Here is a 57,222-nt window from a genome sequence, read left to right on the forward strand (position 1 = left end):
GCGCGGGGCGATGTCCTTGCTGGTTGCCATTCGCTGATACAATCCGCGCCTCCCAACTGTGACAAGGGCCGCCGCATGGCCAGTTCCGCCCGGCAATCGAGCCTCAAGATCTACCTCCGCCTGCTGTCCTACGTGAAGCCCTACATAGGCTACTTCCTGGTCAGCATCATCGGCTATGTGATCTTCGCCTCCACCCAGCCGATGATGGCGGGGATCCTCAAGTACTTCGTCGACGGTCTGAGCAACCCCGATGCCGCCCTGTTTCCCGGGGTGGACTGGCTGGCCGAGCTGCCGCTGCTGTACGCCGTGCCGATCCTGATCGTGCTGATCGCCGCCTGGCAGGGCGTGGGCTCGTTTCTCGGCAACTACTTTCTGGCCCGGGTTTCGCTGGGGCTGGTGCACGACCTGCGGGTCGCGCTGTTCAACAGTCTGCTGACCCTGCCCAACCGTTACTACGACAGCCACAACTCGGGGCACCTGATCTCGCGGATCACCTTCAACGTGACCATGGTCACCGGCGCGGCAACTGACGCGATCAAGGTGGTGATCCGCGAGGGGCTGACGGTGGTGTTCCTGTTCGCCTACCTGCTGTGGATGAACTGGAAGCTGACCCTGGTGATGCTCGCCATCCTGCCGGTGATCGCCGTGGTGGTGAGTAGTGCGGGCAAGAAGTTTCGCAAGCAGAGCAAGAAGATCCAAGTGGCGATGGGCGACGTGACCCACGTTGCCTCGGAGACCATCCAGGGCTATCGGGTGGTGCGCAGCTTTGGCGGCGAGCCCTACGAGCAGGCCCGCTTCCTGCGCGCCAGTCAGGGCAACACCGACAAGCAGCTGGGCATGATCAAGACTTCGGCGATCTACACGCCGACCCTGCAGCTGTTGATCTACACCGCCATGGCGGCGCTGATGTTCCTCGTGCTGCTGCTGCGCGGCGACGCCTCGGCCGGCGATCTGGTGGCCTATATCACCGCCGCCGGCTTGCTGCCCAAGCCGATCCGCCAGCTGTCCGAGGTCAGTGCCAACATCCAGAAGGGTCTGGCGGCGGCCGACAGCATCTTCGAGCAGCTGGATGAGCAGACGGAGACTGACCGCGGCAGCGTCGAGCGCGAGCGGGTCAGCGGCCGCCTCGAGGTGAAGAATCTCAGCTTCGTCTATCCCGAGACCGACAAGCCGGTGCTGCAGGACATCAGTTTCAGCGTCGAGCCGGGGCAGATGGTCGCGCTGGTCGGGCGCTCCGGCAGCGGCAAGTCGACCCTGGCCAACCTGATTCCGCGCTTCTACCATCACAGCGAGGGGCAGATTCTTCTCGACGGGGTGGAAGTCGAGGATTACACCCTGCGCAACCTGCGCCGGCATATCGCCTTGGTGACCCAGCAGGTCACCCTGTTCAACGACAGCGTGGCCAGCAATATCGCCTATGGCGACCTGGCCGGGGCGCCGCGCGAGGCTGTCGAGCGGGCTGCCGGAGATGCCTACGCCCGCGAGTTCATCGACAAGCTGCCGCAGGGCTTCGACACCGAGGTGGGTGAGAACGGCGTGCTGCTCTCCGGCGGCCAGCGCCAGCGCCTGGCGATTGCCCGCGCGCTGCTCAAGGACTCCCCGCTGCTGATTCTCGACGAAGCCACCTCGGCGCTGGACACCGAGTCCGAGCGGCATATCCAGGCGGCGCTGGACCGGGTCATGCAGGGGCGCACCACCCTGGTGATCGCCCACCGGCTGTCGACCATCGAGAAGGCCGACCTGATCCTGGTGATGGACCAGGGGCGCATCGTCGAGCGTGGCACCCACGGCGAGCTGTTGGCGCAGGGTGGTTTCTACGCGCGTCTGCACGCGATGGGACTGGATGAGGAGGGCGGGGCGGAAATCGCCTGAGCGCGCTTTGCGGCCCCGTCCGTGGAGCGCCGATGGCCGCGTCTGGCTAGCCTGTGTGCTGTTGCATCCAGAGCGTGCTGCGGCACGCCTGGCAGACTTTGCGGCCATGTTATGATCGCCGCCGATTCTCATACTCCCCCGGAGATCCCATGAAGCTGTCCATGCCCCGTTTCGATCAGGCCCCCGTGCTGGTGGTCGGTGATGTCATGCTCGACCGCTACTGGCATGGCGCGACCAACCGCATCTCGCCGGAAGCGCCGGTGCCGGTGGTCAAGGTCGAGCAGATCGAGGATCGCCCGGGTGGAGCGGCCAACGTCGCGCTGAACATCGCGGCCCTCGGCGCGCCGGCCTGGCTGGTCGGCGTAACCGGGCAGGACGAGGCGGCCGACAGCCTGGCCGAGCGCCTGCATGCCGCGGGTGTCGATGCGCACTTCCAGCGCATTGCCAGCCAGCCGACCATCGTCAAGCTGCGCGTGATGAGCCGCCACCAGCAGCTGCTGCGCCTGGACTTCGAGGAGCCCTTCACCACCGATGGTACCGCGCTGCTCGCCGACGTGACCGCGTTGCTGGACAAGGTCCGGGTGCTGATCCTCTCCGACTACGGCAAGGGCGCGTTGCCCAACCACCAGGCGCTGATCCAGGCCGCACGGGCGCGCAACATCGCCGTGCTGGCCGATCCCAAGGGCAAGGATTTTTCCATCTATCGTGGCGCCAGCCTGATCACCCCCAACCTGGCCGAGTTCGAGGCGGTGGTCGGCCGCTGCAGCGACGAGGCCGAGCTGGTTGCCAAGGGCCTCAAGCTGCTCGCCGAGCTGGAGCTGGGCGCGCTGCTGGTGACCCGTGGCGAGCACGGCATGACCCTGCTGCGCCAGGGTTTCCCGGCCCTGCACCTGCCGGCCCGTGCCCGCGAGGTGTTCGACGTCACCGGCGCCGGCGACACGGTGATCTCCACCCTGGCCACCGCCCTGGCCGCTGGCGAGGAGCTGCCCCAGGCGGTCGCGCTGGCCAACCTGGCGGCCGGCATCGTGGTCGGCAAGCTCGGCACCGCGACCGTCAGCGCCCCGGAGCTGCGCCGTGCGGTGCAGCGCGAGCAGGGCGTCGGTCGCGGGGTGATGACCCTCGACCAGCTGCTGCCGGTGCTCGAGGATGCCCGCGCCCATGGCGAGAAGGTGGTGTTTACCAACGGCTGCTTCGATATCCTGCACGCCGGCCACGTCGCCTATCTGGAGCAGGCGCGCGCCCAGGGCGACCGGCTGGTCGTGGCGATCAATGACGATGCCTCCGTCGCGCGCCTGAAGGGGCCCGGTCGGCCGATCAACAGCGTCGACCGGCGCATGGCGGTGCTCGCCGGCCTCGGTGCGGTGGACTGGGTGGTCAGCTTCGCCGAGGATACCCCCGAGGTCCTGCTGGAGAAGGTGCGTCCCGACGTGCTGGTCAAGGGCGGCGACTACGGCCTCGATGGGGTGGTTGGTGCCGACATCGTGTTGGCTTACGGAGGTGACGTGAAGGTGCTGAACTTCGTCGATAGTTGCTCGACCACTGCAATTGTCGAGAAGATTCGCGAGCGCTCCTGAGCTCGAATATTGCGCGCCAGCCGCGCAGTGACGCGGGGCGCAAGCATTTCTGCACGGACTGCTGGGACTGCGGCCAGCCATTGCTGCCGAGGCGTGGGCTGGCGTGATCGGTTTAATTGTGGGAATTCATGATGATTGGAATAAAAAGTATCGCCAGTTACATCCCGGCAGGCCGGATCGACAACATCGCCCAGGCAGCCTCCTTCGACCGGGATGAGGCCTTCGTGCAGGCCAAGATCGGCACCGCCACGCTGTCGGTGAAGGATGCCTCCGAGGACACCTCGGATCTGTGCGCCGCCGCCGTGCGCAACCTGCTGGCGAAGAACCCCGAGCTGCGTCTGGAGGATGTCCAGGCGCTCATCGTGGTGACCCAGAACGGCGACGGCGAAGGCCTGCCGCACACCTCGGCCATCGCCCAGCACAAGATCGGCCTGCCCACCAGCGTGGCCTGCTTCGACGTCTCCCTGGGCTGCTCCGGCTATGTCTACGGCCTCTATGCGATCAAGGGCTTCATGGAAGCCGCCGGCCTGAAGAACGGCATCCTGGTCACCTGCGATCCCTACTCGAAGATCATGGATCGCAGCGATCGCATGACCACCCTGCTGTTCGGCGACGCCGCCACCGCGACCTGGATCGGCGAGGATCCGCTGTGGGAACTGGGCCCGGCGCGCTTCGGTACCGACGGCAGCGGCGCCGATCATCTGATCGTGCGCGATGGCTGTTTCCACATGAACGGCCGTCAGGTGTTCAACTTCGCCAGCCTGAAGATCATCCCGCACATGCAGGAAGTCCTCGAGGAAGCCGGCCTGAGCCTGGACAGCGTGGATGCCTACTGTCTGCATCAGGGCAGTGGCGCGATTGTCGATGCCATTGCCAAGAGGCTAGGCGAGAACGGTGACAGAGTCGTGAAGGACATGTGCGGCGCCGGCAACACCGTGTCCTCTACCATCCCGCTGTTGATGGAGCGTTACGCCTTCGAGGGTTCGGCGTGGCAGAACCTGGTGATGAGCGGCTTCGGCGTCGGCCTGTCCTGGGGCTCGGCCGTCCTCTTCCGCCGCGGATGAGCAACCGCGGCGAATGAATTCGCCCCTGCGTGGCTCCGTTCCCCTGCAGGGGCGAACTCATTCGCCCGGTAGTGTGCTCAGGCGCAGCGTCGCTGCGTCACCCAATCGTCCCAGCGTACCCGCTCCTCGCGGATCAGCCAGCCATCCTGAGCGGCAAAACTTTCCGACAGCCACAGCCCGTCGGTGGCAGCGCTGCGCAGTTCGCCGTGCTGCAGGGTGAACAGCTCGTTGTCGGGGTTATCCACCGGCAGCAGGTAGAGATCCGGGCTCTGGCGGTCGAGGCGACTGAGCAGAACGCCGTCCTCCAGGCATTCGTCGCTGTGGAACAGACTTGGCTCCAGCAAATCTTCCGGCAATTCCAGCCGCAGGTCGTAGACCAGCTGCAGGGAGGCGGTGGGCAGATGCACGTAGGCCTGCGGGCGCTCCAGCAGCGGCAGGTTGCCGGCATGCACCCGACGGGCGGCGCCGGATAGCGGGCTGAGCCGGTAGTGGTACTGGCCGTGATGGGGCAGGGCGGCGCCGTGCGGGGTGGGCAGCCAGTGCTCGCCGAAGCGCCCGCCGAGCCAGCCGCGCGGGGTTTCCACCAGACATTCCTCGGCCACCTCCTGCAGGGCGGTATGCAGCGGCAGATGCAGCTCGCGACTCGGCACGTAGCCGGAAATCAGCTTGAGCACACAGTCGCCGCGATCCTGGCGCTGCTGGCGGACCAGCAGCCAGTAGTCGCGGTCCTGCCAGTTGAGGGTCAGGCGCACGGAGACGCCGAGGTTGGCCAGCTCGCAGGTGAAGTGCTGGGGCGTGTCGATCTGCAGCGGACGGCGCCGCTCGAGCATCTGGCTGAAGTTCAACGGGGCGCCGAGCGGCTGGTAGACCAGACGCTGCGCGGAGGCTTCGACATGCAGCGGCTGGGTCTTGAAGGTGCTCGGGTCCTTGCGGGTGAGAATCCTGGGCATGGCGACTCCTTGGGCTGACAAGAATGCATTGGAATTGTGCAGTCAGCCCGCGTCTGCGCGTGACACAGACGCGGGGCTCGGGGTCAGGAGAGGTTAGCCGAGCCTGAACGCTCTGTCTGTGCGCATCGGTCAGACGGATTGTCGCGCCTTGAGCAGCGCCGCCACTGTGGCTACGTTGCTCGCCAGGTGGGCGGGAGTGATGGTGCCGACGATCGCGCTGCTCACCGCCGGGTGGGCGAAGATCAGCTCGAAGCTGGCGCGCACCGGATCCATGCCGGCCAGGCAGGCCTCCTGCGAGGTGGCCTGGCCGACCTGCTGCGCGGGCCGGCAGGCATGACCGCTGGCCAGCGCCTTCTTGATCAGGATGCCCTTGCCATGGCTCGCCGCGTAATCGAGCACGGGCTTCTCGCCCTGCTCGTTGAGGTTGTAGGTGACCATCGCGCAGTCGCCGTCCTCCAGCGCGCGCAGGCCGCCGGCGACGGTCTTGCCGGAGAAGCCGAAGGCGCGGATCAGGCCCTCCTGCTTGAGCTGGGCGAGGGTGGCATACACCTCTGTCTGCTCCAGCACGGCGAGGTCGTTGCCGTCGGAGTGCACCAGCACCAGATCCAGATAGTCGGTTTCCAGGCGCCGCAGGCTGCGCTCGACGGAAAAGCGCGTGTGCGCGGCGCTGAAGTCGAAGTGCGAGGCGCCGTGGTCGAACTCCTCGCCGACCTTGCTGCAGATCACCCAGTCCTGGCGCTGGCCGCGCAGCAGCGGGCCGAGACGCTGCTCGCTGACGCCATAGGCCGGCGCGGTGTCGAGCAGGTTGATGCCCAGCGCACGGGCCTGGCTGAGCAGGGCGGCGGCGGTGCGGTCGTCGGGGATGGTGAAGCCGTTGGGATACTTCACCCCCTGATCGCGGCCCAGCTTGACCGTGCCCAGACCCAGCGGCGAGACGACGAGGCCGGTGCTGCCCAGCGGGCGCCAGAAGTCGTGCAGGCTGCTCATGCGAACAGTTCCTCCCAGAGCGGCCGAGCCACGGTGGGGCGGGGCAGCTCGGGCAGGGCCGGACAGTTGCCCGGCTGAACCGCTTCGCGCTCGAGGGTGGCGATCACCCGGTCGGCGAAGTCCGGCGCCAGCGCCAGCTTGGTTGGCCAGCCGACCAGCAGAGGCCCCTGCTCGCTAAGAAAGGCGTTGTCCGGGCGCACCAGGCCGGACTGCGCCGGCTCGGCGCGATCCACGCGCAGGGTGCGCCACTGTGCAGCCGATAGATCGACCCACGGCAGCAGCTCGCCCAGCTCCTTCTGCGCCGCCTTGATCTGCGCCGCCTCGTCGCGCGCCACGCCGTCGGCCTCTGCCAGATCGCCGCCGAGATACCATACCCACTGACCATCGGCAGTCGGATGGCTGGTCACCGTGACCCGCGGTTTCGGTCCGCCACCCAGGCAATGGGCGTACAGCGGTTTCAGCGTCGGCGCCTTGACCAGCACCATGTGCAGCGGACGCAGCTGCTGTTTCGGCTGCTCGATGCCCAGAGTGTTGAGCAGATCGGCATTGCCCTGGCCGGCACTGAGCACGATGCGCCGGGCGCGGATCTCGCGGCCATCGACCCGCAGGCCGACCAGCTCGCCATCCTCGCGCAGCGGCGCGATGCGCTCGCCGGCCAGCAGGCCGTCGCCGCCCAGCTCGGCCAGGCGGGCGATCAGGCTCGGCACGTCGAGCACCAGCTCGGCCAGGCGATAGACCTTGCCCTTGAATTTCGGGTGCTGCAGCGCCGGCGGCAGCTCGGCGCCCTTGACCTGATCGACCCGTCCGCGCATGGCCTTGCTGGCGAAGAAACTGGTCAGGTTGCCGGCCAGGGTGCCCGGCGACCACAGATAGTGCGCCTCGGAGAGCAGGCGCACGCCGGAGAGGTCCAGCTCGCCACTGCCGGCCAGCGCCTCGCGCCAGCGCCTGGGCATGTCGGCGATGGCCTCGGAGGAGCCGGTCAGCGCGCCGCTCAGCGCGTACTTGGTGCCGCCATGGATGATCCCCTGCGACTTCACGCTCTGCCCGCCGCCGAGGCGGTCGTTCTCCACCAGCAGGGTGGCGTAGCCGAGCCGGCGCAGGCGGGCATTCAGCCAGAGGCCGGCGATACCGCCGCCGACGATGAGGATATCGGTGCTCAGGGCTTGAGACATGAACGGGTGCCATTCGGGAACAAGGGGCAAAGTATAACGCCGGGCACCGGCGCAGTGCCGCCGGAAGCCCCCGAGAGCGCACGATCCTTGTGGACTTGTGGACTTGTGGACTTGTGGACTTGTGGACTTGTGGACTTGTGGCTTGTGGGAGGCGCGACCTCGCGGCGATGCAGGCCACAGGCCTGCCATAAGGATCTCCGCCCATGCAGTGCTTAGAGTTGACCCCGCCAGAGCGTGGTGCTCCGTGTGACGGATGGCCGCATAAAATGGCGGCCAACTGATATCCTCCGCGCCCATGAACCGCACCCTCTACACGCTCCTGTTGCACCTGGCTCTGCCGCTGATCGCTTTGCGCCTGTACCTGCGCGGGCGCAAGGCGCCGGCCTACCGCCAGCGCATCGCCGAGCGCTTCGCCTTCAAGCTATCGCCGCTCAAGCCCGGCGGCATCTGGGTGCATGCCGTCTCGGTGGGCGAGAGCATCGCCGCCGCGCCGCTGATCCGCGCCCTGCGCGAGCACCATCCCGAACTGCCGATCACCGTTACCTGCATGACGCCCACCGGCTCCGAGCGCATCCGCGCGCTGTTCGGCGATCAGGTGCAGCACTGCTACCTGCCCTACGACCTGCCGTGGGCGGCGGCACGTTTCCTCGATCGGGCGCGACCGAAGCTCGCGGTGATCATGGAAACCGAGCTGTGGCCCAACCACATCCACCAGTGCGCCCGGCGCGGCATTCCCACCGTACTGGCCAACGCCCGCCTGTCGGCGAAGTCAGCCCGCGGCTATGCCCGCTTCGCCGGCCTGACCCGACCGATGCTCGCCGAGATGAGCTGGATAGCCGCGCAGACCGAGGCCGAGGCCGAACGCTTTCGCCAGCTGGGCGCCCGCCCCGAGTGCGTCAGCGTCACCGGTTCGATCAAGTTCGACCTCACCATCGACCCCGAACTGCAATCGCGTGCCCAGGCGCTGCGCGCCAGCTGGGGTGCCGACCAGCGCCCGGTGTGGATCGCCGCCAGTACCCATGCCGGCGAGGACGAGATCATTCTTGCTGCCCATCGTCGACTGCTGGCCGAAAAATCCGACAGCCTGCTGATCCTGGTGCCGCGACACCCGGAACGTTTCGAGGCCGTCCATGTCCTATGCCAGCGCGAAGGCTTCGCCACCGTGCGCCGCTCATCCGGCCAGCCAGTGGGCGAGGGCGATCAGCTGCTGCTCGGCGATACCATGGGCGAACTGCTGTTCCTTTACGCCTTGGCGGATGTGGCTTTCGTCGGTGGCAGTCTCGTGCCCAATGGGGGGCACAACCTGCTGGAGCCGGCGGCCCTGGGTTTGCCGGTGCTCAGCGGTCCGCACCTGTTCAACTTCCTCGAGATCGCCGCGCAGTTGCGCGAGGCTGGGGCGCTGGCTGAGGTGGCCGATACCCAGGCGCTGCATGAGGCCGTGCAGCAACTGCAAGCGGATAGCGCCCGCCGTCAGCGGATGGGACAGGCTGGCCTCGGCGTACTCAAGGCCAATCAAGGCGCTCTAGAGCGATTGCTGAATGGGCTTGAGCGTTTGTTGATCGCCGGAGGACGGCGCGACTGAAGGTTTGGCGTAAAGGCCAACCGCGAAAATAATGCCAGCTTGCCGGCATGGGGTGGCAGGTTGGGCAAAATCCATGCGACGGTCTCAAGCGTATTGCCAGCATTGAGTGCCTTCCTTAGCATGCCGGGTCCTTTTCGGTCAGGCGCATAAACCAAGGAGCAGTAAGTGCAGCAAGCAGGAATCCACAATCGTTACGGCGATGACGAAATCGACCTTCGAGAGCTGTTTGCCGGCCTGTGGGCCGAGCGTCTGCTGATCCTGCTGGTCACTCTGGTGGTCGGTGCAGGCGCAGCCGCCTATGCCTTTCTTGCCACCCCCGTGTACGAGGCGAAATCCAGCCTGCTGCCGCCGCGTCTGAGCGATATCGCCGGTTACAATGTTGGCCGTGCTGAGGCCAAGCTGGTCGAGTTCAAAGTGGCGGACGTCTACAGCGTATTTACCCGAAACCTGATCTCCGAATCGGCCCGCCGTAGTTTCTTCAGAGAGGTCTATCTGCCTTCCTTGACCGAAGAGCAGCGCTCGGCTCCGCAGGATGTGCTGTGGAAACAGTACAGCGCGACGTTAACGGCCAAGGCGCCGGACTTGAAGGCTCGCCCCGAGTATTTCGAGGTGCGGGTCGAGCACAAGGATCCCGAGCTCGCCGCGCAATGGGTCAACCTCTACGTAGAGCGTGCCGCTGAGCTGGCGCGCAGCGACATGCAGCAGAATGTACGCCAGGAGCTTGATGCTCGTATCCAAGAGATCGAGCGGCAGATCGAGGTGTTGCGCGAAGCAGCACTGAAGCGCCGGGAAGACCGCATCGCTCGCCTCAAGGAGGCCTTGGTAGTAGCGGACAAGGTGGGGGTAGATGCGCCGCAGGTCACTCCTGGACGCACCTCCTCGGATGGCGACCTGTCCTCCTTCGTTGATGGCAGCCTGATGTACATGCGTGGCGCCAAAGCCATCCGTGCAGAGCTGCAGGTGCTGGAGGCCCGAGAGTCGGATGATCCATTTATCAGTGAGCTGCGTTATCTGCAGAGCCGGCTAGTCTTCCTGCAACGTATTGACGTGAAGCCCGACAACGTCGCCGTCTTCACCCTCGACAGCGCGGCCGAGGTTCCGGAAACCCCGATCAAACCGAAGAAACGCTCGATCCTGATCCTCGGTTTGGCACTTGGCGGAATGCTCGGTATTTTCCTTGCGCTGATTCGGCGTCTACTACGGAAGGACCCGACCGCCGCCGTATGATCGCGAGCCAGGCAGGCTTTCCTGCTGGCATGACAACGCCCGTGCCGCGCAAGCGGTGCGGGCGACTGCGTTAACCTGCCGTTCTCAGGAAAGCGACGTCAAATCCTGGGGCGGTAGCGTGCTTGAAAACCCCAAGCTGGGAGTAAAGATCAGCACCTGAATCATGGACGCTGCGCCTATACGGCGAAGGGGCTGCCAATTGCCCGCCAACAATCAAACCAGATACAAACACCAATGCCAGCAACCAGCTTTATTCGCCTGACCAACATCGCCCTGCGCGGCATGACGCTGGCTAGCAAGTTCCTCCTGATCTTCTTCCTCGCCAGATTCCTCGAACCTGCCGAGCTTGGTCTCTACGGCCTGCTAACCGCGACTATCGGTTATGCGTTGTATCTGCTCGGTTTCGACTTCTACACCTTCACCACCCGCGAGCTTCTCAAGCGAGAACGCAGTGAATGGGGAGGACTGCTCAAGGACCAAGGCGCGCTTTCACTGGCTCTTTACATTCTTTTCCTGCCGCCGCTAGGCCTGATCTTTATCAAAGGTCTACTGCCTTGGAGTGTTGCTGGCTGGTTTTTTACGTTACTGGTTCTCGAGCACCTGACCCAAGAGCTTGGCCGCCTTCTTGTCGCCGTCTCTGAACAGCTTTTGGCCAGCCTGGTACTGTTCCTGCGCTCGGGCAGCTGGGCCGTAGCTGTGACCGCACTGATGTTTATAGAGCCTGGTTCGCGTAGCTTGGAAATGGTGTTCGGCGCATGGGCTGTGGGGGGCTTCCTTGCCTTGTGTCTTGGAGCCTTCAGGCTCAAGCAACTGCAGATCGGTGGTTGGCACAAGAAAGTCGACTGGAGCTGGATTCTCAAGGGGCTGAAGATCGCCATTCCCTTTCTGGTTGCGACCCTCGCGCTTCGTGGTCTGTTCACCCTCGATCGCTACTGGTTTGAATCGCTGGCCGGTTTGGAAGTACTCGGCGCTTATGTCCTGTTCATGGGTATCAGCAATGCCCTGATATCCTTTCTCGATGCTGGCGTCTTCGCCTTCAGCTATCCCAGCCTGATCAGTGCCCACAGCCATAAAGACTCAACGGCTTTCCGCCAGGGTATGCGCAAACTGTTGACTCAGACTGTTGCACTCTCCACTGCCTTTATCCTGATTGCACTACTGCTGATCGGTCCCTTGTTGGACAGACTTGAAAAACCCCTGTATCTCGAACAACAGGGCATTTTCCCTTGGATACTGCTTGCTACCCAGCTCTATGCTCTCAGCATGATTCCGCATTGCGCGCTTTATGCCCAAGGCCATGATAAACCGATTATCCACAGCCACATTGCTAGCCTGCTGGCATTTATCCCGGCGACTTGGCTGTTTTCCCAGTCTTGGCCGGTGCTGGCTGTTCCGCTTGGGCTGTGTAGCGCCTTTCTTTTCATCCTGCTCTGGAAGTCGTGGGCATTTTTCCGCCTGACTCCTTTGCAATATCGTTCAACCTGCTCTTGAAACACTCAAGGTCTTTACCAAAGGACACACTGAATGCTCAGCAACAAGACCATCCTCGTCACCGGCGGCACCGGCTCTTTTGGCAACACCTTCGTGCCGATGACCTTGGCCAAGTACAACCCGAAAAAAATCATCATCTTCTCCCGCGACGAGATGAAACAGTGGGACATGGCCAAGAAGTTCGAGGGTGATCCTCGCGTACGCTTCTTCATTGGTGACGTGCGCGACAAGGAGCGTCTGTACCGCGCCCTCGACGGTGTCGACTACGTGGTGCATGCCGCTGCCACCAAGATTGTCCCGACTGCCGAATACAACCCCTTCGAGTGCGTCAAGACCAACGTCAACGGTGCCATGAACCTGATCGATGCCTGCATCGACAAGGGCATCAAGCGCGTGGTCGCCCTGTCCACCGACAAGGCCAGCAGTCCGATCAACCTGTACGGCGCCACCAAGCTGGCGTCCGACAAGCTGTTCGTCGCCGGCAATTCCTACTCCGGCGGCCACGACACCCGCTTCGCCGTGGTCCGTTATGGCAACGTCATGGGCTCGCGCGGCTCGGTAATCCCGTTCTTCATGTCGATCAAGGACAAGGGCGTGCTGCCGATCACCGATGAGCGCATGACCCGTTTCATGATCTCCCTCGAAGAAGGCGTGGAGCTGGTCTGGCATGCCTTCGAGGATATGGAAGGCGGCGAAATCTACGTGAAGAAGATTCCGTCGATGAAGGTCACCGATCTGGCGCGTGTCGTCGCACCCGATGCGAAGCAGGAAGTCGTCGGCATCCGTCCCGGCGAGAAGCTGCATGAGCAGATGATCAGCGCCGAGGATGCCTACTACACCTACGAGTACCCCGAGCACTTCAAGATCCTGCCGACTATCAACAGTTGGGCCACCTGCGAGAAGCGCATCAAGGACGGCAAGAGGGTGCCGGAAGGTTTCGTCTACGCCAGCGACAACAACTCCGAGTGGATGAGCGACGCTGACCTGCAGACCTGGATCGACATCAACCGCGACAAGATCGGGAGCATCTGATTCATGATTCCCTACGGTCGCCAGGACATCACCCAAGCCGACATCGATGCCGTCGTGGGTGTGCTGCAATCCGACTTTCTCACCCAGGGGCCGATGGTGCCGCGCTTCGAGCAAAGCGTGGCGCAGCATGTCGGTGCTAGCCATGCACTGGCGGTGAACAGCGCAACCTCTGCGCTGCATATCGCCTGCCTGGCGCTGGGACTTGGTCCCGGCGACCGTCTGTGGACCACCCCGGTCACCTTCGTCGCCTCGGCCAACTGCGGTCTGTACTGCGGAGCAGAGGTGGACTTCGTCGATATCGACCCCCGCACCTACAACCTCTGTCCGCAGGCACTGGAGCGCAAGCTCGTGCGGGCCGAACGCGAAGGCAGGCTGCCCAAGGTCGTGGTGCCGGTGCACCTGTGTGGTCAGCCCTGCGATATGCAAGCCATTCACGCGCTGGCCCGGCGCTATGGTTTCAAGATCATCGAGGACGCCTCCCACGCCATCGGCGGCAAGTACCAGGGTGAGTTCATCGGCAACGGTCGCTACAGCGACATCACAGTATTCAGCTTCCATCCGGTGAAGATCATCACCACTGCCGAAGGCGGCATGGCGCTGACCAACGATGCCGAACTGGCCAACAAGATGGCCCTGTTGCGTAGCCACGGCATCACCCGTGACCCGGCGCAGATGACTCACGAGGCCGATGGCCCCTGGTACTACCAGCAGATTGATCTCGGCTTCAACTATCGGATGACCGAACTACAGGCCGCTCTCGGTGTCACCCAGATGGAGCGGCTGGACCAGTACGTGGCCCGTCGCCACCAACTGGCTCGCCGCTACGACGATCTGCTGGGCAGTCTGCCGGTCACCACACCCTGGCAGCATCCGGATAGCTACTCCGGTCTGCACCTGTATGTGATTCGCCTGCAGCTGGACAAGCTCCAGAAGACTCACCGCCAGGTGTTCGAAGCCCTGCGTGAGCTAGGTATCGGAGTCAACCTGCACTACATCCCGGTACATACCCAGCCGTATTACCAACGCATGGGTTTCCAGACTGGCGACTTTCCGCAGGCGGAAAGCTACTATGCCGAGGCCATCAGCCTTCCGATGTTCCAGACCATGAGCGAGGAGCAGCAGGATCAGGTGGTCAAGGCCTTGGTATCCTCAACTGCAGGCTAAAAATGATAATTTCACCCTCAGTCGAGATCCTCAATAAGCTGATCCGCCATCAGATCCATAACCTGTTTCTGTTAGAAACGGTCGAGGAGGCGGTCTTGGCAAGGTCGCTACCCGAAGCCTTGTACAAGACCGAAAAATGCTTCGGTCAATCAAAAAACAAGTACTATAAAAAAGATGGAGAGGTTTTTTTCTCCATCTACCACTCCGGGCAGTACTGTGTTTTTCTATATTTTCTTGCGCGCCAGGTTTTCTTGGAAAGCCCTGAGTGTCGTAATTTGGCTGACAAAGTTTACTTCCTAAATAAAACCCTCAATGGCCTTGATCTATATTATGAGATTGAAATGCCGGAGGTTTTCCATCTCGATCATCCCGTAGGTAGCGTGATGGGACGCGCTAGCTATGGAAACAATTTTACCTTTTCTCAGTTATGTACTGTCGGGAATAATAAGGGGGTATTCCCAAAGATTGGTGAGAATGTGCAAATGCTCTCTGGGTCAAAAATACTTGGCCAGTGTGTCATTGGAGATAATGTTATAGTTTCCGCCAATACATACATAAAGGACACTGACGTACCGGCAAATTCCCTTGTGTTCGGCAGCTCCCCGAATCTTGTTATCAAACAAAGGATGAGCTAGGAAAGCATGAAAATAGCCATCATCCCCGCTCGCGGCGGCAGCAAGCGCATCCCGCGCAAGAACATCAAGCCTTTCTGCGGCAAGCCGATGATCGCTTGGTCCATCGAGGCGGCGCTGCGAAGCGCCTGCTTCGATCAGGTCATCGTCTCCACCGACGATACCGAGATTGCCGAAGTGGCCAGCCAGTTCGGGGCCACCGTGCCCTTCATGCGTCCGGCCGAGCTGTCCGATGACCATACCGGCACCATCCCGGTCATCCGCCATGCCATCGAGTGGTTTAACGCCCAAGGGAAAACCGTCGAGCAGGCCTGCTGCCTGTACGCTACGGCCCCCTTTGTCAGTGCAGAGGATATCCGCCGTGGCCTGGACGTCCTCCAGGGAAGCGACTGCGACTACGCCTTCTCGGTAACCAGCTATGCCTTCCCGATCCAGCGCGCCATCCGCATCACTGAACAAGGGCGGGTCGAAATGTTCAACCCGGAGCACTTCAACACCCGCTCGCAGGATCTCGAGGAAGCCTTTCACGACGCCGGCCAGTTCTACTGGGGGCGCGCCGCGGCTTGGCGAGAGGGCCGAATGATCTTCAGCTCAAGCTCGATGCCCGTGATCCTTCCGCGCCACCGTGTACAGGATATCGATACAGCGGAGGACTGGGTGCGTGCCGAGTGGATGTTCAAGGCCATGCAATCCCAGGCGCAGTGATGGGGCGCCGGATGAAAATCGCCTTCCGCGCCGACGCCTCGCTGCAGATAGGCACCGGCCACGTCATGCGCTGCCTGACTCTGGCCGATGCCCTCAAGGCCAAGGGAGCAGAATGCTGGTTCATCTGTCGCGAGCACCCCGGCAACCTGATCGACTTTATCCGCAGCAAGGGCTATACCACCCACGCTCTGCCTCTCCGAGTGCCTGCAGAGGCGAATGCATCCGCGAAAGTGACTGCGGCAAGCGCCCCAGAACCAGCCCACGCGCACTGGCTCGGCGCTTCCCCGCAACAGGATGTCGTTGAATGCGCTCGTATCCTCGACGATCTGCAGCCCGACTGGCTGATCGTCGACCACTACGCACTGGATGCCCACTGGGAAGCTGCGCTCAAGCCGTATTACCGCAAGCTGATGGTGATCGACGACCTGGCGGATCGCCCCCATCAGTGCGACCTGTTGCTGGACCAGACGTTTGGCCGTGATGCCGAGGATTACAGATCCCAGGTTCCCGTGGGCTGCACGCTGCTGTGCGGCTCGCAATACGCCCTGCTGCGCCCGGAGTTCTCAGCGATGCGCCCCTACAGTCTGCAGCGCCGGCAGGATCCGTCGCTCAAGCACCTGCTTATCACTATGGGGGGCGTCGACAAGGACAATGCTACTGGCCAAGTGCTGCAAGCACTCAGGTCCAGTGAGTTGCCTGCCAACTGCCGCATCACCGTGGTCATGGGAGCCGCCGCGCCCTGGCTTGCCGAGGTCCGCCAGTTGGCAGAACAGATGCCCTGGTCAACCACAGTCAGGGTTGGCGTCAGCGACATGGCACGATTGATGGCTGATAGCGATCTGGCGATCGGGGCCGCGGGTGCCACTTCCTGGGAGCGCTGCTGCCTCGGACTGCCAGCAGTGATGGTCGTTCTAGCCGAGAACCAAAGGCAGGTCGCCCAAGGGCTGGAGCAGGCGGGAGCGGTTAAAGTCATACAAAGTCCGCAACTGATCCTTGAATGTCTTCCTGTCTTGCTGGCTCCTCTGATTTCATCGTCAGTCCAGCGAGCAGCCATGAGCCAGACCGCCGCACTCATAGCTGACGGCAGTGGCGTAACAACCGTTATCCAGCATCTGGAGTTCTGAAGTGACAGCAGCGGTTCACCAACGGGTACGCCCGATGACCCACGCAGATCTCGAGCAAGTGCTTGCCTGGCGCAATCACGAGGAAGTTCGCCGCTACATGTACACCCAGCACGAAATCAGCCTGGTCGAGCACACGCGCTGGTTCGAACGGGCATCCCAGGACCCCAGCCGGCACCTGCTGGTATTTGAAAGCAATGCCGCGCCACTGGGCTTCATCAATTTGCACCAGATAGCTCCCGGTGGCGTGGCCGACTGGGGCTTCTACGCGGCGCCCGATGCTCCCAAAGGTACGGGCCGGCAACTGGGACACGCCGCCATTCAGTACGCCTTCACCCAGGTAGGTTTGCACAAGCTCTGCGGCCAGGCGTTGGCCTACAACGAGCGCTCCATCAAGTTTCATCTGAACCACGGCTTCCAGCAGGAAGGCGTACTGCGTGACCAGCATTTTGACGGTCAGAGCTACCACGATGTGGTCTGCTTTGGCCTACTCGCTCCCGAGTGGCAAGCGAACAATTGAGAGACAACAGCATGTCGAACACTCCCAGCATCAGCATTGCCGGTCGGCGTATCGCCGTCGATACTCCGCCGTACATCATCGCCGAGCTTTCCGCCAACCATAACGGCAAGCTGGAAACCGCGCTGAAGATCATCGAGGAGGCGAAGAAGGCCGGCGCCGACGCCATCAAGCTGCAGACCTACACTGCCGACACCATTACCCTCGACTGCGACTCCGAAGAGTTCCAGATCCATGGCGGCCTGTGGGACGGTAAAACGCTCTACCAGCTCTACCAGGAAGCCCATATGCCTTGGGCGTGGCACGCTCCGCTGTTCGAGTATGCCCGCAAGCTCGGCATCACCATCTTCAGCTCGCCCTTCGACAACACCGCCGTCGACCTGCTGGAAGACCTCAATGCCCCAGCCTACAAGATTGCCTCCTTCGAGGTCGTCGATCTGCCGCTGATCAAGTACGTCGCCAGCACCGGCAAGCCGATGATCATCTCCACCGGCATGGCCGATGCCGAGGAAATCCAGGAAGCCATCGAAGCCGCCCGTGAAGGCGGCTGCAAGGAACTGGCCATCCTCCACTGCGTCAGCGGCTACCCGGCCCCGGCCGAGGATTATAACTTGCGCACCATCCCCGACATGATGCAGCGCTTCGGCCTGGTTACCGGGCTGTCCGACCATACCCTGGACAACACCACTGCCATCGCCAGCGTGGTGCTAGGCGCCTCCATCATCGAGAAACACTTCACCCTCGACCGCAGCGGCGGTGGCCCGGACGACAGCTTCTCGCTGGAGCCGGCAGAGCTGGCGGCGCTGTGCCGCGACAGTAAGACCGCATGGGCGGCTCTGGGGCAGGTGGATTACGGGCGTAAGTCCAGCGAGCAGGGCAACGCCCAATTTCGACGCTCGCTGTACTTCGTGAGGGACCTAAAGGAAGGGGAAATCATTACTGCTGATGCTGTACGGAGTGTGAGGCCTGGTTTTGGGTTGCCTCCCAAAAGCTTGGAAATGATTATTGGCAGGCAGGTAGAAAAAGATATTGAAGCGAATACAGCTACAAGTCTTTCTTTTATTAAGCCGTAGGCTTTTAGAGAGCTAATTGGCTAGGTTGGTTAATTTTAACGCTGTGGGCTTCAATTGGTGTCCCCCCGTTCGTTGGCTAAGCAGGCTTCGGGAAGATTTGTAAATGGACTGTTCGAGTCAAGTTCAAGATTTTTTTTAGATTTCCTCTGAAAAAAACTCCCCCGCTACAGTGTAAACCCCTCGTTCTTCATTATATTGTCGTAACGAATGTTGATGTTTCGGGTGTCTCGTCTTCATGTGCTTAGTGTGTATTGTTTTTTGTTTGTGAAATTAAAATAAATACTTGAATGGATTTGGCTTTCATGAAGATAGTTGTTGTGTGTCAAACCGCACTGCATTTTTTGTTGGCTTCGGTATTGCTTGCGGGGCGCTCTGGGGAAAAAATATTTGTGTGGGTTGAGGAGTCGGATATAGATGAGGTATTTGTTGAGGAGATTGTTGCAGCTAGTGAGGCAAGGATCATTCGTTTGAGAGGGGCTGCAAAGTTATCAGGTAAAATTTTGCGAACACTTCGTAAAATGTTGAATGTAAGGGGGTTGAGGAAAGAGAGAGTGCTGGGTGGCTGCTCAGAGTTGATTGTGTTTAATGACTTGATGCCGGAAACCCAATGTCTGATTAATGCCGTTGGTTTGTCTTCGGGGAAGGTTTGCCTTGGGGAGGACGGGGTGGCGTTATACGAAATTGGCGGTCGCGTCCACGTCAATGTTGCTAGTCGGTTGGCGGGGAAGTTTTTGTATGGGTATTGGTGGGAGCCTAAAGAAAGAATAGGGGAGCATAAAGGTATTAAGACAATTTATGCGGCAATGCCGGGCTTGATAAGGGCGAGTGTTTCTGAAGCAAGGGATGTGCACAATCTCCCCGCGGTTGACCCGGGTTTTTTTTCAAGTGTTCTACATAAAAGCTACCCTGAATTTTCATGCATTGATAATTCGGTTCTTTGTGTTTTGCCATTATCTAGCATAGTGAAGCCTGGAAACATTATACGTCTTCTCGAAGCTCTTGGTAAGCAAGGGAAGATTCTGATAATAAAGTTTCATCCAAGAGAGTCAGAGCAGAATATTTCAGAAATACTTAAAGATATTCGTTCTTCTAGCTATGTGTGCGCTCCCAAAAATATTCCGGCAGAGTTGCTTTGTATGGGGAGGCATCCCCCGTCGATGGTCGTTGGCTATAAAAGCTCGGCGCTGCATATAATAAAGTCGCTTATGCCTGATATATGTCTTAGGTATTATGAGCCTTTGATGGAAGAGGGTGCTATTGGGTGGAGGGATTTTTATAATAAAAACGGCATTAATGAATATGTTTTTTAGTTCATCTTGTGTTGTGTTTTTTTGTGGCTGTTGTGATGTGATGCCTCGGGGGCTGATGTAATGCTACAGGCAGCTTTTTGGTGTATTTTGGTTCTAAAGTATGTATTCTGGATTGTTGCGCCAGATAGTTATTATTTTGTGATGTTGGGCTGGATCTCGGTTCTTGCGGGGGTGTCTTTTTTACAGCTAACAAAAAGCCGGTGTATTTTTTTGCCGAAAAGTCCGTGTGGTGTTGTGCTTTTGATTTATGTGGCCTGGGCTGTATTTTGTTGTTTTCTTCCGTGGACAGATGATCGAGTGACGGCGTTAGCGTATGCAATTTTGCCTTTATTGGCATGGCCATTCATTGCTAATCGAGATGGTGCGGAGAAGGCGTTAGTTGGTTTTTGTTGCGGGGTTGTAGTCGGTGGTTTGATTGTGGTGGTTTTTGTTCTTTATTTGGTCGGGTGGGGAGGGGTTTCTTCAAGGGATGGTGGCCTTGAGCAGTTGGGGCCGAATACGATAGCTTTTATTAGTGCGTTAGGTCTTTTTTGCTCTATGTATTTGAGTGATGTTTGGGCTGGAACGGGGCGGGCAGCTGTTTCAAAGATATTTGTTATTATATTTCTGGTTTTTACTTTTCTTACTCTTAGCAAGACTACTATTATTGCTGTATTTGCGGCGATGCTCTTTAGTGGCGTCCCCCTATTCAGACGCTTAGGTTTGATTAGAAGTTCGGTTTTGGTTGTTTTCGCCTTGGTTGTGGCTTTTGTGTTCTTCTTTTTTGCATGGGATAAAATTTACTCGAAACTAAGTGATCCTGCATCTTTTGAGACATTTTCAAGTAGGCTTCTGTTGTGGGAGCAAATATTAAATTCGCTCAGTGGGTGGGATGCTTTTTTTGGCTTTGGATTTAATTCGTCTGTCGTCGTTTCCAAAGCTGCGGGGCTTCACGTGTTTGGCACCGAATCGTTTGGTCAGGCGCATAACGCCTTTGTTGAGGGAGTTGTTAATACAGGGATGATTGGTGTCATTTTGTTGTTTTATTCGCTTTTTGTTGCTTTCCTTGGGCTTACATGGAGAGTGAATTTTGGTGTTGGTAATAAAGCTTTAGCAGAGGTAAGGTTGTTTTATTTGGTTGTTTTTTTATTGGTCGTTAGATCTATTTCTGAAGGGTCGTTTGCTCAGCCTGGAACGATTGATTCTGTTGTTTATTTTTATATTGTTATTTTTTTCTCTGTTATGGATGGGGGGCGCCGGCTTAGGCTGAAAGTTGCGTAGCAGGCTCGTTTTGCTGTGGTTGTTTTTTTTGTTTTTTTGATTTCAGTCGGCCCTGTTTTTTCTGGGTTTAAAATACATGTCAATCTTTGGTGTTTTGCTATGAGAATACTTTTGGCGCACAAGTATCATTATTTGAAAGGTGGTGCTGAGGTTTTTTATTTTGAGGTTGCAAATGTGCTAAAAAAACACGGTCATTGCGTGGCTTTTTTTAGCACAATGAATTCGGAGAATGTTGACACGGGTGATCCACTTTTTGAAGTTGAAGGGCCAAGCTATGCTGAAGGTAACATTTTTTCAAGGGTAATTGGCTCCAGGGATATTTTTCACTCGAAAAAAAACAAGCAGGCCATGCTTGATGCTATTGATGATTTTAAGCCTGATTTGATACATGCGTTTGCTATTCATGTGCACTTGACACCTTCAATTCTTGAAGCAGCAAAAGAGCGCAATATCCCTGTTGTGATGTCGTGTAATGATTATAAACATATTTGTCCTAATTATAAGATTTATGACGGCTCGGCCGTGTGCGAGGCCTGCAAAGGCGGTAAATTCTATCAGGCTGCAGTGAAAAAGTGTTGTAAGGGCTCTTTAATATATAGTACAGCGTCCGCTATTGAAGCCTATGTGCATGAGCGTCACAAGGTTTATGACAGGCTGGTTGATAAGTATCTGTTTGCAAGTGATTTCATGCTGCGCAAAACACAGGATTTTTGGCGCGATAAAAAAATTAACTATGGAGTTTTGAAGAATCCCTTTGATGCTTCTGAATATGAAGTTCATCTGCGAGGGGATTATGCTCTCTATTTTGGAAGGGTCATCGAAGAAAAAGGGGTGGACCGTATCATAGCGGCTGCTGAGTTGATTCCTATTCCCTTGAAAATAGTTGGTGATGGACCTGATTTAGAGAAGCTGAAGCGCGTGGTAACAGATAAGAATCTCGTGAATGTCGAATTTTTAGGAGCTGTGTGGGGCGCAGAGTTGAAGGAGGTTCTTTATGGGGCGCGATTTGTAATTGTTCCCTCTCTGTGGCATGAGAACTTTCCTTATGTGGTTTTCCAATCATTTGCTGCCGGCAAGCCTGTTGTAGGGTCCAGGCGTGGCGGAATACCCGAGCTGGTTTCTGGCGATAGAGGGATTCTGTTTGATCCAGACAATATTGCTGAGCTAGCCTCATGTATGGAAGCACTCTGGCGATCTCCTGAAAAAAGCGCTGAAATGGGGAGGCTTGCGCGTGATTATGTTGAGAGTGAGTTTTCAAGCGATGTCTTTTATTCGTCACTAATGTCTAGCTACCTGAGTGTCATGAGATGAAGGTTCTGGTAATTGGTGGCTATGGTTTTATAGGCTCTCATGTTTCGGAGGAGCTGATTCGGCGGGGGCACTATGTGCGCGTTTATGCTCGGCGTCCGCCTTTATTTAAGACCAGCGCTGAGTGGTTTTTTGGGGACTTTCATGATAGTGCTAAGTTGGCAGAGTCTCTGGTGGGTATTGATGTTGTCGTTCATAGCCTTAGTTCGACAGTGCCAGCCACGAGTGCCTCGGATCCGGTTTCTGATATTCAGAAGAATCTGGTTGGGACGGTTGTTCTTCTGCAATTAATGAAAGAGGTTGGTGTTGGTCGTCTGATATACCTATCCTCAGGAGGTACTGTCTATGGAAACCCCTTGGTCAGTCCTGTTGTTGAAAGTCACCCCTTGAATCCAATTTCCAGTTATGGAGCTGTGAAGGTTGCGATAGAAAAATTCATAGGAGTATCTCAGCACAGTTGGGGTGTGGTTCCTATAATCTTTCGGCCTTCTAATCCTTATGGGGAGAGGCAGGGGCATGGTGGAGTACAAGGGCTCATATCTACAATATTAAGCAATGCCCTTCGTGCGGAGCCGACATGTATATATGGCGATGGGTCTAGCGTCCGGGATTATATATATGTCAAGGATCTGGCAGTGTTGATAGCTAATTCAGTTGAGGTGGGCGGGGAGGGAATTTATAATGCTGGTTCTGGGCGTGGTTTTAGTGTGGGTGAAATAATAAGTGTTATTAAAAAGGTCACTGGGCTTCCCGTTCCTGCTAAATATTTGCCAGCTCGAGATTTTGATGTCAAGGAAGTTGTTCTTGAAAGTGGCTCTGCGATGAGTGCTTTTGGTTGGAGGCCTACTACTTCCTTGGAGCATGGTGTCAAGTGTCATTTTGAATGGTTGAAACGTTTTAAGAGTGATGCTTTTTGAGGGCGTCTTTGATTTCTTTTGAGTTGAGTGGTTTTTTGGTTTTTGTTTTTTTTGGCTTCGGGAAGTACTGGCAGTTTTATCGGTATGATGCAGTGGGCTGAGCGGTTTAGGAATGATATTGCATGCAAAGAAAATTATCGGTTCTAGGTATTCGAGGCGTTCCTGCTCAGCATGGGGGATTTGAGACTTTTGCGGAAAAGCTTGCGCTTTATCTGGTGAGTAAGGGCTGGCAGGTAGATGTATACTGCCAAGAAGATGGTGTTGGGCGTATTAGTGAAAGCAATTGGATGGGGGTGCGGCGTATACATATCCCTGTTAATAGAGGGGGCGCTGGAGGTACTGTTCTTTTTGATTGGAAAGCCACCTGTCACGCTTTGTCGCAAGACGGTCTTTTCCTGACGCTTGGCTACAATACAGCATTTTTTAATTTGATGCAGCGTGTTAAGGGGCAGACTAATGTAATTAACATGGATGGCATCGAGTGGCGCCGTGACAAGTGGGGTCCTGTTGCAAGAGCTTGGTTTTGGCTGAATGAGCGAGCAGGTTGCTGGATCGGTAACCATTTGGTTGCCGATCATCCCAAGATCAAGGAACATCTTGCAACGCGTGTCAATTCTGAAAAAATAACCATGATTCCGTATGGGGGGGATGAGGTTCTTTCTGCTGACGCCCAGTTGTTGACTCGTTATGGCGTTACGGCAGGAAATTATTCGATCATCATTGCCCGTCCTGAGCCAGAAAACTCATTCTTGGAAATGGTCCGGGCCTTCAGTCGGAGGCCTCGGAATCACAGGCTGGTTGTGCTCGGAAACTTCAAACCGGAAAGCAACAAATTCCATCGTCAAGTCATGGATGCTGCCAGTGACGAGGTGGTTTTTCCGGGTGCCATCTATGAGGCTGCTATAGTTCGTGCTCTGCGTTTTTATAGTCGGTTTTATCTGCATGGTCATCGTGTTGGCGGCACCAATCCGTCTCTGGTAGAAGCGTTGGGGGCGGGGTGTGGTGTCATTGCCCATGATAATCAGTTCAATCGCTGGGTAGCAGGCCCTGGTGCAGCTTATTTCAAAGACGAGGCCGCATGCGCAACTATTTTCGATGATTTATTGATGGATGATCAAGCGGTCCTGGGAATGAAAGCTGCCAGTCGTAAACAATTCCATGAGCGTTTTACCTGGGATCAGGTTTTGCGTGAGTATGAAGATCTACTGATCCATTGGTATCCAACTAAGTGATTAAGAGCGCCTAATGATGTCCCGTATTCTTGTTACCGGCGGTGCCGGATTTATTGGTTCTGCGGTTGTGCGTCATTTAATTCGCAGCGAATCCCATGAAGTCGCAAATCTCGACAAGCTCACCTACGCCGGCAATCTTGAATCATTGGCTTCCATTGCCGACTCGCCGCGCTACCGCTTCTACCAAGTGGATATCTGTGACGGAGTCGCGCTGGACAAAGTCTTCGCCGAGTTCCAGCCGACCGCGGTCATGCATCTTGCCGCCGAGTCCCATGTGGACCGTTCCATCGACGGCCCGGCCGAGTTCATTCAGACCAATATCGTTGGTACCTACACCCTGCTGGAGGCTGCGCGCCGTTACTGGAGTAGCCTTGAGCCCGAGGCCAAAGGTGCCTTCCGCTTCCACCATATCTCCACTGACGAGGTGTATGGCGACCTGGAGGACACGGACGATCTGTTCACCGAAACCACGCCCTACGCGCCTAGCTCGCCCTACTCGGCATCCAAGGCCAGTTCCGATCACCTGGTTCGCGCCTGGCAGCGTACCTATGGCCTGCCGACGTTGGTGACCAACTGCTCGAACAACTACGGGCCGTTCCATTTCCCGGAAAAGCTCATTCCGCACGTAATCCTCAAAGCGCTGGCCGGTAAGCCGCTGCCGGTGTACGGCGACGGTTCGCAGATCCGCGACTGGCTGTATGTCGAAGACCATGCCCGAGCTCTCGTCGAGGTGGTTACCAAGGGTGAGGTAGGCGAGACCTACAACATTGGTGGCCACAACGAGAAGCGCAACCTGGAAGTGGTGTATGCCATCTGCGACTTGCTGGATGAGCTGGTACCCGCCGCCGACGGTCGTTCATATCGCGAGCTGATCACCTTCGTCAAAGATCGCCCGGGACACGACCGGCGTTATGCCATCGATGCCTCGAAGATCGAGCGTGAGTTGGGATGGGTACCGCAGGAAAGCTTCGAGAGCGGAATTCGCAAGACGGTGCAGTGGTATCTGGATAATCGCGAGTGGTGGCAGCGAGTTTTGAATGGTGATTATCGGTTGGGCCGTTTGGGCGAGGCCTGACAGCACTTGGAGCAAGAGCTTCGCCCCGAGGGCGGGCCTCCTACAAGGGCTGAAATACTGCATACAGCAGTGGTGTGCTCCAATTTCGGTTTGCGGTTTATCCCTGTTTTGAAGGTGGACTTTACGTGAAAGGCATCATCCTCGCCGGCGGCTCCGGCACTCGTTTGCATCCGATCACCCGTGGGGTGTCCAAGCAGCTGCTGCCGATCTATGACAAGCCGATGATCTATTACCCGCTGTCGGTGCTGATGCTGGCCGGCATTCGCGAGGTGCTGATCATCTCCACTCCGGAAGATCTGCCCAACTTCCGCAAGCTGCTGGGTGATGGTTCAGAGTTCGGCATCGAGTTGAGTTATGCCGAGCAGCCATCGCCCGATGGCTTGGCCCAGGCCTTCCTGATCGGCGAAGAGTTCATCGGCGACAGCAGTGTCTGTCTGATCCTCGGCGACAACATCTTCTACGGTTATGGTTTCAGCTCGATGCTGCGCGAGGCGGCCAGCCGCGAGCAGGGCGCTACCGTGTTTGGCTATCACGTGTCAGATCCGGAGCGTTTCGGCGTGGTGGAGTTCGATGCCAGTGGCAAGGCGATTTCCATCGAGGAGAAACCCAAGGCGCCGAAGTCCAGCTATGCGGTGACCGGGCTGTACTTCTACGACAACTCGGTAGTGGAGATCGCCAGGCAGGTGAAGCCGTCTCCGCGCGGCGAGCTGGAAATCACCGATGTGAACAATGCCTACCTGCAGCGTGGCGATCTGCACGTGAGCCTGCTCGGCCGTGGCTTCGCCTGGCTGGATACCGGTACCCATGACTCGCTGATGGAGGCCAGCCACTTTGTGCATACCATCGAAGCCCGCCAGGGGCTGAAAGTAGCCTGCCTGGAAGAGATCGCCTATCACCAGGGCTGGCTGTCCGCGGAACAATTGGGCCGCCAGGCACAGGCGCTGAGCAAGACCGGGTATGGCCAGTATCTGCAGCGTCTGCTGGTCCAGGAGGTTGTGCAGTGAAAGTGATCGAAACGGCGCTGCCCGGAGTGTTGATCGTCGAGCCCAGGGTGTTTGGCGATCACCGCGGTTTCTTCCTCGAGACCTTCCAGGTCGAGCGCTATCGCGAAATCGGGATCGGTCTGCCGTTCGTGCAGGACAATCACTCGCGCTCGCAGCGTGGCGTATTGCGTGGCCTGCATTTCCAGCGCACCCGCCCACAGGGCAAGCTGGTCAGTGTCAGTCGTGGCGCCGTGTATGACGTGGCGGTGGATATCAATCCGGACTCTCCGACCTGCGGCCAGTTTGTCGGTGTGGAACTGAATGATGAAAACCACCGCCAGCTGTGGGTGCCGCCGGGCTATGCCCATGGTTTCTGTGTGCTCAGTGAGGTCGCTGACTTCCAGTACAAGTGCACCGACCTGTACTTTCCGGAGGATGAGGGCGGCCTGCTGTGGAACGATCCGGAGGTGAACATTCCCTGGCCGGTCGCCACTCCGCAGCTTTCTGCCAAGGATCAGCAAAACCCGACCCTGCGCCAGTTGCTGGGCAGGGAGAGTTGATCATGCGGGTTCTGATCGCCGGCGCTCACGGCCAGGTTGGGCATGAGTTGTTGCGTTTCGCACCGGATGGCTGCGAGGTTGTTGCGCTGGGCTCGGCAGAGCTGGATATCACCAATGCGCAACAGGTGGCTAAGGTGGTCGAGCGACTGCGGCCGCAGTTGATCATCAATGCCGCGGCCTATACCGCTGTGGACAAAGCGGAGAGCGAACCGGAGCGGGCCTGGGCGGTGAACCGCGATGGGATTGCCCACCTGGCTCAGACTGCCGAGCGGTTGGGTATTCCCATATTCCACATTTCCACCGACTACGTGTTTGCCGGCGATGCCAGCGAGCCGTACCGGGAAACCGACCCTACCGGTCCCACTGGGGTATACGGTGCCAGCAAGTTGGGCGGTGAGCTGGAGCTGGTGGCCAACTGCAGCGAGCACATCATTCTGCGCACCAGCTGGGTGTTCGGTGCCCACGGCAACAACTTCGTCAAGACCATGCTGCGCCTGGGGCGCGAGCGTGAGGAACTCGGTGTTGTGGCCGATCAACGCGGCTGCCCGACTTCGGCGGCGAGCATCGCCCGGGCGCTTTGGGCGCTGGCCGTGCAGTACCGTGAGCACGGCTCGCTACAATGGGGCTTGTACCATTTTAGCGGCACCCCGGCCTGTACCTGGCATGAGTTCGCCTTGGAGATTTTCCGTCAGGCGCATGCACTGAGCCTGCTGGAGCGAGTACCGCTCGTCAGAGCCATTTGTACTGCGGATTACCCGACGCCAGCGACTCGCCCGGCCTGGTCGGTGCTGGATTGCGCCAAACTGCGCGAAACCTTGGGCATTGCCCAAGCAGATTGGCGTGAGGAGTTGGCGCAGGTGCTGCGTGAGTTGGCTTGACGCTCCGCGATTAGAGCGCTTGGCCTCAGCTGTCGCGGGTGCCAGTAAGCTTCCCGTTACAATCCGCCCCCAGTCAGGGACCCTGTATCAGGCCGTCCCTATGCGATGCCCGGTCGTTACGCCGGGCATCGCTGATTTTCCGAGATGGAGCTGTCTGTCCTGATGTCTTTTTCTTCACGCTATCAGCCAACTTTCGCCGAGCGCTATCCGCTGACGATGCTGGCCGCCGTTGTCGATTTTCTGCTGGTCGTCGCGGCGGGGTATCTGGCTCATCTATGGCGTTTCGACTCGTTGACGTTGAATGGGCGTTACACCACAGCGACCTTTGTCTGTGCGCTGCTGGTTATGCTCAGCCTGCTGATGAGCGGGGTCTACGGCTCATGGCGTGGCAAGTCGTTTCTGCAGCAGCAGGGACGGGTCTGGCTAGGCTGGCTGGTGGCCATCGGCATCGCCCTCAGCGTTGCGTTCTTTCTCAAGATTTCGGAAAAGTACTCCCGTCAGTGGTTTGTCGGTCTGGTAGTGCTGGCTGGCTCGGCCAGTGCGTTGTTGCGTCTGGGAGCTTTCCTGGCTCTGCGCCGTTTGCGCTCGGCCGGGCGCAATCTGAAGAGCGTGTTGCTGGTCGGGAATGGCGGAGCGGCAGCACGTCAGTTGCATAATGGGCACTCACTAGGTGAGTTCGGTTTTCGCCTGGCGCAAACCCTGCCTTTTGCCCATGGCGAGCAGTGGCTGACGCAGTTGGTGGCCAGTGTGGAGGAACAGGGAGCTCATGAGGTATGGCTGTGCCTGCCGTTGAGCGAGGGCAATGCCATTCGCTCGGTGCTGTACGCCTTGCGTCACCATACGGTGGCAGTGCGCTTCATTCCCGAGTGGGGTGATCTACCCTTGCTCAATCACAAGATCAGCAATATTGCCGGGTTGTATTCGCTGGATCTCAGCTGTAGTCCGATGGATGGACCGGCACGGGTCATCAAGCGCCTGGAGGACATGTTGGTCGGCGGGGTGATTTCCCTGCTGATTTTGCCGGTGTGTATTGGCATCGCCCTGGCCATCAAGCTCTCCTCGCCGGGACCGGTGTTGTTCAAGCAGTACCGTACCGGCATCAATGGGCAGAAATTCAAGGTCTACAAGTTCCGCTCCATGGTGGTACACCAGGAGTCCCATGGCGAAGTGACCCAGGCCCAGCGTCAGGATCCACGCATCACGCGCGTTGGCGCTTTCCTGCGCAGGACCAGCCTCGATGAGCTGCCGCAGTTCTTCAATGTGCTGCAGGGACGCATGTCTATAGTCGGTCCGCGTCCCCATGCGCTGGCCCACAACGAGTACTACAAGGATCTGGTCGAGTCCTACATGCAGCGCCACAAGGTCAAGCCGGGGATTACCGGCTGGGCACAGGTCAATGGCTACCGTGGCGAGACCGATACCTTGGACAAGATGCAGAAGCGCGTCGAGCACGACCTTTGGTACATCGACAACTGGTCGCTGTGGCTGGATCTGAAGATCATCTTCCTGACCATCTTCAAGGGCTTTATTGGCAAGAATGCCTACTGAGTCGTGTGTTTCCGGGATTGCTGAGGTTCGGCCATGGCAGGCTTTCTAGAGAGAAATGCAGTGGATAAGATGGATCGATTGGACGTAGCTCCTGGCTGGGTCAAGGGGTTGCTGTTACTGATGGGGCTCGGGTTGTTTACCCAGTTGGCTGGCTTGATCCTCAACAATGATGGCAGTCGTTATGCCACCCAGGTGTATCTGTTGCTGCTGTTGCCCTCTCTGGGGTTGCTGGTTTGGATGCGCGGTGCGGTAAATCTCTGGAAGCAGTTGCCTGCCATCTTGCTGTTACTGCTGATGGGCTGGGCCTTGCTGGTGGCCGGTTTGCATGAGGGCTCGGAGAGGAGTTTTGGTTACTGGTCCAAGGTGATGCTGTTTCTGCTGCTCTATGTGTTCGCCTTAGCTTGCCTGGCACGCAGTGAGCGGCGTCTGGTCTGGATTGTGCTGGCTGCTTTGGTGGTTGCGGTCTTGCTTGCGTGGTTGACGCTGTATTACCAATACGGGGTGCTGGATCGTCCACTGCAGTATCCGCAGGTTCGCCGGTATCGCTTGCATGAGCTCGGTTGGCATGGCTATGCCGATCTCGATCATCCGATCATCGCCGGGTTGTACTACGGGGTTTTCGCTATCCTACTGACTTGGCTGTTCGTGCGCTTCAAGGTCAATGCTTGGCAGTCGGCGGTGCTTGCTCTGAGCATGGCCGGTTTGCTGGTTTATGTGCTCTTGACCTTCTCTCGTGGCGCCTGGTTTTCCTTGCTGGCAGGCGGTTTTGTGCTGCTGTTGCTGTTTCCGAATACCAAATCACGCTCGTTGCTGGGGATCGGTATATTTCTATTAGGGCTGGCACTCTATGTTTTCTGGCCAGAAGTTCAGAGTGAAAGAGCAATTGGTGTCAGCAGTCGAGACGTGATCTGGGCTGAGTGGCTGGTACGGGTCAATGACTTTTGGCTGGGGGGGGTTGGGGCTGGAGTCATTTTTGATTTCACATTCCCTGGTGGTTTCAAGGTCACCAGCGCCCATAGCCTCTACCTGCAGCTCTGGTACCAGTACGGCATCGTCGGCATCCTGCTGTTCGTTGCGCTGCTGATCAGTCTGCTGTGGAAGGGCTGGTGCTGTCGCGCCCAGCCACTGGCCCGCCTGGGACTCGCGCTGCTGGTGTTCGCCATGGTGGCGATGGTGTCCGAAGTTCACTCCATCTTCCTGCGACCCAGCCCCTTCTGGGTGGTGTTCTGGCTCCCGGTGGGCATTCTGCTGGGCGTGCAGAAGCCGGTTCCCGGGCACTCGTCCGAACCACTGGCCCCACCTGCTAAGGCCGATTAGACTAGTCAAGTTTCTTGTCGGGGTGCCTGGAGTCGCAGGCTGAGATCGGATCGTGCCGAATCCCGTTGAACCTGATCGGGTTAGTACCCGCGTAGGGAACAAGATGTCCTCGCCGTACGGCGGGGGGTCTCCTGCTTCAGGTTCGCTCCGACATTTCCTGCCGCGTGCCGTGGAGAGTCCCGTCGATGAGCGCCACCGAACAAAAGAACCTGAGCGAAAGCGCCCGGGTCGACCAGCAGTCCGTCCAGCCCCTGCCCAATTCGCGCAAGATCTACGTCCAGGGTTCGCGCCCGGACATTCGCGTGCCGATGCGCGAGATCTCGCTGGCCGACACCCCCACCGACTTCGGTGGTGAGCCGAACGCGCCGGTGCTGGTCTACGACACCTCCGGTCCCTACACCGATCCGAACGTGACCATCGACGTGCGCCAGGGCCTGGCCGATGTGCGCTCGCAGTGGATCGCCGATCGCGACGACACCGAACTGCTCGCCGGCCTCAGCTCGAACTTCGGTCAGCAGCGCCTGGCCAATCCGGAACTGACCGCCATGCGCTTTGCCCACGTGCGCAACCCGCGCCGTGCCAAGCCGGGTCGCAACGTCAGCCAGATGCACTACGCGCGCCAGGGCATCATCACGCCGGAGATGGAATACGTCGCCATCCGCGAGAACATGAAGCTGCAGGAAGCCCGCGCCGCCGGTCTGCTCGATGCGCAGCATCCGGGCCACAGCTTCGGCGCCAGCATTCCCAAGGAAATCACCGCCGAATTCGTCCGCGAGGAAATCGCCCGCGGCCGCGCCATCATCCCGGCCAACATCAACCACGTGGAGCTGGAGCCGATGATCATCGGCCGCAACTTCCTGGTGAAGATCAACGGCAACATCGGCAACTCGGCGCTGGGTTCCTCGATCGAGGAAGAAGTGGCCAAGCTGACCTGGGGCATTCGCTGGGGCTCGGACACCGTCATGGACCTGTCCACCGGCAAGCACATCCACGAAACCCGCGAGTGGATCATCCGCAACTCGCCGGTGCCGATCGGCACCGTGCCGATCTACCAGGCGCTGGAGAAGGTCAACGGCGTTGCCGAGGACCTGACCTGGGAGCTGTTCCGCGACACCCTGATCGAGCAGGCCGAGCAGGGCGTGGACTACTTCACCATCCACGCCGGCGTGCTGCTGCGCTACGTGCCGCTGACCGCCAAGCGCGTCACCGGCATCGTCAGCCGCGGCGGCTCGATCATGGCCAAGTGGTGCCTGGCGCACCACCAGGAGAATTTCCTCTACACCCACTTCGAGGAAATCTGCGAAATCATGAAGGCCTACGACGTCAGCTTCTCGCTGGGCGACGGCCTGCGTCCGGGCTCGATTGCCGACGCCAACGACGAAGCGCAGTTCGGCGAGCTGGAAACCCTCGGCGAGCTGACCAAGATCGCCTGGAAGCACGACGTGCAGGTGATGATCGAAGGCCCCGGCCACGTGCCGATGCAGATGATCAAGGAGAACATGGACAAGCAGCTGGAGTGCTGCGACGAGGCGCCGTTCTACACCCTCGGCCCGCTGACCACCGACATCGCCCCGGGCTACGACCACATCACCTCCGGCATCGGTGCGGCGATGATCGGCTGGTTCGGTTGCGCGATGCTCTGCTACGTGACCCCCAAGGAGCACCTCGGCCTGCCCAACAAGGACGACGTGAAGACCGGCATCATCACCTACAAGATCGCCGCGCACGCCGCCGACCTGGCCAAGGGCCATCCGGGCGCGCAGATCCGCGACAACGCCCTGTCCAAGGCGCGCTTCGAGTTCCGCTGGGAAGACCAGTTCAACCTCGGTCTCGATCCGGACACCGCGCGCAGCTATCACGATGAGACCCTGCCCAAGGACTCGGCCAAGGTCGCGCACTTCTGCTCGATGTGCGGGCCGAAGTTCTGCTCGATGAAGATCACCCAGGAAGTGCGCGACTACGCCGCCAACCTGGAGCGCATCGACGCGGTGGACGTCGACGTGGAGGAGGCGATGCAGGCCAAGGCCGAGGAGTTCAAGGCCCAGGGCTCGCAGCTGTACCACAAGGTGTGATGCGACAACGCTGAACGACAAACGGGCCCGCGGGCCCGTTTGTCATTTCTGCGCCGGCAGGAACTCCGGTCTGAGCACCTTGCGCAGGCGGCTGTAGGGAATGCTCAGCGTCGGATGGCCCATGCTGTAGGGCGCGATGGCGTAGACGTCGTACTTGAGCAGCACCTTGTCCTTGAGCAGGGCGATGTTGGCGGTCTTCTCGAACGGCCATTTGTTGCGCAGTTCGACGTCCTGCTCGAATTCCTGCTCGCGCAGCCAGCGCTGGTGGGCTTCGCGGGCCGCCTGCCAGAAGGTTTCCTCGCCGCCGGGCAGCAGCAGGTCGCTCGGCTGCAGCGCGCGCTGGCGGCTCAGCGAGTAGTTGATGAAGGCGCGCCCCGGCATGCCGTGGGCACCGCCGCGGTACAGGTAGCTGGACAGCTCGATCACCAGCAGGTCGTCATGCTGGTCGATCAGCTTGGCCTGCAGCCAGGTTTGCTGGCCCTGCGGTTCTCGCTGCAGTTGCACGGCGCTGTAGTCGAGCAGCGAGGCGGGCAGAGGAGCTTCGGCCTGTTCGACGGTCATCGCCAGCAGGGCGCGCTCAATCAGCGCGTTGAGCGGCGCTTGCTCGGCGAACTGCAGGGTGTCGACGTTGACCAGGCTGCAGCGTTCGCCCTGGCAGGCGTCGGCGCGCTGTTCCCAGGTGATGCGCTGCGGTCGCAGCTGGTCGGATTGTCCGCCGAGGAACTGGCAGGCGCCGAGCAATGGCAGGCAGGCCAGGGCGAAAAGGGTATAAAGACGCATGGGGCTCCTTGAGTGGATCGGCAAGGCTGGGTAGGGTGGCGCATCGAGCGTATTCGACCCCGCCGCCGACCGTGGGTTCGCCCGTTCGCGCGTGAGCGCAGCGGGGGTGACGGTCGTCTCCGGGGTTCGAGACATTCATTCATGGTGTGCATTGTGTGGCGGCTTGACCGCGCTGCAGTAAAGCGGGGGAAGTATATGAGCGAGTCGTCGAAAACGGCCGATCTGAAAGTGGAAATCGTCGAGCGCGAGGCCTGTTTCCGCGGCTTCTATGCGCTGGATCGCGTGCACCTGCGCCACGAGCTGTTCTCCGGCGGCATGGGGCCGCTGATCAGCCGCGAGCTGTTCGTCCGCCACGATGCGGTCTGCGTGCTGCCCTACGATCCGCTGCGCGATGCGGTGGTGCTGATCGAGCAGTTCCGCGTCGGCGCGCTGGACAAGAGCGCGCATCCCTGGCTGCTGGAGCTGGTCGCCGGGCTGATCGACAAGGACGAGGTGCCGGAGGAGGTGGCGCGCCGCGAGGCCATGGAGGAGGCCGGGCTGACCCTCGGCGAGCTGTGGCCGGTGACCGCCTACTATCCGTCGCCGGGCGGCAGCGACGAGCGCGTGCATCTGTATGTCGGCCGCTGCGACAGTAGCGGCGCCGGCGGCATCCACGGCCTGGTCGAGGAGGGCGAGGACATCCGCGTGCTGGTGCTGAGTCTCGACGAGGCGCTGGCGGCGATGGAGGCCGGGCGGCTCGACAATGCGGCGAGCATCATCGCCCTGCAGTGGCTGGCGCTGCATCGCGAGCGGGTACGGCAGACATGGCAATGACGCTGCTGGCCGAGCGCTACCGGGTCGACCTGGCCGGCCTGCAGGCGGCCTGCGAGGCCAACTATGCGCGCCTGATGCGCCTGCTGCCGGGCATGCGCGAGGATCCGGCCCCGCGCCGCCTGGCCCTCAGCAACGGCGACACCCTGCTGGCGGTGCTGGCGCTCAAGGTCACCGCGGCGGGTCCCTACACCAGCACCGTGGAGGTGCGCGAGGAGCCCGGCCTGACCTGGCTGCCGGCGCCGTGCCTGGAGGTGCGCGTCTATCACGATGCGCGCATGGCCGAGGTCACCGGCGCCGAACATTGCCGGCGCCTGCAGCCGCGCTACGGCTACCCGAACGCGGCCATGCACCAGCCGGACGAGAAGACCCAGCTCAACCTGTTCCTCGGCGAGTGGCTGGCGCACTACCTGAAATGTGGCCATCTGGCGGAAAACCCAGTGGATTGCTCGGTCGTTCGCCGGTAGTGTGAACCGCATAGCGGTTGCTGGCGTCGACAGCATGCCAACATTGCAATTCCGCATTTGCGGTCCAATCGCCGACAGGAGACGGCCTTTGCCCAGCGCCAAGTCCCCCACAACAGCCGCACCGCTGATGCTGGTGCAGCTTACCGACAGCCACCTCTTCGCCGAGGCGCAAGGTCGTCTGCTGGGTATGGATACCGCGGACAGCCTGAGCCGGGTGGTCGAGCTGGTGCGCGCGGAGCAGTCGCGGGTCGACCTGATCCTCGCCAGCGGCGACCTGTCACAGGACGGCTCCTTCGAGTCCTACCAGCGCTTTGCCGCCCTGACCGCGCCCCTCGAGGCGCCGGCGCGCTGGTTCGCCGGCAACCACGACGAGGCGCAGATGCTGCGCGAGGCCTGTGTCGGCACCGAGCGTCTGCAGCCAGTGACTGACCTGGGCGCCTGGCGGCTGATCACCCTCGACTCGAGTATTCCCGGTGCGGTCCCCGGCCAACTGGACGCCGAGCAACTGGCGCAGCTCGAGGCCGCGCTGGACAGCGCCGGCGAGCGCCATGTGCTGCTGAGCTTCCACCATCACCCGATCCCGGTGGGTTGCAACTGGCTGGACCCCATTGGCCTGCGCAATGCCGACGCGTTGTTCGCGCTGGCCGACCGCTACCCGAACCTGCGCTGCATGCTCTGGGGGCATGTCCATCAGGAGATCGACCGCCAGCGCAACGGCGTGCGCCTGCTGGCTTCGCCGTCCACCTGCGTGCAGTTCGCCCCCGGCAGCGAGGAATTCCAGGTCAGCAGCGAGGCTCCCGGCTACCGCTGGCTGCGCCTGCATGCCGACGGCACGCTGGAAACCGGCGTGTCGCGGGTCAGCGACATCGACTTCGTCATCGACTACACCATCAAGGGTTACTGAGGCGACTTGAACTGGGCCGCTGGATAATGCTTTGCTTGTATATCCATCCAGTTGCAAGGCGCCGTCGATGCCCCCGCTGCCGACCCTGATCTACATTCACGGCTTCAACAGCTCGCCGCTGTCGCTGAAGGCCCGCGAGCTGCACAGCGCCTTCGCGCGCTGCGGCCTGGCCGAGCGCCTGCGCGTGCCGGCGCTGCACCACGACCCGCGCCTGGCCATCGCCCAGCTCGAGGCGGAGATCGCCGCGGCAGAGCGGCCGGTGCTGGTCGGCAGCTCCCTCGGCGGCTACTATGCGACCTTTCTTGCCGAGCGCCATGGCCTCAAGGCCCTGCTGATCAATCCGGCGGTGCGCGTGCAGCGTCATTTCGCCGACTACCTCGGTCCGCAGCAGAACCACTACAGCGGCGAGCGCTGGGAGCTGACCCGCGAGCACATCGCCGCCCTGGCGGCGCTGGAAGTGCCGCCGCCGCAGGATCCGCAGCGCTTTCACGTGTGGCTGCAGACCGGCGACGAGACCCTCGACTACCGCGAGGCCGCCGACTACTACCGGCACTGCACGCTGGATATCCAGTCCGGCGGCGACCACGGTTACCAGGGCTTCGCCGCGCGGCTGCCGGAGCTGTTCGCCTTCGCCGGTTTTGCCGCCGACCTGTGGCGCGCTCCCCGACAGCCCGCGCGCCCGCCGGGCTGACCGCCGCCGACACTTTCGCCGCCCCCTTTTTGCCAGACAGAATCCCATCCATGGCCAATACCTCCTATACCGCAGAAGCCATCGAAGTCCTCTCCGGCCTCGATCCGGTGCGCAAGCGCCCGGGCATGTACACCGATACCAGCCGGCCCAACCACCTGGCCCAGGAAGTCATCGACAACAGCGTCGACGAGGCGCTGGCCGGTCACGCGAAGAGCGTGCAGGTGATCCTCCACGCCGACAACTCGCTGCAGGTGATCGACGACGGCCGCGGCATGCCGGTGGACATCCACCCCGAGGAGGGGGTCAGCGGCGTCGAGCTGATCCTCACCAAGCTGCACGCCGGCGGCAAGTTCTCCAACAAGAACTACCAGTTCTCCGGCGGCCTGCACGGTGTCGGCATCTCGGTGGTCAACGCGCTGTCGACCCGCGTCGAGGTGCGCGTCAAGCGCGACGGCAACGAGTACGCCATGGCCTTCGCCGACGGCTACAAGGCCAGCGAGCTGGAGGTGGTCGGCACGGTCGGCAAGCGCAACAGCGGCACCAGCGTGCAGTTCTGGCCGGATGCCAAGTACTTCGACGCGCCGAAGTTCTCGGTCAGCCGCCTCAAGCACGTGCTCAAGGCCAAGGCGGTGCTCTGTCCGGGGCTGACCGTGACCTTCGAGGACAAGGCCAGCGGCGAGAAGGTCGAGTGGTTCTACGAGGACGGCCTGCGCTCCTACCTCAGCGATGCGGTCAGCGAGTTCGCCCGCCTGCCCGAGGAGCCGTTCTGCGGCAGCCTGGCCGGCAGCAAGGAGGCGGTCGACTGGGCGCTGCTGTGGCTGCCCGAGGGCGGCGAGAGCGTGCAGGAAAGCTACGTCAACCTGATCCCCACCGCCCAGGGCGGTACCCACGTCAACGGCCTGCGCCAGGGCCTGCTCGACGCCATGCGCGAGTTCTGCGAGTTCAGGAGCTTGCTGCCGCGCGGGGTCAAGCTGGCGCCGGAGGACGTCTGGGAGCGCATCGCCTTCGTGCTGTCGATGAAGATGCAGGAGCCGCAGTTCTCCGGGCAGACCAAGGAGCGCCTGTCCTCGCGCGAGGCGGCCGCGTTCGTCTCCGGGGTGGTCAAGGACGCCTTCAGCCTGTGGCTCAACGCCCATCCCGAGCTGGGTCTGGCCCTGGCCGAGCTGGCGATCAGCAACGCCGGCCGCCGCCTCAAGGCCGGCAAGAAGGTCGAGCGCAAGAAGATCACCCAGGGCCCGGCGCTGCCCGGCAAGCTGGCCGACTGCGCCGGCCAGGACCCGATGCGCGCCGAGCTGTTCCTGGTCGAGGGCGACTCGGCCGGCGGCAGCGCCAAGCAGGCGCGCGACAAGGAGTTCCAGGCGATCCTGCCGCTGCGCGGCAAGATCCTCAACACCTGGGAGGTGGACGGCGGCGAGGTGCTGGCCAGCCAGGAAGTGCACAACATCGCGGTGGCCGTGGGCCTCGATCCGGGCTCCAGCGATCTGTCCCAGCTGCGCTACGGCAAGATCTGCATCCTCGCCGACGCCGACTCCGACGGCCTGCACATCGCCACCCTGCTGTGCGCGCTGTTCGTCCAGCATTTCCGCCCGCTGGTGGAGGCCGGCCACGTCTACGTCGCCATGCCGCCGCTGTACCGCATCGACCTCGGCAAGGAGGTGTTCTACGCCCTCGACGAAGGCGAGCGCGACGGCATCCTCGAGCGCCTGCTGGCCGAGAAGCGCCGCGGCAAGCCGCAGGTCACCCGCTTCAAGGGCCTCGGCGAGATGAACCCGCCGCAGCTGCGCGAGACCACCATGGACCCCAACACCCGCCGACTGGTGCAGCTGACCCTCGACGATTTCGCCGGCACCCACGAGATCATGGACATGCTGCTGGCCAAGAAGCGCGCCGGCGACCGCAAGAGCTGGCTGGAGAGCAAGGGCAACCTGGCCGAGGTGCTGCTTTGAGAGCGAGGCTGCGCCCGCTGCTGCATCTGGCCGGCGCACTGCTCCTGCTCGCCGGCCATGCGCCGGCGCAGGCCGCGGCGCCGCTGGAAGAGCTGGCGCTGCAGGCGGCCCAACCGGTCGACGGCATGGCCGCCGGCAACCTGTCCGGGCTGGCGCGCTGCGCCGATGGGCGCTTCTGGGCGGTGTCGGATCGCGAGGATGCCCAGCTGTATCGCCTGCAGCCGGCCGACGGCCACTGGCAGGCGACGGCCGAGGCCTTCGCGGCCCCACCGCCGCCGCCCAGCGCACTGCCCTGGGGGCTGCGCATGGGCAACCGGCTGCTGACCCCGCTGCGCGGCGGCGCCCTGGATTTCGAGGGGCTGAGCTGCGACGGCGCCGGCAATCGCTACCTGCTCAGCGAAAGCCAGCTGGCGGTGCTGCAGCTGCCGGCCTTTGGGGCGCCGCACTGGCTGCCACTGCCGCCCGAACTGTTGCGCCAGGCGCGCGCCCGCGGTCTGCTGCTGCACTTCAACGCCCTGCTCGAGGGGCTGGCAGTGCAGCCGGACGGCCAGCGCCTGTGGCTGGCCGCCGAGCGCGAGAGTCGCGGCCTGCTCGCCGTGCAGCGCGGCGGCGAGCGCTGGCGCTGCGCCAACGGTGGCTGCGTGCTGCTGGCCCAGGCTGGCCGTGCACCGCGCCCGCTGGATGGCCCGGGCAGCGCGGCGCAGCCGCTGGACTTTGCCGCGCTGAGCTGGCACGCGGAGCGCCTGTATAGTCTCGAGCGCCTGCAGCACCGCATCTGCCGGCGTGATCCGCACAGTGGCGCGGTCGAGCGTTGCTGGTCGTTCGCCGCCGCCGCGCTGACCCCCGAGCGGCGCTACGACACGCCCTACGGGGTGGCCGAGGCGCTGTGGCTGGACGAGAGTGCGGCCTGGATCGGTCTGGACAACGGCGATCAGGCCAACGCGGGCGGCGAGCGGCGGCCGTTGATCCTCCAGCTGCAGGCCCCGGCCGGCGGCTGGAGCGGCAGACGAGAACACCCTATCCGGCGCGCCGGCCCGTGGCGGGCGCGCCTTGAGCAAACGAGTTTCTGAGGACGCAGATGAGCGAATCCCTCGATCTGAGCCTGGACGGCGTCGAACGCCGCCCGCTGGCCGAGTTCACCGAACAGGCCTATCTCAACTACTCCATGTACGTGATCATGGACCGCGCCCTGCCGCACATCGGCGACGGCCTCAAGCCGGTGCAGCGGCGCATCGTCTATGCGATGAGCGAGCTGGGCCTCAACGCCGACGCCAAGCACAAGAAGTCGGCGCGCACCGTCGGCGACGTGCTGGGCAAGTTCCACCCCCACGGCGACAGCGCCTGCTACGAGGCCATGGTGCTGATGGCGCAGCCGTTCAGCTACCGCTACACCCTGGTCGACGGCCAGGGCAACTGGGGCGCGCCGGACGATCCCAAGTCGTTCGCCGCCATGCGCTATACCGAGGCGCGCCTGTCGCGCTATTCCGAGGTGCTGCTGGCCGAGCTGGGGCAGGGCACCGTGGACTGGGTGCCCAACTTCGACGGCACCCTCGACGAGCCGGCGACCCTGCCGGCGCGGCTGCCCAACCTGCTGCTCAACGGCACCACCGGCATCGCCGTGGGCATGGCCACCGACGTGCCGCCGCACAACCTGCGCGAAGTGGCCGAGGCCTGCGTGCGCCTGCTCGACGAACCGAACGCCACGGTCGAGCAGCTCTGCGAGCACATCCAGGGCCCGGACTACCCCACCGAGGCCGAGGTCATCACCCCGCGCAGCGAGCTGCTGAAGATCTACCAGAGCGGTCGCGGTTCGGTGCGCATGCGCGCGGTGTACCGGGTCGAGGACGGCGACATCGTGGTCACCGCGCTGCCGCACCAGGTTTCCGGGGCCAAGGTGCTCGAGCAGATCGCCGCGCAGATGCAGGCCAAGAAGCTGCCGATGGTCGCCGACCTGCGCGACGAGTCGGACCACGAGCATCCCTGCCGCATCGTCATCATCCCGCGCTCCAACCGCGTGGATGCCGACGAGCTGATGACCCACCTGTTCGCCACCACCGAGCTGGAGTCGAGCTACCGGGTCAACACCAACGTCATCGGCCTCGACGGCAAGCCGCAGGTGAAGAACCTGCGCACGCTGCTCTCCGAGTGGCTGACCTTCCGCCTCGGTACCGTGCGCCGCCGTCTGCAGTTCCGCCTGGACAAGGTGGAGAGTCGCCTGCACCTGCTGGAAGGCCTGCTGATCGCCTTCCTCAACCTCGACGAGGTGATCCGCATCATCCGCGAGGAGGACGAGCCCAGGGCTGAGCTGATCGCGCGCTTCGGCCTCGACGAGGTGCAGGCCGACTACATCCTCGACACCCGCCTGCGCCAGCTGGCGCGCCTCGAGGAGATGAAGATCCGCGGCGAGCAGGACGCGCTGGCCAAGGAGCGCAGCAAGCTGCTGGCCCTGCTCGGCAGTGAGCGCCAGCTCAAGGCGCTGGTGCGCAAGGAGCTGCTCGAGGACGCCGAGAAGTACGGCGACGCGCGGCGTTCGCCGATCGTCGCCCGTGCCGAGGCCAAGGCCCTGTCGGAAACCGAGCTGCTGCCCACCGAGCCGGTCACCGTGGTGCTTTCCGAGAAGGGCTGGGTGCGCTGCGCCAAGGGCCACGACATCGACGCCGCCGGGCTGTCGTACAAGGCCGGCGACGCCTTCAAGGCCGCCGCACCGGGGCGTTCCAACCAGTTCGCCGTGTTCCTCGACTCTACCGGGCGCAGCTACTCGCTGCCGGCCCACTCTCTGCCCTCTGCTCGCGGCCAGGGCGAGCCGCTGACCGGCCGCCTGACCCCGCCGCCGGGTGCCAGCTTCGACTGCCTGCTGCTGCCCGAGGACGACGCGCTGTATGTGCTGGCCTCGGATGCCGGCTATGGTTTCGTGGTCAAGGGCGAGGATCTGCAGGCCAAGAACAAGGCCGGCAAGGCCCTGCTGACGCTGCCGGCCGGGGCCAGGGTGCTGGTGCCGCGGCCGCTGGTCGATGTGGCCAGCGACTGGCTGGCAGCGGTGACCAGCGAGGGGCGTCTGCTGGTGTTCCCGGTGGCCGACCTGCCGCAGCTGGGCAAGGGCAAGGGCAACAAGATCATCGGCATCCCCGGCGAGCGGGTGGCCAGTCGCGAGGAATACCTCTGCGACCTGGCGGTGCTGCCGCAGGGCAGCACCCTGGTGCTGCAGGCCGGCAAGCGCACCCTGTCGCTGCGCGCCGAGGATCTGGAGCACTACAAGGGCGAGCGCGGCCGCCGTGGCAGCCTGCTGCCGCGTGGCTTCCAGCGCGTCGATGCGCTGCTGGTGGAGGGTGTGCCAAACTGAGGCGGCACTCCGCCAGGAGTCTGGGCGATGCCCTTGGCTGTTGGGCGAGCCTGCGGCTCACCTCGCCGCGAGGTCGCGCCTCCTGCAGGATGGTGGGGTTCTGGCTGTTGTAGGAGGCCCGACCCCAGGGCGAAGCTCTTGGCGGTAGGGGCGGGCCTGCGGCCCGCATCGCCGCGAGGTCGCGCCTCCTACAGGTTGGTTGTGGGCTCTGGCTGTTGTGGGAGGCCCCCGACCTCGGGGTGATGCTCTTGGCGGTGGGGCGAGCCTGTGAGTTCGCGCTTGCTGCACAGGGAGGGCAGTTTGCAACCGTGGTTTGAGGGCTATTTCCGGCAAGGAGGATAGATGGCAGAGGTAGGGCGAGAGCAGGCCCAGCAGGCCCAGCTGGCCTGGGCCGGCATGCAGGATGATCGCGCCGTGCTGCGCTTGTCCGGCAGCTGGACCCTGGCGGCGGACAAGCCCGACCTGCTGACGGTCTGGCGCAGTCTGGCGGACAAGCCGGCACAGCTGCTGCTGCAGGTCGAGGCGCTGGACGCCTGGGACAGCAGCCTGCTCGCCGTGCTGCGTCGCCTGCAGCGCCTTGCCGACGACGAGCAGCTGAGCCTGGCCCATCGGGACCTGCCCGCGGGCGTCGAGCGCCTGCTGCAGATGGCCGCCACGCCCTCCACGCAGGTCGCCGAGGAGCCGGCGCCGCGCCCGGGACCGGTGTCGCGCCTCGGCCTGGCCGGGCTGCAGGTGCAGGACGCGCTGGTCAATGCCTGCACCTTCGCTGGCGCGGTGATCCTCGCCCTCGGCCGCCTGCTGCAGGGCCGCGCGCGCATGCGCGCCGGCGACTTCTGGGCGGCGCTGCAGCAGTGCGGCCCCGGCGCGCTGCCAATCGTCGCGCTGATCGCCAGCCTGGTCGGTCTGATCCTCGCCTTCGTCGGCGCCGCCCAGCTGCAGGCCTTCGGCGCCCAGCTGTACATCGCCAACATGGTGGCCATCGGCATGACCCGCGAGATGGGCGCGCTGATGACCGCGGTGATCATGGCCGGGCGCACCGGCGCGGCCTACGCCGCGGAACTGGGCAGCATGCAGGCCAACGAGGAGATCGACGCGCTGAAGACCTTCGGTTTTCCGCCGCTGGAGTTCCTCGTCCTGCCGCGCCTGCTGGCGCTCCTGGTGAGCATGCCGCTGCTCTGCGTGTTCGCCGACGCGCTGGGCATTCTCGGCGGTTTCGTCATCGGTGCCGGGCTGTTCGACATCTCCGCGCCGCTGTACCTCAACCAGAGCCTGGAGATGCTCAGCCTCACCGACTTCCTGCTCGGCGTGTTCAAGAGCCTGGTGTTCGCCGTACTGATCGGCCTGATCGGCTGCCACTACGGCCTGGCCTGCGGGCGCAACGCCCAGGCGGTGGGGCAGGCGACCACCCAGGCGGTGGTCAGCATCATCGTCGCGCTGGTGGTCAGCGACGCGCTGATCACCCTGATCTGCACCCAGCTGGGGATCTGAGCGTGAACGATGCCGTGCTCGCCGTGGAAAACCTCAGCGCCGGCTACGGCAGCAAGGTGATCCAGCATGACCTCAACTTCAGCATCGGCCGCGGCGAGGTGTTCGTCATCATGGGCGGCAGCGGCTGCGGCAAGAGCACCCTGCTGCGCCACCTGATCGGCCTGGAGGCGCCGCTGGCCGGTCGCGTGCTGCTGCACGGCGACGACTTCTGGGCCCACGGCGAGGACGAGCGCGCCGCCCTGCAGCAGCACTTCGGCGTGCTCTACCAGAGCGGCGCGCTGTGGAGCGGCATGACCCTGGCCGAGAACCTCACCCTGCCGCTGGCCGCCTACCACCCCGGACTCGGCCAGGCCGAGCTGGACGAGCTGGCCGCGCTCAAGCTGGCCTTGGTCGGCCTGGCCGGCTGCGATGGGCTGTACCCGGCCGAGCTGTCCGGCGGCATGCGCAAGCGCGCTGGCCTGGCGCGGGCGCTGGCGCTCGATCCGGAGGTGCTGTTCTTCGACGAGCCCTCCGCCGGCCTCGACCCGCTCAGCTCCATGGCACTCGACGAGCTGATCCTCGAGCTGCGCGACAGCCTCGGTGCCAGTATCGTGCTGGTCACCCACGAGCTGCCGAGCATCTACCGGGTGGCCGATACCTGCCTGTTCCTCGACAGTCAGTCCCATACCCAGATCGCCCTGGGCTCGCTGCAGCAACTGCTCGACGAGGGCCCGCCGACGGTGCAGCGCTTCCTGCGCCGCGGCGAGCAGTCCCCATCACCGGAGAAAACCTGATGAGCGAACCGCGCAAGCCGTTCTGGATCGGCGCCTTCCTGCTCAGCGGCATCGCCCTGCTGGCCGGCGGCCTGCTGCTGCTCGGCCGCGACAACTGGTTCAGCCAGCCCAGCGACTACGTGGTGTACTTCACCGGTGCGCTGGACGGTCTCGACGTCGGCGCCGACGTCACCTACCGCGGGGTCAAGGTCGGCACCGTGCGCGAGATCCGCCTGTCCTACGACCGCGAGCTCAAGGATGTGGTGATTCCAGTGGTGCTGCGCATCAATCCCGACGCCGGCCGCGAGGGGCAGCGCTTCGACCGGGTGGTCGAGCGCCTGGTCGAGCGTGGCCTGCGTGCCCAGCTGCAGACCCAGAGCCTGCTCACCGGCAAGGCCATCGTCGCCCTGGACCTGTTCCCCGGCCAGGCCGGCTACGTGCGCGAGCCCCACGACCTGGAGCTGCCGACCATTCCCAGCGTGCCGTCGCGGGTCGATCAGGCGGCCGACGTGCTGCGCGACCTGCTCGACACGCTGCGCGAGCTGCCGTTGGGCGAGATGATCGTCTCGGCCAGCAACACCCTGCAGGCGCTGGAGCGCCTGAGTGCCTCGCCCGAGCTGCGGGGTGGGCTGCTCAGTCTGGGGCAGACCCTGAGCAATCTTGAGGGTCTGACTCAACAATTGCAGCGACAAATCCCGCCAATTCTGGATAATGCCCGCCAGGGTAGTGGCGAATTGCGCACGGCAATCGGCGATCTCCGTCAGGCCGCGCAGGCGGCCACCGTCGCCCTGCAGCAGATGCAGGGACTGGCCGGCGACACCCAGCGCAGTCTGGGTCCCGAGTCCGAGGCGCAGTTCCAGCTGCTGCAGACCCTGGAAGAGCTCGGGCGCGCCAGCAAGGCGCTGCAGCGCACGGCGGAAAGCCTCGAGCAACAGCCTGAATCGCTTATTTTTGGCAACAAACGGTGAATTTTACATGCGTGTTCCACGCTTGATCCGACAGCTGGGCCTGGCCGGGCTGCTCGCCATGGCCGGTTGTGCCTCGACGCCACCGGCACAGTTCTACCAGCTGCAGCAGGGCAGCCCGGCACTGCCGCAGACCGACAAAGGCGTGGCGGTGCTGCTCGGGCCGCTGAAGCTGGCCGACTACCTGCAGCGCGAAACCCTGGTGCAGCGCCAGGCCGACGACAGTCTGGTGATCACCCAACAGGCCCGCTGGGCGGGCAGCCTGCAGGACGACGTGGCCCAAGTACTGCTGCGCCAACTGGCTGGCCGGCTCGACAGCAGCCGTCTGGCCCTGTATCCGGACCGGGTCGGCTTCAAGCCCGAGGCGCAGCTGCTGCTGAGCATCGGCCGCCTGGATTCGGGCCCGTACCAGCCGGCCGTGCTGGAAGCCCAATGGCGCCTGCTGGATGGCAGCGGCAAGATGCACGACAGTCGTGTGGTGCGTCTGGAGGAGCAGCACAACGGCGAGCTGACCGACCAGGTGCGTGCGCAGAGCGTGCTGCTGCAGAAGCTGGCGAGCGAGATGTCCGCTGCGGTGACCACGCTGTCGAAGGCGCGGGTGGCGACGGAGCGCGATGCGCAGGCCGAGCGCAAGGCCGGTCAGCCGCGCCGCTCGGAGGTGCCGCGGATTCCGGCGGTGAACGCGCCGGTGCCGGGAGGCGCCGCCGAGGTCTATCGGTTCTGATCCAGGGGTTCCGCGACGGCTGACGCCCGTCTGCAACGCACAACGCCGCGCCGGTCGATCCGGCGCGGCGTTGTGCGTTCAGGGGGCTGTCTCAGGCCTGTCTCAGGCCTGTCTCAGGCGTGTTGCAGCATCTGTCCCAGCTGTTGCTCCAGGCGTGCCGGCAAGGGGTCCTGCAGGCGCTCGACGCAGCTGGCTCCGGCCGGCGAGGCGAGGGTGCGGATGCGCGCGCGCTCGCGCACCGCCGGGTCGGCGCCGAGGGACTGATCGAGCAGCAGCAGGTTGCGGCTGTGCCGGCTGAGACCCAGGGCGCTCTGGCTGCCGGCCTGCTGCAGCAGCTCGGCCGGCGGCAGGCCGTAGAAGCCTTCGCCATGGCTGAGGCCGAGCTGCAGCTGGAGGGTCAGGCCGCGGTCGACGACCTCGATCTGCAGGGCATGGCCGAGGGCGCGCAACAGTTCGCCGCAGCACAGCGCCCGGCTCAGATAGTGCTCGCCGGACTGGTTGCTGTGGAACAGCACCAGGCTGCTGCCATCGCTGAGGCGCACCAGGTTGCCGTGATAGAGGCGGGCGGCCTGTTCCAGGCTGTCGCGATAGCGCTGCAGCAGCTCGATCAGACGCTGCTGCGGCAGGCAGCGCTGCAGCTCTTCCTGCGCGCCCAGCTGGACGGCGAGGACGGCGCTGTGCACCGGCGGCAGGCAGGGCGTGATCGACGCGATCGGCGCGGCGGCGGGCTGGCTGGGCGCCAGGTCGTCCGGCTCCAGGCCGAGCGCCTCGGCATCCAGCTCCATCTCGTCAGGCTCCGCGCGGTTGGCGAGGGGCGCTGGAGCCTGCGCTGCTGCGGCGCCTGTGGGGGCGGGTGCGGTCTTGGCGAGGCGTGCCGCGCTCCGCGGCTCGTCGAGCAGGTTTTCCAGCCCTTCGAACAGCTCTTCGCCGTCCTCCGCGGCCAGGGCGTCGAGCTCGGCCTCGGCAGGCGCCGGCCTGGGCGGTACCAGGCGGTGTTGCAGCTGGCGGGCCAGGTCACCGATTTCGTCCTGGCGTTCGCTGGCCGGCGCCGGGTCGTCCGGGTCGCGCAGCCACAGGCGCAGCTGCAATAGTGGCGTAGTCAGCCGGCGGCCTTCGCGCAGGCTGAGGAACAGGGTCAGGACCAGCACGATCAGGCCGAGCAGGCCGAAGTTCTGCAGGCTGATGGTCAGCGGCTGGCGGAACGCCTGCATGTCCAGGGCCAGCTGCAGCTGGCCGGCGGCGACCTCCTGGAAGGCGATGGGGGCGCTGAACACGCCGGCATCGGCGTCGAACAGGCCGGGCTGCGGCCGGCGCCCGGCCTCGGCGATGATCCGGTTGTCGACACCGTGGATCACCACGTGGGCGACCAGCGGGTTCTGCGCCAGGTTGTCGAGCATCACCTTGAGGCTGAGCAGGTCATTGACCGCCAGGTGCCCGCGGGCCGAGTCGGCGGCCTGGCGCTTGAGGCTCTCGCCGAGCGCCTCGGCTTGCTGCTGCATGGCCTGGTTGACCTGCAGGTTGAACACCCAGGCGAACGACAGCATCACCAGCGCCACCAGGGCGAGGATGAAGCTGGCCAGGCGCAGGACGATGGGCACCCGCCGCCGCCGCAGGGCGTTGAGCAGGAGGACGAAGAAGTTGTCGGGCTTGACGGGCGCGGGCCGGTTCACGAGTGGGGGCTCGGCTCTGGAAGTGACGGGAAGCGAAGTATAGCGGTGCGCTCGGGGATCGGGCAAAGCGCGCTGCCAGATGGCGTGCTTTGCAGGTAGAATGCCGGACTTTTCAGTTCCGGGGAGGTGCGCCGTGCGCGAAATCGTCCTGATCAACATCACCGGGGAAGACCGCCCGGGTTTGACCGCAGCCATCACCGGGGTTCTCGCCCAGGGGGGGGTGAACATTCTCGACATCGGCCAGGCGGTGATCCACGACACCCTGTCGTTCGGCATCCTGGTCGAGATTCCGCACAGCGCCAAGGCCTCCTCGGTGCTCAAGGACGTGCTGTTCACCGGCTACGAGTTGGACCAGCAGGTGCGCTTCACGCCGGTATCCGAGGCCGACTACCAGCAGTGGGTCGGTGGCCAGGGCAAGCTGCGCCACATCGTCACCCTGCTGACTCGCAAGGTGACCGCCGAGCAGCTGCACCGGGTCAGCTCGATCACCGCCAAGTACGGCTTGAACATCGACCACATCGATCGCCTGTCCGGGCGCATGCCGCTGGATACCCCGGTCGACCGCAGCAAGGGCTGCATCGAGTTTTCCGTGCGCGGCGAGCCGGCCGACCCGGCGGCGCTGCGTGCCGAGTTCCTCAGCGTGGCCCAGGAACTCAATGTCGACATCGCCTTCCAGCTCGACAGCGTGTTCCGCCGCAACCGTCGCCTGGCGGTGTTCGACATGGACTCGACGCTGATCGAGGCCGAGGTGATCGACGAGCTGGCCAAGGCCGCCGGCGTCGGCGAGCAGGTGGCCGAGATCACCGAGCGGGCGATGCGCGGCGAGCTGGACTTCCGCGCCAGCTTCAAGGAGCGCCTGGCGCTGCTCAAGGGGTTGTCCGAGGAGGTGCTGGCCGACATCGGTGCCGGGCTGCGCCTCACCGAAGGGGCGGAAACCCTGTTCGCCGAACTCAAGCGCCTGGGCTACAAGACCGCGATCCTCTCCGGTGGCTTCACCTATTTCGCCCGCCAGCTGCAGGACAAGCTGGGCATCGACTACGTGTTCGCCAACGAACTGGAAATCGTCGACGGCAAGGTCACCGGCCAGGCGGTCGAGCCGATCGTCGATGCCCAGCGGAAGGCCGACCTGCTGCGCCAGCTGACCGCCCAGGAAGGCCTGCGCCTGGAGCAGACCATCGCCGTCGGCGACGGCGCCAACGACCTGCCGATGCTGGCCATCGCCGGCCTCGGCGTGGCCTTCCGCGCCAAGCCGCTGGTCAAGCAGTCGGCCAAGCAGGCGATCTCCACCCTCGGCCTCGACGGTATCCTGTACTTGCTGGGTTATCGCGACCGCGAGGGCCGCGACTGAGCGCTGGCCCAGAATGAAAAAACCGCCGTGACAGGCGGTTTTTTCATTCTGGGAGCCGGGAAACTCACTCCTCGCCGGAGGAGAACTCGTAGTCCATGCGCGGGCTCGGCCCCTGCAGGTACAGGCCCTGCACGTAGTTGACCCCGGTCTGCCACAGGGTGGTCAGCACGCTGGGATTGTCCACGTTGGGCACCATGGTCAGCTTGGCCTGGGCGTGCAGGCCGCTGATCAGGCTCTTGAGGTTCTCCTGCTGCTCCTCGCTGGAGAGATCCTGGATCAGGCCGCCGTCGAGCTTGACGAAGTCGACGGCCAGGTGGCGCAGGGTGTTGAAGGGGTTGAGCGCGCCGCCGAAGCGGTTGAGGGCGACCTTGCAGTGCAGCTCGGCGAGTCCCTGGCACAGGGTCTTGGCCTGCTTCAGCTGGGCGATCGCATCCGGCTCGCCGAGCTGCATGATCAGTGCGTCGGCTGGCAGGCGGGCCGCCTTGAACGCCGCACTGAGCCACGGCAGCAGCGCCGGGTCCTGCAGGCTGGCGGCGCCGAGGTTGATGAACAGGCGGGTGTTGTGGCCCTTGGCGCGGTGCTCGCCGAGCTGGCGGATCGCATTGAGCAGTACCCAGCGATCGACCTTGGCGGCCAGCCCGGCCTGCTCGGCGGCGGCGAGGAAGTCGGCGCTCGCTACCGGCTCGCCCTGCGGGTTGTTGAGGTGTACGAGTACCTCGTAGTGCTCGCGTTCGTCGCCATGCAGGCTGATGATCGGCTGGAACAGCAGCTGGAAGCCGTTGGTGTCCAGCGCCTGCTGGACCATGGCGACCAGGCTGCCGCGGCTGGCGGCGGCCGCCAGCTCCTCGGCGGGGTCGTAGAGCTTGAGGGCGTTGCCGTCGCCCAGTTGTTCGGTGCAGCGCAGGGCGCGTTCGACCACCTGCTGGCCTTGCGTGCTCTGCTCGCTGATGCCGGCCACACCGATGCTCAGGGTGATCTGCACGGTGCGCCCGCCGATGTCGAACAGGTGGCCCTCGATCTTCTTCAGCAACCCCTGCAGGGAGTCGGCGGACTGCTGCGGGGTGACGGCGGGCAGCAGGGCGGCAAAGCTGTCGTCGGTGAAGCGCGCCAGCTGGGCCCGGTCGCCGAAGTGCTGGCGCAGCAGGCCGGCGCAGTCGGCCAGCAGCAGGTCGCCGTCGGCCAGGCCGATCTCGCTGAGCAGTCCGGCATGGCGGTCGATGCGCATCAGCGCCAGGGTGGCGACACTGCCGTCGCGCACCGCCCGTTCGCTGGCCTGGTCGAGCAGCTCGAGGAAGTGCCCGCGGTTGTACAGGCCGGTGACCAGGTCCTGGCTGCTGATCTCGCGCAGTTTTTCCGCCAGCTCGGCATTGTCGCTTTCCGCGCGGATCACCACCTGGGTGCAGGGTTCGCCGTCATAGGTAGCCGGCGAGAAGGTCATCCGCGCGCGGAACTGGCTGCCGTCGTCGCGCACGCCGCCACACAGCAGCTCGGCATGCTCTTCGCTGTGCTGGTAGGTCTTGAGGAAATCCTTGAACGCGCCCTGGTCGCTGCCCTGGATCAGGTCGATCATCGGCATGCCGGCGATCTCGTCGGCGTCGCTGTAGCCGAACAGTTCGACGTAGGCGCGGTTGACGTAGATGTGCATACCGTCGTGCACATAGGTGATGGCGTCCACCGAGCTGTCGAGCAGCAGCTGGCAGCGCTTTTCCGCCTCGCGCAGCGCCACCTCGGCGGCACGGCGGCCACGGCGTTCCTCGAGGTTCTTCAGTTCACGCTGGGCCACCAGCAGCAGGCGCTCGTCGTCGGTCTCCGGCACGCCGTCCTGAGCGCCGAGCAGCATGGCTTCGGTGATCGCCTCGCTGTCGTTGTCGGCTACCCGCTGCAGGAACGGCAGGTCCTTGCCCTGGCGGCGGATGGCGTTGAGGGCTTCGCTGGGTTCGAGGTTCTCGCTGTGCTGGGCGGCAATCAGCAGGTCCCAGGTTTGCTGCAGGGTGTCGGCCAGGTCGGCGCTGGAGGTCAGGCGATGGGCGCGGGTGGCATGGCCGGAGTTGCGGAACAGGCTGATCAGGCGCTCGGCCTCGTTCTGCGAGTCCTCGAGGAGCAGCAGGCGGACGGTTTTCTTTTCAGTGGACATGGATGGCCTGGAACCAGCGCCAGACGGGCGCAAAAAACGCAAGGATTAAGGGAGTCGCGCGAAAATCTACAAGGACTCCCACAGCGAGTCAAAGCCTTCCGGGCCGGGGTCTTCAACCAGGCGCCAAGCTGTGACCGGCTTCCGCTCATGCGCCGTGGCCGTTGCCAGCGGGCGGTATTCGAACTGGTTGAAGTTGCCGCTGAGGGCATGGCGGTGGGTGAGCAGGATGGTCTGCTCGCGGCCGTCGAGATTGAGCTGCACCTTCTGCCCCTGCTGGAACGGCAGGTGCGGGGCGATCAGCAGCGCCGGACGCCCCAGGGTCGGAATCGCGCCGAGCAGCAGGCCGCGCAGATAGTGGGCGTGCTGGTCGCTGCGTTGCAGCAGGCGCAGTCCGCAGGGCTGCGCCCGCGGGGCGAGCAGCTCGATGCCCAGCTGCAGGCCGCTGCCGTGCGGCTGGCGGATCCAGCGGATCAGGGCGATGTTCCAGCCGCGCTCGCCGGGATGTTGCAGGCCGATCAGGTCGCCGGTCTGCAGCTGCTCGGGCGGGCTGGCGTCCCAGGCCAGGCAATAGCCGCCGGGGCTGTGGTTGACTACCGGCAGCTGGTGGAGCGGGTATTCCTCGCGCTCGGCCGGCGGCGTCTCGCCCTGGCGGTAGTCGATCCGCTCGCGCGGCTTGTGCAGGGCTTCGCCGTGGCGGTCGGCGTCGAAGGCGCGCGACCAGGGGTCCTGCTCGCGCAGGCGGCGCTGGAAGTCGACGCTGACCTCGTGCTCCGGCAGCTGCAGGCAGTCGGCGAAGCTGCGCCGGCCGGCGAGATGGTAGTGCAGCGCGCGGATGCCCACGCAGGCGCTGAGGCTGCCGCTGCCGGGGATGCGGTTGAAGGCGCGCTCGGCCGGGGCGCTCCAGGCGGTGCACAGGTGCTGCAGCAGATCGTCGGTGACGCCGTGCAGTACCGGCAGGCGCGCATGCACGCGCTGCTCGCGGCCGAGCAGCAGGTATTCATGCAGGGCGTCGACCAGGCTCTGCGGGTCGAGACCGAGCAGTTGCGCCGGTTCCTCTTCCTGCAGCAGGCTGGTGAAGCGCGGCGGGCTGTCGGTGGTCGGGGCGAAGGCGAACAGGCTGCCGGGCAGGCGGCTGTCCTGCAGGCGGGCCAGACGGCTCCAGCTCGGCAGGTTCTGGCCGAGGAGGAGGATGGCCTGCTGGCGCAGCTGGTTGCAGCGCGCACTGCCGAGCAGCAGGCTGGCCAGGTAGTACTGTTCGATGGTCCGCGCCGCGCCCTGGCTGGCGTGCTGCAGCGGCAGGCGCTCGAGCTGGCGGCTGGTGGCGGCGCGGTAGAGCTGGTGCAGCTCCAGCCAGAGACCCTGGCTGGGCGCGGTGTACAGCCAGGAGGACTGGCAGAGCAGCTGGTACAGCCCCTGCAGGGTGAGCAGCAGGGCGCGGGCGCTCAGCTGCTGGTTGCTGTCACCGTCGGGCAGTTGCAGGGCCTCGCTGGCGGTCAGCTTGGCGGCGCGCGCCAGTTGCTGGTGCAGGGCCTGGCACAAGGCGGCGATCTGCTGGCGGCGCGCATCGAGGATCACCACCTGGCTGCGCAGGTGCTGCTGCAGCTGGGTGCACACGTAGCGCACTTCCGGTTGCACCAGGTCGAGCAGCTGCAGGCGGTTGGCCGGTGGCGTGCGCAGGCGGGCGAGTTCCTGCAGGGCGCCGTACAGGCGCCGCGCGGTTTCGCCCAGATTGGCCTTGGGCAGTTCGCCGAGCCAGGCGCGCAGGGCCGCCGGCTGCGGCGCACAGCAGGACAGGGTGGGCAGATCCGGTGGGGTGACGCGCAGCAGGGCGTAGGAAGCGTGCAGGTCCATGGTGTGCTCGTGCGGGGCAAGCGGGACTAGGGCCGAGAGGGCACAATCGGCCTGCAGTTCGCGTCGCGGCGAGGTCGAGCCGGCAGTCTACCCGATCGCGGCGCCGGCTGGTTTTGTGCTGGATCACGGCGTGCCCTTCATCCCGCCTGTTGCGACTCCGCGGGGCTGCAGCGCTGCCAGCCGTGCTCGCTGGGCCGCACGGCAAACTGCGCCCAGGCCGCCAGCTCGGCGACCCGGCAACTGCCGTGGCTGCCGGCCTCGGCCCCGGCCAGCACGCGGTAGACCACCCGGGCGCTGCGCCCCGGTTGCCGCGGCGGCAGGCCGGTGACCTGGCGGATCGACCACCGCGCGCCCGGCTGGCCGTTGCTGTAGCAGGCGCCGGGCAGGATGTCGGTGCTGCCCAGGCGCTGCTGTTCGGCGTGCTGGTGGGCCAGCTGCATGATCTCCAGCAGGTCGTCGAAGCGGATGTCGATGTACGAGTCCAGCTGGCGCAGGGCGTGATGGATGTCTTCCGGGGCCAGCCCGGGCGGCGGCGTCGGGCGCAGCGGCTGGCGGGCCAGCGCGGCGGGATAGCGCCGCCAGGGAAACAGGCTGTTGAACAGCACGGCGACCAGCAGGATCACGCCGACGTTGAGCAGCACCGGGGTGAACAGGAACTGGTAACCGAGGGCGTGGATGCCCGGGCCGGCGACCACGCAGGTCAGCGCGGTGGCGCCGCCCGGTGGATGGATGCAGCGCGCGTAGTGCATGGCGAGGATGGCCAGAGCCACGGCCAGTGCCGGGGTGAGCGGGTGATCGGGCAGCAACTGCTGGCAGCTGATGCCGACCAGCGCGGAGATCAGCTGGCCGCCGAGCACCGCCCAGGGCTGCGACAGCGGGCCGTGCGGCACGGCGAACAACAGGACGGCGCTGGCGCCGGTCGAGGCGACCACCCACAGCGCCGCTTCCGCCGGCATCACCCAGTGGGTGACCACCCAGACCGCGCCCAGGGCGCAGAAGGCGCCGAGGGCGGAGATCAGCTTTTCCGCGTGACTGGTGGCGTCCTCGCGCCAGCCGAGGACGTGCAGCAGCCGTTGCCAGAGCGCGGCCATCGGCTGGCGGTCAGGCCTGCGGCAGGGCCAGCTGCTGGCCCATGCGCACGGCGCTGCCGGCGGCCAGGCCCTCGGCCCAGCGCACCTGCTCGGGGCCGAACAGGACGATGGCGGTGGAGCCGAGCTTGAAGCGGCCGAGCTCGGCGCCCTTGTCCAGCTGGATCGGCGCTTGCGCCGCCGTGCCGTAGCGGAAGTGCTTGAGCGCGCGCTTGGGCGGGGTGACCAGGCCGGCCCACACCGTCTCTACGCTGGCGACGATCATCGCGCCGACCAGCACCACCGCCATCGGCCCGCGTTCGGTGTCGAACAGGCAGACCACCCGCTCGTTGCGGGCGAACAGGTCGGGCACCTTCTCGGCGGTGAAGCCGTTGACCGAGAACAGCCGGCCGGGGACGTAGACCATCTCGCGCAGGGTGCCGGCCAGCGGCATGTGCACGCGGTGGTAGTCCTTGGGCGACAGGTAGACGGTGGCGAACTGGCCGCCCATGAACGGCGCGGCCATCTCGGCGTCGCCGCCGAGCAGCTCCAGCACGCTGAAGCTGTGGCCCTTGGCCTGGAAGATGCGGCCGTGCTCGATCGGGCCGAGCTGGCTGATGGCGCCGTCGGCCGGGCTGAGGATGGCGCCGGGGGTGGCGTCCAGCGGCCGGGTGCCGTCGCGCAGGGCACGGGTGAAGAAGGCGTTGAAGTGCTCGTAGGCGTGCGGGTTGCCGATCTCGGCCTCGCTCATGTCGACCTGGTAGCGGCGCACGAACCAGCTGATCAGCGGGTTCTTGAACCACGCGCTGCGGCATTCGGCTGCCAGGCCGATCAGCCGCGACAGGGTGTGGTGCGGCAGCAGGTACTGGGCGGCGAGAAACAGGCGTTCTTTGAAGTTCATGGCAGTTCCTTAGCGTTCCACCGGGGTATCGGGATGGTTGCCCCACTCCGACCAGGAGCCGGCGTAGGCCTTGATGTTCGGGTAGCCGAGCGCGCGCATCGCCATGTAGGTGAAGCCGGAGCGGCGGTGGGTCTGGCAGTGGGTGACGATCTCCCGCTCCGCAGTGATGCCGCGGGCGGCGAGCAGCTCGGCCAGGTCGCTGCGCAGGCGCAGGGCGCGCGCGCGGTCCTGGCAGTCGGTCCACTCCAGGTTGATGGCCCCGGGAATGTGCCCGCCTCTCGCCGCCAGCACCTTCTCGCCGGCGTATTCGGCCGGCGAGCGGGCGTCCCAGATCAGCAGGTTCTCATCGTCCAGGTGCTCGAGCAGGTATTCGCGGCTGGCCAGCACATCGGCGCATGGCTGCACCTCGACCGGACCGCCGACCGGAGCCGGCACCTCGGTGGACAGCTCGCGACCCTCGTCCAGCCAGGCGGTCAGGCCGCCGTTCAGATGGTGCCAGGCGCGGTGGCCGATCAGGTCGAGCAGCCAGCCGAAGCGCCCGGCCCAGGGGCCGCCCTCGTCGTCGTACAGCACGTAGACGGCGGCGGGATGGTGGCCGAGCTCGCCGAACAGCGCCTGCAGCGCGCCCCATTCCGGCAGCAGGCCGGGCGCCGGCGGCTGGCCGAGCTGGGTGCGCTTGGGATCGACATGGCGGGCGCCGGGCAGATGCCCCTCGGCGTAGCGGCTGGCGCCGCTCAGGTCGACCAGGATCAGCTCCGGCGCGCTCAGGCGGCTGGCCAGATCGCTGGGCTCGATCAGCAGCGGCAGGTCGGAAAAGGCGGACATGGCGAGCTCCGGTGGCAAATGGAAACGGGGAGTGTACTGAAATGTGCCGGCTGGCCGTAGGGTGGACACGGCCAGCCGTTGTCCACCCTACGCAGGGCTCATGCTCAATAGTCGGCCTTGGGCAGGCTGGCGAGGATGTGCCGGTAGCTGGCCAGGCGCTGCGGATGGATGCGCCCGCTCTCCAGCGCATGCAGCAGCGCGCAGCCGGGCTCGCGGTCGTGCTGGCAGTCGCGGAAGCGGCAGCGGCCGATCAGGTCGCGGAACTCGACGAAGCCGTCCTCGACGTCGGCGCGGGTGACGTGGCCGAGGCTGAATTCGCGGATGCCGGGGGAGTCGATCAGCTCGCCACCGCCGGGGAAGTGGAACAGCCGCGCGGTGGTGGTGGTGTGGGTGCCCTTGCCGGTCAGTTCGGACAGCGCGCCGACGCGCAGGTCGACGCCGGGCAGCAGGGCGTTGACCAGCGACGACTTGCCGACCCCGGACTGGCCGACGAACACGCTGACCCGTCCGTCGAGGCTGGCGCGCAGATCGTCCATGGCGCTGCCGTTGTGCGCCGAAACCTCCAGCAGCGGATAGTCGAGGGCGCGGTAGACGTCGAGCAGGGCGTCGAGCTTGGCCGCGTTGGCCTCGTCGATCAGGTCGGCCTTGTTCATCAGCAGCAGCGGGCGGATGCCGGCGTGGTCGGCGGCGATCAGGTAGCGGTCGATCAGGTTGGCGTGCGGCTCGGGCAGCGGGGCGAAGACGATGACGATCTGGTCGACGTTGGCCGCCACCGGCTTGAGCACGCCGCGCATGTCCGGCCGGCACAGCTCGGAAGAGCGCGGCAGCTGGGCGACGATCACGCCGATACCCTGGTTGCCGGCGCGCCAGACCACGCGGTCGCCGGTGACCAGCACCGGCAGGTTGGAGCGCAGGTGGCAGCGGAACACCTGGCCGGCCAGTTCGCCTTCCAGCGCCTCGACCTCGACCTGCACGCCGAAGTGGGCGATCACCAGGCCGTTTTGTTCCGGGCCGAGGTCGCCGCCTTCCAGCTCGTCCACCGCGCGCGACTCGCGCTTGCTGGCGCGGGCGGCGCGTTCTTCCTGGATCTTTTCGATGCGCCAGCTCTGCCGGCGGCTCAGTTGGCGTTTGGCCATGACGGTTCCGTATGCGATTCCGGCGGCGAGTCTAGCATGGGCCGTGCTGTTGCGACGGCCTGCTAGAATGCCGGCATACGCCGAGGAGCCCGCCATGCAGAACCCGCAAAACCTGATCTGGATCGACCTGGAAATGACCGGGCTGGAGCCCGAGACCGACGTCATCATCGAGATGGCGACCATCGTCACCGATGCCCAGCTCAACGTGCTGGCCGAGGGGCCGGCGCTGGTGATCCACCAGAGCGACGAGGTGCTCGCCAACATGAACCCCTGGTGCATCGAGCAGCACGGCAAGAGCGGACTGACCCAGCGGGTGCGCGACAGTCGGCTGAGCGAGGCCGAGGCCGAGCGGCAGACCATCGAGTTCCTCCAGCAGTGGGTGCCGCAGGGGGCGTCGCCGATGTGCGGCAACAGCATCGGCCAGGACCGCCGCTTCCTGGTGCGCTACATGCCGCAGCTGGAAGCCTTCTTCCACTACCGCAACATCGACGTCTCGACCCTCAAGGAACTGGCTGCGCGCTGGGCGCCGGCGGTCAAGGACGCGTTCAAGAAGGAGAGCAGCCACCTGGCGCTGGACGACATCCGCGACTCGATCGCCGAGCTGCGCCACTACCGCGAGCACTTCATCAAGTACTGAGCCGGGGCGCTGCGGCGTCTGCCGCCGTGGCCGCTGTGCTGCGCTGCAGCAGCTCGCCCAGCGCCTGCGCGCTCAGCGGCCGGGACAGCCGATAGCCCTGGCCGTGGCTGCAGCCATGCCAGCGCAGGAAGTCGTGCTGGGCGGCGGTTTCGATCCCCTCGGC

Annotated in this window: 50 protein-coding genes and 1 riboswitch (1 of these 51 running past the window's edge); of the genes, 38 read left to right on the forward strand and 12 right to left on the reverse strand. The window is 63.4% G+C overall.

Going from position 1 to position 57,222, the window contains the following annotated elements; all coding sequences use genetic code 11:
* The first annotated feature begins 75 nt into the window (after positions 1-75).
* The 3 genes from msbA to BM297_RS08565 all read left to right on the forward strand — a co-directional run bounded on the left by msbA (position 76) and on the right by BM297_RS08565 (position 4,510).
* The gene (msbA, locus tag BM297_RS08555) at positions 76-1,872 is read left to right on the forward strand and encodes a lipid A export permease/ATP-binding protein MsbA (RefSeq protein WP_092430237.1); all 1,797 of its coding nucleotides are present in this window, start codon (positions 76-78) and stop codon (positions 1,870-1,872) included.
* Between the two features lie 149 nt (positions 1,873-2,021).
* Entirely contained in the window at positions 2,022-3,446 is a 1,425-nt protein-coding gene (gene hldE / locus BM297_RS08560) for a bifunctional D-glycero-beta-D-manno-heptose-7-phosphate kinase/D-glycero-beta-D-manno-heptose 1-phosphate adenylyltransferase HldE (RefSeq protein WP_092430239.1), read from the forward strand.
* A gap of 131 nt (positions 3,447-3,577) precedes the next feature.
* On the forward strand, positions 3,578-4,510 hold the full coding sequence (locus BM297_RS08565) for a ketoacyl-ACP synthase III (RefSeq protein WP_092430369.1): 933 nt from the start codon (positions 3,578-3,580) through the stop codon (positions 4,508-4,510).
* Positions 4,511-4,587: 77 nt separating this feature from the next.
* Here the strand turns inward: BM297_RS08565 and BM297_RS08570 are convergent, their stop codons facing one another.
* The 3 genes from BM297_RS08570 to BM297_RS08580 all read right to left on the reverse strand — a co-directional run bounded on the left by BM297_RS08570 (position 4,588) and on the right by BM297_RS08580 (position 7,619).
* On the reverse strand, positions 4,588-5,460 hold the full coding sequence (locus BM297_RS08570; protein WP_092430241.1) for a metal ABC transporter ATPase: 873 nt from the start codon (positions 5,458-5,460) through the stop codon (positions 4,588-4,590).
* Positions 5,461-5,589: 129 nt separating this feature from the next.
* On the reverse strand, positions 5,590-6,447 hold the full coding sequence (locus tag BM297_RS08575) for an aldo/keto reductase (protein WP_092430243.1): 858 nt from the start codon (positions 6,445-6,447) through the stop codon (positions 5,590-5,592).
* Positions 6,444-7,619 (reverse strand): NAD(P)/FAD-dependent oxidoreductase, encoded by a 1,176-nt coding sequence (locus tag BM297_RS08580; protein WP_092430245.1) that lies wholly within the window; start codon positions 7,617-7,619, stop codon positions 6,444-6,446. The genes BM297_RS08575 and BM297_RS08580 overlap by 4 nt, the downstream gene beginning before the upstream one ends.
* 295 nt (positions 7,620-7,914) lie before the next feature.
* Here BM297_RS08580 and waaA point away from each other — a divergent pair, with 295 nt between their 5' ends.
* The 22 genes from waaA (at position 7,915) to thiC (ending at position 32,623) form a co-directional block, all read left to right on the forward strand.
* Positions 7,915-9,201 carry a lipid IV(A) 3-deoxy-D-manno-octulosonic acid transferase gene (waaA, locus tag BM297_RS08585; protein WP_092430248.1) on the forward strand — a complete coding sequence of 429 codons (1,287 nt, stop codon included), beginning with the start codon at positions 7,915-7,917 and terminating at the stop codon, positions 9,199-9,201.
* A gap of 165 nt (positions 9,202-9,366) precedes the next feature.
* Positions 9,367-10,428, forward strand: a complete 1,062-nt coding sequence (locus tag BM297_RS08590) for a Wzz/FepE/Etk N-terminal domain-containing protein (protein WP_092430250.1) — start codon at positions 9,367-9,369, stop codon at positions 10,426-10,428.
* Between the two features lie 234 nt (positions 10,429-10,662).
* Entirely contained in the window at positions 10,663-11,919 is a 1,257-nt protein-coding gene (locus BM297_RS08595) for a lipopolysaccharide biosynthesis protein (RefSeq protein ID WP_092430252.1), read from the forward strand.
* A gap of 33 nt (positions 11,920-11,952) precedes the next feature.
* On the forward strand, positions 11,953-12,951 hold the full coding sequence (pseB, locus tag BM297_RS08600) for a UDP-N-acetylglucosamine 4,6-dehydratase (inverting) (RefSeq protein WP_092430254.1): 999 nt from the start codon (positions 11,953-11,955) through the stop codon (positions 12,949-12,951).
* 3 nt (positions 12,952-12,954) lie between these two features.
* On the forward strand, positions 12,955-14,115 hold the full coding sequence (gene pseC / locus BM297_RS08605) for a UDP-4-amino-4,6-dideoxy-N-acetyl-beta-L-altrosamine transaminase (protein WP_092430256.1): 1,161 nt from the start codon (positions 12,955-12,957) through the stop codon (positions 14,113-14,115).
* Positions 14,116-14,117: 2 nt separating this feature from the next.
* Entirely contained in the window at positions 14,118-14,750 is a 633-nt protein-coding gene (locus BM297_RS08610; RefSeq protein ID WP_092430258.1) for an LbetaH domain-containing protein, read from the forward strand.
* 6 nt (positions 14,751-14,756) lie between these two features.
* Complete coding sequence (gene pseF, locus BM297_RS08615; RefSeq protein WP_092430260.1) at positions 14,757-15,452, forward strand: pseudaminic acid cytidylyltransferase; 696 nt, start codon at positions 14,757-14,759, stop codon at positions 15,450-15,452.
* Positions 15,453-15,463: 11 nt separating this feature from the next.
* A complete protein-coding gene (gene pseG / locus BM297_RS08620) occupies positions 15,464-16,576 on the forward strand; it encodes a UDP-2,4-diacetamido-2,4,6-trideoxy-beta-L-altropyranose hydrolase (protein ID WP_092430371.1) in 1,113 nt (370 codons plus the stop codon).
* A 34-nt stretch (positions 16,577-16,610) separates the two neighbouring features.
* Entirely contained in the window at positions 16,611-17,093 is a 483-nt protein-coding gene (gene pseH / locus BM297_RS08625; RefSeq protein WP_092430262.1) for a UDP-4-amino-4,6-dideoxy-N-acetyl-beta-L-altrosamine N-acetyltransferase, read from the forward strand.
* 11 nt (positions 17,094-17,104) lie between these two features.
* Entirely contained in the window at positions 17,105-18,163 is a 1,059-nt protein-coding gene (gene pseI, locus BM297_RS08630; protein WP_092430264.1) for a pseudaminic acid synthase, read from the forward strand.
* Between the two features lie 302 nt (positions 18,164-18,465).
* Positions 18,466-19,473 (forward strand): polysialyltransferase family glycosyltransferase, encoded by a 1,008-nt coding sequence (locus BM297_RS21540; RefSeq protein WP_139231040.1) that lies wholly within the window; start codon positions 18,466-18,468, stop codon positions 19,471-19,473.
* A gap of 60 nt (positions 19,474-19,533) precedes the next feature.
* Entirely contained in the window at positions 19,534-20,733 is a 1,200-nt protein-coding gene (locus tag BM297_RS08635) for an O-antigen ligase family protein (RefSeq protein ID WP_092430266.1), read from the forward strand.
* A 99-nt stretch (positions 20,734-20,832) separates the two neighbouring features.
* Positions 20,833-22,044, forward strand: coding sequence for a glycosyltransferase (locus tag BM297_RS08640; protein WP_092430268.1), 1,212 nt, complete (start codon positions 20,833-20,835; stop codon positions 22,042-22,044).
* The gene (locus BM297_RS08645) at positions 22,041-22,958 is read left to right on the forward strand and encodes an NAD-dependent epimerase/dehydratase family protein (protein ID WP_092430270.1); all 918 of its coding nucleotides are present in this window, start codon (positions 22,041-22,043) and stop codon (positions 22,956-22,958) included. Before BM297_RS08640 ends, BM297_RS08645 begins: the two co-directional genes overlap by 4 nt.
* Before the next feature lie 122 nt (positions 22,959-23,080).
* Positions 23,081-24,190 (forward strand): DUF1972 domain-containing protein, encoded by a 1,110-nt coding sequence (locus tag BM297_RS08650; protein WP_092430272.1) that lies wholly within the window; start codon positions 23,081-23,083, stop codon positions 24,188-24,190.
* Positions 24,191-24,203: 13 nt separating this feature from the next.
* On the forward strand, positions 24,204-25,265 hold the full coding sequence (gene rfbB / locus BM297_RS08655) for a dTDP-glucose 4,6-dehydratase (protein ID WP_092430274.1): 1,062 nt from the start codon (positions 24,204-24,206) through the stop codon (positions 25,263-25,265).
* Between the two features lie 125 nt (positions 25,266-25,390).
* Entirely contained in the window at positions 25,391-26,269 is an 879-nt protein-coding gene (gene rfbA, locus BM297_RS08660) for a glucose-1-phosphate thymidylyltransferase RfbA (protein ID WP_092430276.1), read from the forward strand.
* Positions 26,266-26,808 (forward strand): dTDP-4-dehydrorhamnose 3,5-epimerase, encoded by a 543-nt coding sequence (gene rfbC / locus BM297_RS08665; protein WP_092430278.1) that lies wholly within the window; start codon positions 26,266-26,268, stop codon positions 26,806-26,808. The genes rfbA and rfbC overlap by 4 nt, the downstream gene beginning before the upstream one ends.
* Before the next feature lie 2 nt (positions 26,809-26,810).
* Positions 26,811-27,686: a dTDP-4-dehydrorhamnose reductase gene (rfbD, locus tag BM297_RS08670; protein WP_092430280.1), complete on the forward strand. Its 876-nt coding sequence runs from the start codon at positions 26,811-26,813 to the stop codon at positions 27,684-27,686.
* A gap of 144 nt (positions 27,687-27,830) precedes the next feature.
* Positions 27,831-29,234 (forward strand): undecaprenyl-phosphate glucose phosphotransferase, encoded by a 1,404-nt coding sequence (locus tag BM297_RS08675; RefSeq protein ID WP_245768233.1) that lies wholly within the window; start codon positions 27,831-27,833, stop codon positions 29,232-29,234.
* A gap of 69 nt (positions 29,235-29,303) precedes the next feature.
* Positions 29,304-30,551 carry an O-antigen ligase family protein gene (locus tag BM297_RS08680; RefSeq protein WP_245768240.1) on the forward strand — a complete coding sequence of 416 codons (1,248 nt, stop codon included), beginning with the start codon at positions 29,304-29,306 and terminating at the stop codon, positions 30,549-30,551.
* An 8-nt stretch (positions 30,552-30,559) separates the two neighbouring features.
* Positions 30,560-30,666, forward strand: a riboswitch (TPP riboswitch).
* Between the two features lie 70 nt (positions 30,667-30,736).
* Positions 30,737-32,623 (forward strand): phosphomethylpyrimidine synthase ThiC, encoded by a 1,887-nt coding sequence (gene thiC, locus BM297_RS08685; RefSeq protein ID WP_092430282.1) that lies wholly within the window; start codon positions 30,737-30,739, stop codon positions 32,621-32,623.
* Positions 32,624-32,665: 42 nt separating this feature from the next.
* Here the strand turns inward: thiC and BM297_RS08690 are convergent, their stop codons facing one another.
* Entirely contained in the window at positions 32,666-33,403 is a 738-nt protein-coding gene (locus BM297_RS08690; RefSeq protein ID WP_092430284.1) for an RsiV family protein, read from the reverse strand.
* A 195-nt stretch (positions 33,404-33,598) separates the two neighbouring features.
* Between BM297_RS08690 and BM297_RS08695 the strand changes: the two genes are divergently transcribed.
* The 11 genes from BM297_RS08695 (at position 33,599) to BM297_RS08745 (ending at position 45,490) form a co-directional block, all read left to right on the forward strand.
* The gene (locus BM297_RS08695; protein ID WP_092430286.1) at positions 33,599-34,216 is read left to right on the forward strand and encodes an NUDIX domain-containing protein; all 618 of its coding nucleotides are present in this window, start codon (positions 33,599-33,601) and stop codon (positions 34,214-34,216) included.
* On the forward strand, positions 34,207-34,680 hold the full coding sequence (locus BM297_RS08700) for a DUF1249 domain-containing protein (RefSeq protein WP_092430288.1): 474 nt from the start codon (positions 34,207-34,209) through the stop codon (positions 34,678-34,680). Before BM297_RS08695 ends, BM297_RS08700 begins: the two co-directional genes overlap by 10 nt.
* A gap of 127 nt (positions 34,681-34,807) precedes the next feature.
* Positions 34,808-35,584, forward strand: coding sequence for a 3',5'-cyclic-AMP phosphodiesterase (gene cpdA / locus BM297_RS08705; RefSeq protein ID WP_394328011.1), 777 nt, complete (start codon positions 34,808-34,810; stop codon positions 35,582-35,584).
* A gap of 67 nt (positions 35,585-35,651) precedes the next feature.
* On the forward strand, positions 35,652-36,275 hold the full coding sequence (locus BM297_RS08710; RefSeq protein WP_092430292.1) for a YqiA/YcfP family alpha/beta fold hydrolase: 624 nt from the start codon (positions 35,652-35,654) through the stop codon (positions 36,273-36,275).
* A gap of 50 nt (positions 36,276-36,325) precedes the next feature.
* A complete protein-coding gene (gene parE, locus BM297_RS08715) occupies positions 36,326-38,221 on the forward strand; it encodes a DNA topoisomerase IV subunit B (protein WP_092430294.1) in 1,896 nt (631 codons plus the stop codon).
* A complete protein-coding gene (locus tag BM297_RS08720; protein WP_245768235.1) occupies positions 38,218-39,291 on the forward strand; it encodes an esterase-like activity of phytase family protein in 1,074 nt (357 codons plus the stop codon). Before parE ends, BM297_RS08720 begins: the two co-directional genes overlap by 4 nt.
* Positions 39,292-39,299: 8 nt before the next feature.
* On the forward strand, positions 39,300-41,561 hold the full coding sequence (parC, locus tag BM297_RS08725; RefSeq protein ID WP_092430296.1) for a DNA topoisomerase IV subunit A: 2,262 nt from the start codon (positions 39,300-39,302) through the stop codon (positions 41,559-41,561).
* A 342-nt stretch (positions 41,562-41,903) separates the two neighbouring features.
* Positions 41,904-43,049, forward strand: coding sequence for an ABC transporter permease (locus BM297_RS08730; protein ID WP_092430298.1), 1,146 nt, complete (start codon positions 41,904-41,906; stop codon positions 43,047-43,049).
* 2 nt (positions 43,050-43,051) lie between these two features.
* Entirely contained in the window at positions 43,052-43,822 is a 771-nt protein-coding gene (locus BM297_RS08735) for an ABC transporter ATP-binding protein (protein WP_217648249.1), read from the forward strand.
* Positions 43,822-44,769, forward strand: coding sequence for an MlaD family protein (locus BM297_RS08740; protein ID WP_092430300.1), 948 nt, complete (start codon positions 43,822-43,824; stop codon positions 44,767-44,769). The genes BM297_RS08735 and BM297_RS08740 overlap by 1 nt, the downstream gene beginning before the upstream one ends.
* Positions 44,770-44,776: 7 nt before the next feature.
* Positions 44,777-45,490 (forward strand): PqiC family protein, encoded by a 714-nt coding sequence (locus tag BM297_RS08745; protein ID WP_092430302.1) that lies wholly within the window; start codon positions 44,777-44,779, stop codon positions 45,488-45,490.
* A gap of 113 nt (positions 45,491-45,603) precedes the next feature.
* Here the strand turns inward: BM297_RS08745 and BM297_RS08750 are convergent, their stop codons facing one another.
* A complete protein-coding gene (locus tag BM297_RS08750) occupies positions 45,604-47,160 on the reverse strand; it encodes a HAMP domain-containing protein (protein ID WP_092430304.1) in 1,557 nt (518 codons plus the stop codon).
* 133 nt (positions 47,161-47,293) lie between these two features.
* Here BM297_RS08750 and serB point away from each other — a divergent pair, with 133 nt between their 5' ends.
* Positions 47,294-48,508, forward strand: a complete 1,215-nt coding sequence (gene serB, locus BM297_RS08755; protein ID WP_090307266.1) for a phosphoserine phosphatase SerB — start codon at positions 47,294-47,296, stop codon at positions 48,506-48,508.
* A 64-nt stretch (positions 48,509-48,572) separates the two neighbouring features.
* Here serB and BM297_RS08760 read toward each other — a convergent pair whose 3' ends face one another.
* The 6 genes from BM297_RS08760 to rsgA all read right to left on the reverse strand — a co-directional run bounded on the left by BM297_RS08760 (position 48,573) and on the right by rsgA (position 56,422).
* Positions 48,573-50,642: an EAL domain-containing protein gene (locus tag BM297_RS08760; RefSeq protein WP_092430306.1), complete on the reverse strand. Its 2,070-nt coding sequence runs from the start codon at positions 50,640-50,642 to the stop codon at positions 48,573-48,575.
* A 66-nt stretch (positions 50,643-50,708) separates the two neighbouring features.
* Entirely contained in the window at positions 50,709-52,493 is a 1,785-nt protein-coding gene (locus BM297_RS08765) for a hypothetical protein (RefSeq protein WP_092430308.1), read from the reverse strand.
* Positions 52,494-52,630: 137 nt separating this feature from the next.
* Positions 52,631-53,584: an HPP family protein gene (locus BM297_RS08770; RefSeq protein ID WP_092430310.1), complete on the reverse strand. Its 954-nt coding sequence runs from the start codon at positions 53,582-53,584 to the stop codon at positions 52,631-52,633.
* A gap of 10 nt (positions 53,585-53,594) precedes the next feature.
* The gene (asd, locus tag BM297_RS08775; RefSeq protein ID WP_092430312.1) at positions 53,595-54,461 is read right to left on the reverse strand and encodes an archaetidylserine decarboxylase; all 867 of its coding nucleotides are present in this window, start codon (positions 54,459-54,461) and stop codon (positions 53,595-53,597) included.
* Between the two features lie 9 nt (positions 54,462-54,470).
* Positions 54,471-55,286, reverse strand: a complete 816-nt coding sequence (locus BM297_RS08780) for a rhodanese-like domain-containing protein (protein ID WP_092430314.1) — start codon at positions 55,284-55,286, stop codon at positions 54,471-54,473.
* Positions 55,287-55,390: 104 nt separating this feature from the next.
* On the reverse strand, positions 55,391-56,422 hold the full coding sequence (gene rsgA / locus BM297_RS08785; RefSeq protein ID WP_092430316.1) for a small ribosomal subunit biogenesis GTPase RsgA: 1,032 nt from the start codon (positions 56,420-56,422) through the stop codon (positions 55,391-55,393).
* Positions 56,423-56,516: 94 nt separating this feature from the next.
* On the opposite strand from rsgA, the gene orn reads away from it, so the two are divergent.
* A complete protein-coding gene (gene orn / locus BM297_RS08790) occupies positions 56,517-57,059 on the forward strand; it encodes an oligoribonuclease (protein ID WP_092430318.1) in 543 nt (180 codons plus the stop codon).
* Here orn and BM297_RS08795 read toward each other — a convergent pair.
* Positions 57,049-57,222, reverse strand: the 3' end of a protein-coding gene (locus BM297_RS08795) for a cache domain-containing protein (RefSeq protein ID WP_092430320.1). The gene runs 2,337 nt beyond the window's last position; the window shows 174 of its 2,511 coding nt (coding positions 2,338-2,511); its start codon lies off the right edge, out of view; it ends in the stop codon at positions 57,049-57,051. The genes orn and BM297_RS08795 overlap by 11 nt on opposite strands.

It is taken from the genome of Geopseudomonas sagittaria (assembly GCF_900115715.1).
Taxonomy (GTDB): Bacteria; Pseudomonadota; Gammaproteobacteria; order Pseudomonadales; family Pseudomonadaceae; genus Geopseudomonas; species Geopseudomonas sagittaria.

Coding starts and splice junctions, on each gene's coding strand:
- msbA (WP_092430237.1), top strand. CDS start 76: ATGGCCAGTTCCGCCCGGCAATCGAGCCTCAAGATCTACCTCCGCCTG.
- hldE (WP_092430239.1), top strand. CDS start 2,022: ATGAAGCTGTCCATGCCCCGTTTCGATCAGGCCCCCGTGCTGGTGGTC.
- BM297_RS08565 (WP_092430369.1), top strand. CDS start 3,578: ATGATTGGAATAAAAAGTATCGCCAGTTACATCCCGGCAGGCCGGATC.
- BM297_RS08570 (WP_092430241.1), bottom strand. CDS start 5,460: ATGCCCAGGATTCTCACCCGCAAGGACCCGAGCACCTTCAAGACCCAG.
- BM297_RS08575 (WP_092430243.1), bottom strand. CDS start 6,447: ATGAGCAGCCTGCACGACTTCTGGCGCCCGCTGGGCAGCACCGGCCTC.
- BM297_RS08580 (WP_092430245.1), bottom strand. CDS start 7,619: ATGTCTCAAGCCCTGAGCACCGATATCCTCATCGTCGGCGGCGGTATC.
- waaA (WP_092430248.1), top strand. CDS start 7,915: ATGAACCGCACCCTCTACACGCTCCTGTTGCACCTGGCTCTGCCGCTG.
- BM297_RS08595 (WP_092430252.1), top strand. CDS start 10,663: ATGCCAGCAACCAGCTTTATTCGCCTGACCAACATCGCCCTGCGCGGC.
- pseB (WP_092430254.1), top strand. CDS start 11,953: ATGCTCAGCAACAAGACCATCCTCGTCACCGGCGGCACCGGCTCTTTT.
- pseC (WP_092430256.1), top strand. CDS start 12,955: ATGATTCCCTACGGTCGCCAGGACATCACCCAAGCCGACATCGATGCC.
- BM297_RS08610 (WP_092430258.1), top strand. CDS start 14,118: ATGATAATTTCACCCTCAGTCGAGATCCTCAATAAGCTGATCCGCCAT.
- pseF (WP_092430260.1), top strand. CDS start 14,757: ATGAAAATAGCCATCATCCCCGCTCGCGGCGGCAGCAAGCGCATCCCG.
- pseG (WP_092430371.1), top strand. CDS start 15,464: ATGAAAATCGCCTTCCGCGCCGACGCCTCGCTGCAGATAGGCACCGGC.
- pseH (WP_092430262.1), top strand. CDS start 16,611: ATGACCCACGCAGATCTCGAGCAAGTGCTTGCCTGGCGCAATCACGAG.
- pseI (WP_092430264.1), top strand. CDS start 17,105: ATGTCGAACACTCCCAGCATCAGCATTGCCGGTCGGCGTATCGCCGTC.
- BM297_RS21540 (WP_139231040.1), top strand. CDS start 18,466: ATGAAGATAGTTGTTGTGTGTCAAACCGCACTGCATTTTTTGTTGGCT.
- BM297_RS08635 (WP_092430266.1), top strand. CDS start 19,534: ATGCTACAGGCAGCTTTTTGGTGTATTTTGGTTCTAAAGTATGTATTC.
- BM297_RS08640 (WP_092430268.1), top strand. CDS start 20,833: ATGAGAATACTTTTGGCGCACAAGTATCATTATTTGAAAGGTGGTGCT.
- BM297_RS08645 (WP_092430270.1), top strand. CDS start 22,041: ATGAAGGTTCTGGTAATTGGTGGCTATGGTTTTATAGGCTCTCATGTT.
- BM297_RS08650 (WP_092430272.1), top strand. CDS start 23,081: ATGCAAAGAAAATTATCGGTTCTAGGTATTCGAGGCGTTCCTGCTCAG.
- rfbB (WP_092430274.1), top strand. CDS start 24,204: ATGATGTCCCGTATTCTTGTTACCGGCGGTGCCGGATTTATTGGTTCT.
- rfbD (WP_092430280.1), top strand. CDS start 26,811: ATGCGGGTTCTGATCGCCGGCGCTCACGGCCAGGTTGGGCATGAGTTG.
- BM297_RS08675 (WP_245768233.1), top strand. CDS start 27,831: ATGGAGCTGTCTGTCCTGATGTCTTTTTCTTCACGCTATCAGCCAACT.
- BM297_RS08680 (WP_245768240.1), top strand. CDS start 29,304: ATGGATCGATTGGACGTAGCTCCTGGCTGGGTCAAGGGGTTGCTGTTA.
- thiC (WP_092430282.1), top strand. CDS start 30,737: ATGAGCGCCACCGAACAAAAGAACCTGAGCGAAAGCGCCCGGGTCGAC.
- BM297_RS08690 (WP_092430284.1), bottom strand. CDS start 33,403: ATGCGTCTTTATACCCTTTTCGCCCTGGCCTGCCTGCCATTGCTCGGC.
- BM297_RS08695 (WP_092430286.1), top strand. CDS start 33,599: ATGAGCGAGTCGTCGAAAACGGCCGATCTGAAAGTGGAAATCGTCGAG.
- BM297_RS08700 (WP_092430288.1), top strand. CDS start 34,207: ATGGCAATGACGCTGCTGGCCGAGCGCTACCGGGTCGACCTGGCCGGC.
- cpdA (WP_394328011.1), top strand. CDS start 34,808: ATGCTGGTGCAGCTTACCGACAGCCACCTCTTCGCCGAGGCGCAAGGT.
- BM297_RS08710 (WP_092430292.1), top strand. CDS start 35,652: ATGCCCCCGCTGCCGACCCTGATCTACATTCACGGCTTCAACAGCTCG.
- parE (WP_092430294.1), top strand. CDS start 36,326: ATGGCCAATACCTCCTATACCGCAGAAGCCATCGAAGTCCTCTCCGGC.
- parC (WP_092430296.1), top strand. CDS start 39,300: ATGAGCGAATCCCTCGATCTGAGCCTGGACGGCGTCGAACGCCGCCCG.
- BM297_RS08730 (WP_092430298.1), top strand. CDS start 41,904: ATGGCAGAGGTAGGGCGAGAGCAGGCCCAGCAGGCCCAGCTGGCCTGG.
- BM297_RS08740 (WP_092430300.1), top strand. CDS start 43,822: ATGAGCGAACCGCGCAAGCCGTTCTGGATCGGCGCCTTCCTGCTCAGC.
- BM297_RS08745 (WP_092430302.1), top strand. CDS start 44,777: ATGCGTGTTCCACGCTTGATCCGACAGCTGGGCCTGGCCGGGCTGCTC.
- BM297_RS08760 (WP_092430306.1), bottom strand. CDS start 50,642: ATGTCCACTGAAAAGAAAACCGTCCGCCTGCTGCTCCTCGAGGACTCG.
- BM297_RS08765 (WP_092430308.1), bottom strand. CDS start 52,493: ATGGACCTGCACGCTTCCTACGCCCTGCTGCGCGTCACCCCACCGGAT.
- BM297_RS08770 (WP_092430310.1), bottom strand. CDS start 53,584: ATGGCCGCGCTCTGGCAACGGCTGCTGCACGTCCTCGGCTGGCGCGAG.
- asd (WP_092430312.1), bottom strand. CDS start 54,461: ATGAACTTCAAAGAACGCCTGTTTCTCGCCGCCCAGTACCTGCTGCCG.
- BM297_RS08780 (WP_092430314.1), bottom strand. CDS start 55,286: ATGTCCGCCTTTTCCGACCTGCCGCTGCTGATCGAGCCCAGCGATCTG.
- rsgA (WP_092430316.1), bottom strand. CDS start 56,422: ATGGCCAAACGCCAACTGAGCCGCCGGCAGAGCTGGCGCATCGAAAAG.
- orn (WP_092430318.1), top strand. CDS start 56,517: ATGCAGAACCCGCAAAACCTGATCTGGATCGACCTGGAAATGACCGGG.